We start from the raw sequence: 56,651 nt of genomic DNA, 5'->3' as shown, positions 1-56,651 counted from the left end.
ATCGGATGGATATCGGTATCTCCACCTTCGTCACGGACGAAGGCATCAGTGGTCCGAAACTCGGTGTGGCACTGGAGGAACGGGGGTTCGAGTCGCTGCTCCTGGCCGAGCACTCGCACATCCCCGTCAGGTCGGCGATCTCCCCTTCGGGTGGTGAACTGGACCGGAAGTATCTGCGGGTGGTCGATCCGTTCGTCGTGCTCGGAGCGGTCGCGGCGGTCACCGAACGACTGGTCATCGGCACGGCGGTGACCTTGCTGATCCAGCGCGATGTGATCCACACGGCCAAGGAGGTCGCCACCCTCGATCTGGTGTCGGGTGGCCGGTTCGTGTTCGGGGTCGGCGTGGGCTGGAATCGGGCCGAAATGTCCGATCACGGCACGGATCCGCGTACACGGGGCGCCCTGATGGACGAGCAACTGGCGGCCCTGCGCGCGATCTGGACCGAGGATCTGGCCGAATACCACGGCAAATTCATCGATTTCGATCCCCTGTACTCCTGGCCGAAGCCCGTGCAGCGGCCGCATCCGCCGATCCTCATCGGCGGCGGCGAGGCCGCGGCGCAGCGGGCGATCCGGCACGGGGTCGGCTGGATTCCCGCGGCGGTCGCCGATCCGGCGGCGATTCCGGCGCAGCTGGGACAGCTCGGCGGGCACGATCTCCCGGTTACCGCGACGAATATCGCGCCCGATCCCGCGCTCCTCGACGCCTATGCCGAGGCCGGAGTGCGGCGGGTGACGTTCGGCCTGCCGACACTGCCCGAATCTGAAACATTGCGTGCCCTGGACGAATTCGCGAAGGTCGCCGCCAGCTACCTATGAGCAATCACTGGGAGTCTGCTGTGAGATTCGTGATGCCTGGTTCGTTTTCGCACCGGAGGGGTTATCGTGCCACCGAACATCTGTTTTGCGCTCGCTCGCTTCACCTCATCGGATCGATTCGACAGGGAGCCCGTGATGCAAACTCTCTCAGATAGTTTCGGCACGATCGGCTATGACGTACTGGGGATCGGCCAGAGCGTGGTGTCTTTCCTCAGCGATGTCATCGGCCTCGGTGGCGGCGGCTTCGGCGGGGGCGGACAGTTCCCAGGGCAGTATCCGCTGGGCTGATCGGACCCACCGAGCCGGCTAGACACCTCATTACCCGGAAGCCCGGCGCATGCTCACGGCGTGCGCCGGGCCTTTGCTGTATCCGGACCGCGCGGTACCGGACCCGCACCCGGCCTGAGTCTCCTCAGTGAACTTCTGTTTGAGAATGAATGAACGACCAGTTCTATTGTGAGATTCCTCCACATCCTCCTGAAGATGTTCTGTTTTAGAATGAAGCAGAGCAAGGGTTCGGAGGTTTCAGGGTGTTTGTGGAGTCAGCGCGACCGCGTACCGTGCGGGAGCACCCCGCCGCCGGCTGGTTCGCGGTCGCGACGGTGTGCCTCGGCGCATTCATGGGTCAGCTCGACGCCAGCATCGTGACGCTGACCTTTCCCGCGGTACAGCACGAGTTCGGTGCGCCGCTGGCGGGCGTGCAATGGGTGTCGCTGGCGTATCTGCTGACGCTGGTGGGCCTGGTCGTCACCGCCGGCCGCGTGGCCGATGCGATCGGCCGGAAATTCGTCTATATGCAGGGGTTCGTGGTGTTCACCCTGGCGTCCGCCGCCTGCGCGCTGGCGCCCGGGCTGGGGTGGCTCATCGGGTTCCGGGTGGTGCAGGCGGTCGGGGCGGCCATGTTGCAGGCAAATAGCGTCGCCTTGGTGGTAACGAGCGTGCCGCCGCAGCGCATGCGCGCCGCACTGGGCATTCAGGCCGGAGCACAGGCATTGGGTTTGGCGCTCGGGCCCGCGCTCGGCGGGGCGCTGGTGGAATCGGCCGGGTGGCGATGGGTGTTCGGGGTGAACATCCCCGTCGGAATCCTGGCCTTGATCGCGGGCCGCTACCTGCTACCGCGCACCCGGCAGCGTGCCGCCCTGCGTCAATTCGATTGGCGCGGACTGCTTCTCCTCATCGGCGGTACCACCGGCACTCTGCTGGTCGTCTCCGCGATCTCGGGCCTGCGCATCCCGGCCTGGGCGCTGTGGGCGCTGGCGGCGGTCTCGCTGCTGTGTATCGCCGGATCGGTCCGGTGGGCGCGCCGGGCGGCCGAACCATTGATCGATCCGGCGCTGCTGCGGCCCCCGGCGGTATCGGTCGGCCTGGTCGGGGCGTTCGCGGCGTATCTGGTGTTGTTCGGGCCGCTCGCCCTGTTCCCGCAGCTGCACGGCGCCGATGTCACCGGCAGCGGTGTGGTGCTCACCGCGCTGCCCGTCGGGTTCGCGGTGGCGGCCATCGCCGGGGCGCGAATCCTGCCGCGGGAGTGGGACACTCGCTTCCGCGAGCGACTGGGCGCGGCGGCCGCGGTGCTCGCGCTGGCCGGACTGGTGATCTCACCGTCGACGGCCTGGTGGGCGTTCACCTGCCTGGGCGTGCTCGGGCTCGGACTGGGATTTTTCATCCCCAGCAACAACACCGGCATCATGAGCGCCATCCCGCCCGGCCGCTCCGGGACCAGCGGCGGACTCGTGAACATGAGCCGCGGACTCGGCACCGCGGGCGGCGTCGCCGTCGTCACGCTCGCCCTGCACCTGGGCGGCCACACCGGAAATTCCAGTGCCGCACCGCGAATCGCGCTGGCCGGGCTGCTCGCCTTCGCGGTACTGGCCGCCGCGACTACGGTTGTACACAGTAGGAGAGGATCCGAAGGATCATCCGACAACGAGGAGCAGTCGATGACCGCATCCGCGATAGAGCCGTCGCCCGCCTGGACCGGCCGGCCGGACGAGAGCGCGCTGGCCGAGGTCATCGCCTGCCTGCGCCGGGCCATGCGCCGCGCCGCCCGCGCCGCCGATCCGGCCAATACGCTCTCGGTCGCGCAATTGGAGTTGCTGTCCTGCGTCTCCGAGCATCCCGGCATCCGGCCCGGACAGCTCGCGCGATTGCTGCATCTGGCGCCGAATTCGGTGACCACACTGGTCAACGGGCTGCAATCACAGGGCATGATCACCCGCGCGCCCGGCGACGACAAGCGCGCGGTCACCCTCACCCTCACCGCCGCGGGACAGGACGCGGTGCAATCCTGGCAGGCCACCAATACCGACATCCTGCGCACCGCGCTGTCCGGGCTGCACCCCGGCTGGCAGCATCTGCTCAGCGCGGCCATGCCCGCACTCGATGAACTCACTCGCGCCATCGACACCCTGGCCGATCCCCCGCTACAGACGACGAGCTCGTCCGAGAAATAGCCGCCACGGCTTGGGGTCACGTCCCGTCAATGGCAGAGTGGGCTGCGCGGCCGGACGCGACGGCTGCCACCGGCCGGCCCGGGAGGGCCCGCTCGAGTGCGGTTTCGACGATGAGGACGGGCGAACGATGAAGGGTCTGGCCGTAGCTGCGGTTTCTTCGATCATGATGCTGGCCGGGCAGTTGGGGACCGCGCACACGGCGGCCGCCCAGCAGCCGGGTTCATTGGATCGCCTGGTCGGACTGCTCGCCGACCGGCTCGACACCGCCGATACTGTCGCCGAGGTCAAATGGGCCGCGGCACAGCAGAACGGTTCACAGCCCACCATCGACGATCCCGCCCGCGAGGCCGCGATCTACGACGCCATGACCCAGCTGGGCGCGCAACGCGATCTGCCCGCGAATTGGGTGCGGCAGGTATTCCAAGGGCAGATCGAAGCCAATAAAACCGTGCAGCGCGGGCTGGTGACGGTCTGGCGCTCCGGGCTGCAGAGCGCGCCCGTGCCGGTTACCGATCTCACAGGAATTCGCCCGGTGATCGACCGCGTCAATTCCGAGATCATCGATGAAATGGCCGCCCGGCGAACCGAATTGGCGGCACAGGACTGCACCGCGCAGCTCACGAACAGCGTCCTCGCCGCCGGCTCGCGCGAACACGATCCCCTGCATCAAGCGGCCCTGGTGCAGGCCTCGATCCCCTTGTGCGAGTCCTGACCCGGTCCCGGAACCGGCGAAAACCCCCGATTTCCAGCCGATTTGCATTCCGGGCCCGGGTGTACGCTAAAGTTCTGTCCCGCAAGCCGACCGGCCCCGGAGCCACGGCGAGCGAATTGCGGATGTAGCGCAGTGGTAGCGCATCACCTTGCCAAGGTGAGGGTCGCGGGTTCGAATCCCGTCATCCGCTCTGCGGGGGAAATCTCGCGCGATTAGCTCAGCGGGAGAGCGCTTCCCTGACACGGAAGAGGTCACTGGTTCAATCCCAGTATCGCGCACCACAGCCGTTACGGCACAAGAGTATTCAGCTCTTCGGCGAAGAGCAGGGCGGGGTCGAACTCCATTCCGGTGAAATGACCGGCGAGTTCGAGGGAGAGGACGCCGTGCAGGCGGGTCCAGAAGGGCAGCGCGCGGTGCAGGACGGTGGCGGGCGCCGAAAGGCCTGCGGCCCAGCGGCGGTGCTGTTCCAGATGCGCGCCGAACGGGGTCTGCGGGAGGTCCGCGGCATACTCGGCGAAAGCTTCGATCAGCATTGTCATGATCTCGTTGGAGATCTCCGTGGTGTCGGCGGGGGCGTGGTAGCCGGGCACCGGGGTGCCGTAGACGAGGAAGTAGCGCTGCGGGTCGGCCAGGGCCCAATCCCGTAGGGCGTGCGCCAGTCCCCTGATGCCGCCGCCGGAGTCCCGGGCCGCGCGGATGGCGTCGGCCAGGCTGCGATAGGCCTCGCGAATGAGGTCGGTGATCAATTCGTCGCGGCCGGCGTAGTACCGGTACAGCGCCGGGCCGCTCATGCCCACCTGTTTGGCGATCGCGTTCAGCGAGAGGGCGGAGGCGCCCGCGGTCGCTATCTGCTCCCAGGCGCACTGTTTGATCTCCGCTCGCATCTGCACTCGGTAGCGCTCGCGCGGACTCGTGGCACCGGTTCCCGGCATGGACTGCTCCTTCCCGGCGGGTGTCCGCCGCTTTCAGTTAGAGGTTATCACTTTTGCACTTGCCTCTCGCCGCAAATCGTTATACCTTCTAACTAACGCAATAAGTGCTAACGAACAAGGAGCAGGACCATGATCGACACTCGCGCCGCCCTCATCGGACTCGCAGTCACCGCCGGCATTCTCGGCGCCACCGCCGCACCGGCCCACGCCGACGGATCCAGCGCGGATATCGCACCGCTGACCTGCGGCGGAATGGGCATCGATCCCGACGCCCCGATCCACTACCGGACCGAGACGCTGATCAAGGCGCCACTGGAGAAGATCTGGAACCTGCACACCGACGTGGAGGCCTGGCCATCCTGGCAGCCGCCCGTCACCAGCGTGCACCGCCTGGATTCCGGTCCGCTGCAGCCCGGTTCACAGTTCCGGTGGACCATGCCCGTCCCTGCCACCGACAAGACCCCCGCGACCACGCTGACCATCACCTCGACCGTGCAGCAGATGCAGGACCGCAGTTGCATCCGCTGGACCGGGCCCGCGGTCGGCGAGGGACTGAATATCGAAGGCGGGACCCATGTTTGGAATTTCATCCCGGTCCCGGGCGGCGTCCTGGTGCGCACCGAGGAGAATTGGCGTGGCGCACAGGTCGAATCGGACGTGCCTACCTCGACACAGTTCCTGGGAGCCGGGCTCGAAGCCTGGATGCACGACCTGCGCACGGCCGCAGAAGGATAAAAGAAAAGGCGGATTGATCTCCCGCCACTTTCAACATATATCGCACCAGGGGCCTTGCGGCAAGGCCCCGGTGGTGCTGCAGAATCTCCCGCCGAAGCGCAAACCTCGTTGAATGGAGTCTGCATGATCGACGTGATCGTGGCCGGTGCCGGACCTACCGGAGTGATGCTCGCCAGCGAATTGCGGCTGCACGGCGTGCAACCCCTCGTCGTGGAGCGGGACGCGGAACCGACCAAGGTCGTACGTGGTCTGGGATTGCATGCGCGCAGCATCGAACTGATGGATCAGCGCGGTCTGCTGGATCGATTCCTCGCGCTCGGCACCAAACACCCGGCAGGCGGATACTTCGCCGGCATCCCCAAGACCGTGCCCGAACGGCTCGATACCGCGCACGCGTACACCCTCGGCATTCCGCAGACCGTCATCGAGCGGCTGCTGACCGAGCACGCCACCGAACTCGGCGTCGAGATCCGGCGCGGCCGCGAACTGGCCGGGGTGCGTCAGGACGAGACCGGGGTGACCGTCGAACTGACCGATGGCACGGAATTGCGGGCCCGCTACCTGGTCGGCTGCGACGGCGGCCGCAGCACGGTCCGCAAGCTGCTCGGCATCGGGTTTCCCGGCGAGCCCAGCCGGAACGACACCCTGCTGGGCGAAGTGAAACTGACCGCGTCGCAGGAGACGCTGAACGCCGTGGTCGCCGAGGTCCGCAAGACCCACTTGCGTTTCGGCGCAGTGCCTCTCGGCGACGGGGTGTACCGGCTCGGCGTCCCCGCCGCCGGAGTGGCCGAGGACCGCACCGTCCCACCCACGCTGGACGAGCTGAAGCAGCAGCTGGTGGCGGTTGCCGGAACCGACTTCGGCGTGCATTCGCCGCGCTGGCTCTCCCGCTTCGGCGATGCCACCCGGCAGGCCGAGCAGTACCGCGACGGCCGCGTCTTCCTGGCGGGCGACTCGGCGCACATCCATCCGCCGACCGGCGGGCAGGGGCTGAACCTCGGCCTCCAGGACGCGGTCAACCTCGCCTGGAAGCTGGCCGCCGAGATCAGCGGGTGGGCGCCGCGGGATCTGCTGGACAGCTATCACACCGAGCGGTATCCGGTGGCCGCGCGCGTCCTGATCAATACCCGTGCGCAGATGGAACTGATGTCCCTCGAACCGGGCGCGCAGGCCGTGCGTCGGCTGCTGACGGAAATGGTCGGATTCGAGGATGTGAACCGCTTCCTGACCGAAATGATCATGGGAACGGACGTCCGCTACGACTTCGGTGAGGGGCATCAGATGCTCGGCCGCCGGCTGCGGGATGTGGCGCTGAAGCGCGGGCGGCTCTACGACCTGATGCACGAGGGCCGGGGGCTGCTCCTCGATCAGACCGGGCGGCTCTCGGTGGCGGGGTGGGCGGATCGCGTCGACCATGTCGTCGATATCAGTGAGGAATTGGAGGTGCCCGCCGTACTGCTGCGGCCGGACGGGCACGTGGCTTGGGTGGGCGAGGATCAGCAGGATCTGCTCGAGCATCTGCCGAAGTGGTTCGGCGCCGCGAGCTGACCGCATGTGTGGCGGCGGTCCCGACCGCCGCCACACGCCGACGCTGGATCCGAAGCACCCCGCTCGAGCGCCCGACCTGAAGGCCGCGCCCGCGCCGACTCGAAATCGGGCGCTCACGTGGACCCGACGGTCGGCGTCGGCCTGGAAGCCGAAGGGCCGGAGGTGTTTTGCGCTCCGAGTCAGCCGAGCATCTCGCGGAGTTGGCTCGGCGCCAGGTCGCTCGGGCGGTGGCGTTCGCGGGCGTATTCGTTGACCAGGCGCTGCAGGAGGTCGTTGACCGGCGTCGGCACTCCGTGCAGTCTGCCCAGCAGGGCGATCTCGCCATTGAGGTAATCGGCTTCCACCGAACCGGTTTCGCGGGCCAGGCTCTGCCAGGTCGATCCGCCGAGCCGGGAGCCGCCCTCGATCGGCTGCACCACCATCCGATCGCCTTGCACCGCGGCGCGTTCGGCTTCGCTGTTGTAGGCGATGCCCGCCTTGTCCAGCACCGCTTCGCCCTCGGCGCGGCAGGCCTGCCAGAGGTCGCCGGCCGGCTCGTCGCTGGTGTCGAGCAGCGCCATCAGCGCATTGCCCAGATTGTTGAGCAGCTTTCCGTACTTCCAGCGCATCACGTCATCGACGACCGGGGCGTCGAAATTGCTGTCCGACAACTGCTTTCCGAACTCCCGCACCGTGGAATCGCTGCCGTGCGGATACAGTCCGAGCGTCAGCATGCCGCTCAACGGCGCGGTGTGCGACAGCACGATCCCCGGCTCCACATGCGTCGCGGGCAGCCAGACACACATCCCGTACACGGTGCGGAACACCCGCTGCGCGACCCGCTCGTTCTCGACGCCGTTCTGCGCACAAACCAGCGCCAGCCGATCCGCCGCGATACCGCCACCCTCCACCGGCGCGTTCCCCCACTGCGCCAGCGCCGCCAGCGTGTCCTGCGACTTCACCGCAAGCACCAGCAGATCATCCGCCCGCAATTCCCCGAGCTCGGCCGGATCGGCCACCGCAGGCACCCGCACCGTCTCCGCCCCACCCGGCGTGACGAGCCGCAACCCGCTCTCCCGCAACGCGGCGAGATGCGCCCCACGCGCAACCAGCACCACGTCATTGCCACTCTGGGCCAGCCGCCCGCCGATCACGCCGCCGACCGCACCGGCCCCGATGATGATGTAACGCATACCCGCGATGCTATGCGCCGCCCCCCGCCCCGCGCGCGATCTCAGTGCAGGGTTGCGTGCATGAGGTAGACGTTGTAGGTGTTCCAGGCGGACATGGTGAAGTAGAGGTCCTTGCCGGTGGACCAGGGGTGGATGAAGCCGCCGTAGGCGGTGGGGTAGTCCTGGGTGCTGAGGAGGGGGACGGGATCGGTCCAGGCGCCCTGGGGTTCGGCGGCGGTGCGCATGACGATCTGCTGGCGTACGACGTCCAAGTAGACCATCTGCCATTGGCCCGAATCCTGGTCGTAGCGGACGGAGGTCTCGCTGGCGGTGCCGAAAATCAAAGGGGTGGCCTGTAATTCGTTGGCGCCGTCGGCGGGGGTCCAGGTGCCGTCAATCCAGTACTGGTAGGCCGTCTTGTTGAGGACCTGGTCCTTGGGGACGCGGGCCAGTCCGATCACGCCCAGGCGGCCGTTGGGGGTGCCGAACATGTAGACGTAGTCGCCGTGCGGGACCATGGTCGCCACCTGGAAGCGGCCGAGGCCGAAGAGGTTGTCCCACTTGGCCCATTCGGACTTGGTCCAGGTGCGGCCGTTGTCGTCGGACCAGGCGATGCCGCCGAGATTGGTCCACCACATGCCCGGAATCAGGCTCCAGCGCGCCACCGACATGTAGGTCAGGTACTGCCGGTCCCCCACCGCGAAACCGGAGGTCGGGATGGTGGTGTTCTCGAAATTCTTGATCTTGCGGCTGTCCAGGATCTCCGCGGCGTGGCAGCGGCTGTTCTGCACGAAATCGTCGAGCAGCAGGCCCTTCGACAGGTCGCGGTTGCTGCTGTAGCCGATCACATTGCTGCGCCAGTCACTCTGATCGGTGCCCGCGCCGCCGGGCGCCCAGCCCTTGCCGAAGGTGTCACCGAACACCACGGCCACCTGCCCGGGATGGGTCTCCCACATCAGCCCGAGGTCTGCGCCGTCCACCGACCAGCGCATATCGGTGCGGTTCGGGGAACCGTGGCCGGTCACCTGATTCACCAGCTCAACCGAATCCACCTGGCGCGGTGGTACGGGCGCGGCCGCCGGGGCCGGCGCGGGCGGCTGGGGATCCGGGCTCGGCATCGGCTGCGGGTCGGGGCCGTCACCGCCGGGCACCGGCACCGGAATCGGTTCGGTCTGCGGCTGAATCTGCACCTGCGGCAGGGCCAGCCCGCCACCACCGGGCACCGTGTTCGGCGCGGTCGCGGGGTCGCTGCGGATATCGGGGCACGGGTTGGCGCACGGATCCGAGGGCAGTGCGACCGAATCGATGCGGGTGTTGTCGGGCTTGGGCCCGGGCACCGGGACGGGCACGATCTGCGGCACCGGAACCGGCACCGTGATCACCGGATTCGGCGCCTGCTGCGGGGCATCGGGGTTCGGCTGCCGGGCCAGCGGATCGAATCCGGTTTCGCCGCAACTGTTCACCGGCGCGGGCGCCCACGGAGCCGGGCCGGCCGACGCGGGAGCCGCGGGCACCAGCATCACGCCGAGCGATAAGACACCGGAAAGAGCCAGCGCGGCAAGTGCTTCGGACTGTGACAGCGGTCGGCTACGCCGAAGGGCCATGACTGCGGTTCTCCCCGGTACTCGATCGAACCGGCTCACTCTAGCGACCCCGTGCCGGATATGTCGCGCCATCCGCAGATCGGATGGCTACCAGCAGATATGTGTATTGGACATGAATTATCGTCCGGCGCAGAGTCTTTGTCATGGCACTCTTTCGCGATCTACGGCATTACATCGACAATCTCACCGAACGCCTCGGCGACGACGAGGTGCGCATTGTCGACGGCGCCGGCTGGGATCTGGAAATCGGCGGGATCACCGAACTGGCCGCCGAAAAAGAAGGACCCGCCCTGCTTTTCGACAATATTCCCGGCTATCCGGCGGGCTATCGGGTTTTCACCAACTTCATGGGTACGGCGGCACGCTGCGCGGTGGCGCTCGGCCTGCCCGAGAACAGCACCAAGATGGATATCGTGCGCGCCTGGAAGGATTCGAGTAAACAGCTGAAACTGGTTCCGCCGGTCGAGGTTTCCACCGGTTCGGTCCTCGAGAACGTGCTCGAAGGCGATCAGGTCGACCTGCTGAAGTTTCCGACACCGCGCTGGCACGACGGCGACGGCGGCCGGTACATCGGCACGGCCTGCATGGTGATCACACGGGATCCCGATACCGGCTGGGTGAACGTCGGCACCTACCGCGGTTGCGTGCAGGGCCGGGATCGATTGTCGCTGTGGATGCTAGGCAATCGGCACGCCCGCGCCATCGCCACCAAGTACTGGGAGCGCGGGCAGTCGTGCGCGATCGCGGTGGTGGTGGGCTGCGATCCCATCCTCTCGACCGCCGCCGCCATGGCCGCCCCCGCGGGCGTCTCCGAGTACGAGATCGCGGGCGGACTCCGCGGCGAAGCCGTGGAAGTGCTGTATGCGCCCGGTAGCGAGCTGCCGATTCCCGCGCACGCCGAGATCGTCATCGAGGGCGTGATGCCGCCGCTGTCCGAGGAATCGGTGCTGGAGGGGCCGTTCGGCGAATGGACCGGCTACTACACCCATTCCGGCCAGGAGACCGTGGTGCGCGTCGATCGCATCCTGCACCGCGACGATCCGATCATTCTCGGCGCACCCCCGATGATCCCGACGGTGCCCGCAGGCGATCAGGCGGTGCCGCTGTACTCCGCCTCCGTCACCTGGGATCACCTGGAATCCTCCGGGGTGCAGAACATTCGCGGCGTGTGGGCCTACGCCCGCCAGTTGATGATGGTGGTCTCGATCGAGCAGACCGGCGCCGGTGATGCCATGCACGCCCTGCTGGCCGCCGCCGGGCGTAAACGCTCGGGCGGCATGGAACGGTATTTCGTGGTGGTCGACGAGGATATCGATATCACCGATATGAATCACGTGCTGTGGGCGCTGTTCACCCGGGTCGATCCGCACGAATCCATTCAGGTGCTGCGCACGCCCACCACGGCCATCGATCCGCGATTGTCGCCGGCGAAGAAGGCGGCCGGTGACCTGTCCATGGGCATTGTGCTCATCGACGCGTGTAAACCGTTCGCGTGGAAGGATTCCTACCCGAAGTCCAATCGCTTCGCCGAATCCGACCGCATCGCGCTCCGCGAGAAATGGAAGTCCGTGCTGCAATGACCATTACCCAGCTGCCCGCGGACCTGGCCGGACTACTGCGCGGATTCCCGGTCGCCGGGGAACTCGAACAGGCATTTCCATTCCTCACGGTGGACGAGCACGGGTTTCCGCACAGTGCGCTGCTGTCGCGCTCGGAACTCGAGCCGTCCGCCGACGGGACTCGCCTGCTTGCGGTCATCTCCAGTTCGAGAACCGGTGCGAACCTGCGGCGTTCGGGTCACGCCGGGTTGATCGCCGTGGCGGGCACCGTATGCCATCACGTGAAGTTGGGTGTCACGGCCTCCGTCGAGGACGGCCGATGGCTCGGCTGCGCCTTCGAGGTCACCGCGCACACCCGCGACGATATCGGAATCACCATGGAACCATTGACCTTCCGGACCTCCGCCGCACTGGCGGAACAGGAGTCCTGGGACCGGACCGCGGCCCTGCTCGCCGCACTCGAGCGCCGCCTCGAACAACCGGGCGGGTGAGCGGCATGGGCACCCGACGCATCATCGTCGGCGCCACCGGCGCCACCGGCGCACCCTTCGCGGTGCGCATCCTGCAGATGCTGCGCGAAATACCCACTGTGGAAACACATCTGGTGCTCAGCACCTGGGCGCGGACGAATATCGAGATGGAGACCTCACTGTCGGTGCGGGAGGTCACCGCGCTGGCTGACGTGAACTACAAACTCGCGGAGCAGGGCGCACCCATCTCCTCGGGTTCCTTCCGCACCGACGGCATGATCATCGTGCCGTGCAGTATGCGCACCCTCGCGGCGGTGCGGCACGGCCTGGCCGACAATCTCGTCACCCGGGCCGCGGACGTCGTCCTCAAGGAACGCCGCAAACTCGTGCTGGTCCCGCGCGAAACACCGCTCAGCGACATACATCTGGAGAACATGCTGGCCCTGAGCCGCATGGGCGCCCGCATCGTGCCGCCGATGCCCGCGTTCTACAACTCCCCCGAGACGATCGACGACCTCATCGACCACGTGGCGGTGCGGATACTCGATCAATTCGAGCTGGAGGTGCCGCAAGCCCGCCGCTGGCGGGGCCTGGATGTGGCGCGCCGGGAGCGGGCCCACGGTCACTCCCCCTGCGCATCGACCATCGCCACCGCGTGATCGATGAAGGCCCGTGCGGCCGGATCGACGATATCGCCCGCACGCCAGGCGATCCCGATCCGGCCCGCGGGTAGTTCCGGCACCCGCACCTCGACCATCCGGTCATGGTGCGCGAGCACCGATTCCGGGACGAGCGCAATGCCGAGCCCGCGCTCGGCCATGGTGACCAGCACATCCGGATGACCGGCTTCGAAACTCACCCGCACCTGGGCGCCGGCCAGCGCCACCGCGCGATCGAAGTGGTGGCGCAGGGCGGCGCCGTCCGCGAGCGCCATCAGCCGCCGGTCGCTCAATTCGGCGAGGGTCACCTGGGTCCGGCCGGCGAGCGGGTCGTCCGGCCGCATGGCGGCGACCACCGTCTCGCGATGCAGTTCCCGTGCGTTCAACCCCGGCAGCGGCTGCTCGGTGAGGCTGGTGAACACGACTTCGAGCCGCCCCTCCCGCAACTGCTGTGCGAGCGCGGCCGCCGAGTCCTCGACCAGCGACAGATCCACGCCCGGATGCCGGTCGTGGAACGACGCGAGAATGCGCGGCAGGTCCACGATCCGGGACGAGAACGGAATACTGCCGACCGCCACGTGCCCCTGCAGCAGACCGCTCAACGCCGCCACCGCCGCCCGCCCGTCCTCGACCGCCGCCAGCGCCGACCGCGCATGCGGGAGCAGCGCCCGCCCGGCGGCCGTGAGCTGCACCGCCCGCGTCCCGCGCTCGAACAGCGCCTGCCCCAGCTCCTTCTCCAATGCCTTGATCTGGGCGCTGATCCCGGACTGGGCCACATGCACGCGCTCCGCGGCCCGGGTGAACGTCCCCGCCTCCGCCACGGCGAGGAAGTACTGCAACTGGCGCAACTCCATGCACTGTTCATAGTCGCCGGAAGAATTCTCCGGCACGGCGGGAACCGATCGGCGTAACCAACCGACTATCTATCAGCGAGCATGCTGGAGATGCCGCGGATTCTGCGTGTGAAGGATGGTGCGCCATGGGTAACGGCGTGGCGGGATCCGTTCTGGCCGTGGCGTTCTCCACTATGGCGTTGTTCTACGGGTACCGGCTGGTCACGGTCCGGGAGCAGGGCGAGCAGATCGCGGAGGGGCTGCGCATCGTCATGTGCGCGGCCATGGTGGCCATGCTGGGGCCGTGGAACGCGGGCGTGCCCACCACCGTGGGGATCGCGGTCTTCACGGCGGCGGCACTGTTCTTCGTCCATCGCGCGCTGTTCAGCGCACGCGGGGCGGGACGACATGAGCATCCGCGGGTCGACGCGGCGAAAATGCTTGCGATGGTGTGGATGTACGTGGCGATGTCGCCCGTGTCCACCCGCCCGGTGACCGCGTCCGCCGACTCCTCGATGGCCGGAATGGCCGGAATGTCGGGCATGAATATGCCGGGGATGAGCACCACGTCCGGCAGTGTCCCGGTGCCCGTCTGGAGTGCCGCGTTCTCGATCCTGGTGGCCGTCATCGTCTTCGGGCTGGGTGTCTGGTGGCATGTGCGCCCCGCCGTCAAAGACCGCCTGGGCGCCGCGGGTGACCGGATGCTGCTGCTCGACGACGCCGTCGCCGCACTCATGACGACGGGGATGGCCGCCGCGTTCCTGCTGCTGCTCTGAAGAACTTGCCCTGCGCGCCGCACCGGGCGGCTCGCGATTTCCGCTATTGGAAGGTCAGAAAGAATGAACAACCGCTTCTGCCGCTTGTCCCGGGCGATGATCGCGACCGGCGTGGCCGCCGGTGCCGTCGTGCTCTTCGCCGGCCCGGCCTCCGCGCACGTCAAGGTTTCCGGTGTCGATGTCACGCAGGGCGGGTACGGGCTGCTGACCTTCCGGGTGCCGTCGGAATCCGCCACGGCGTCGACCACGGAGATCGACATCACCTTCCCGTCCGACACCCCGTTGATCTCCGTCGACACCAAGCCGAAGCCCGGCTGGACGGCCACCATCAAGAACAAGCCGCTCGCCACTCCCCTCACCGACGACGACGGCGCCAAGGTGACCCAGTACATCTCGGAGGTCGACTTCAAGGCGACCGCGCCGAACGCCGCCATCCCGGCAGGCTATTTCGACACCTTCGACCTGGAAGCCGGTGTGCTGCCGAATAAACCGCAGATCTCCTTCCCGACACTGCAGACCTACAGCGACGGCTCCACGGTGAACTGGAACGAATACTCCTCCGACGGCGGGAAGACCGAACCCGACCACCCGGCGCCGACCCTGGCGCTGGTATCGGACAATTCGGCGGCATCGTCGAGCAGCTCCTCGACTCCGGCCTGGCCGGGCTGGACCGGTTTCGGCCTGGGGATCGCCGCGGTGATCCTCGCCGTCGGCGCGCTGCTGCGGTCCGGGCGCAAGCACACCGCCAGCTGATCGGGTGAATCGAGTAGTCCGCGGCACGGCGAGGGCGCTGGCCGCGCTCGCCGTAATGCTCGGCGTCGTAACCTTTTTCGCGCCGTCGGCCTCCGCGCATGCGGTACTGGTGGCCAGTTCTCCGGCCGACGGAGCACGCGTGGACCAGGCGCCCCGCCAGGTCACCCTGACCTTCGACGAGGCGGTCGGGCTGATCCCCGGCGCGGAACGGGTCATCGGACTCGACGGCACCCGCGCCGACACCGGCGAGGTGCGGCTCGCCGACGGCGGCCGGACGATCGTCATCGCATTGCGGGCCGCGCCGGCCGATGGCACCTACTCCGCGAGTTGGCGTGTGGTGTCGGCGGATACGCATATCGTCAGCGGATCGATCCGGTTCGGGATCGGCGCGGCGCCCTCCGATGTCGCGGTGGCGGGCCCGCCCGTTCGCACCCGATCCCTCGATGACACCGCGGCCGTGGCGCAGGGTGTCCTTTATGCCGGAATCGTTCTCGGCTTCGGTATCGCCGCGGTCGCGCGCTGCCTGTGGCCGTGGACGCGGCGCCGCAGGCCGGTGCGGGTACTGATCCGGCTGGGCTGGGGGCTGTGTCTGGCAGGCACTCTCGCGCAATTACTGCTGATGGGACCGCGCGCCGACAATGTCGGCTGGTCCGGCGTCGCGCACTTCGACGGGTTCGGCGATTCCGTGGACAGCCATATCGGGCGCGTACTGCTGGCCCGGACGGCGCTGCTGGCCGTCTCGTCGGCCGTGGCGTGGACGCGACGGAACTGTTCGATCGGCGTATTGGCCTGCGGTGCGGCCATTCTGGTGACGGTCGCGCTGACCGGGCACGAGGCGGTCGGATCGAACGTCTGGGTGGCCACCACTTCCGCGGTCGTGCACCTGGGTTCGATGGCGGTATGGCTGGGCGGCCTGACGGTGCTGGGTCTGGTGATTCTGCCGCGAATCCGGTTGTCGCGCAGGGTGCCGATCGGATATCTCGCGCCCTGGTCACAGACCGCCTTCTGCTGTGTCGGCCTGCTCATATTGACCGGCGAATATCAGGCCCGGCGCCAGATCCAGCCGGTCCCATCGCTGTGGTCGACGCATTACGGTGTCGTGCTGCTGATCAAGCTCGCACTGGTGGCCCTCATGCTGGGCTCGGCATGGTGGGCACAACGCCAGATCGCCGGGCGCGGCGACCGCTCGCGAGAGCAACGCTTCGCCGCCGTCACCCGCAGCGTCGGCGTCGAAACCATTGTGGCCGTGGGCGTTCTGGCAGTGACAGCCTTGCTGGTATCCGAACCGCCCGCCCTCACCACCTACGGCCCGCCGGTCACCGCCACCGCCCCGGTCGGCCCCGGCAGCTCCGCCCGCATCCACGTCGACACGACCCGTCGTGGCCGCGAGGCGATCACCCTGCAAATCCTGGACGCCACCGCGAAACCGTTCTCCGTACCCTCACTGCAGGCAGTGCTGTCCTCCGACGACGCCGGCATCGCAGCCTTGACCGTGACCCTCCAACGCGACCCCACCGACCCGACCCGCTGGAACAGCACCGGCGCCGTCGTCCCACTACCTGGTGAATGGAAGCTGGCAGTAACGGTCAACCTCCCCGGCGACGTCGCCTACGTGACCTCCGTCGACTACCCGGTCTGGTGACCTGCTGCCGTTCAGAGCACGCCGTGGCGGGGTGGGGGTGCGCCGGTGAGGAGGTAGCGGCCGATGTGCTGGAGCTTCCAGCGGACCGGATCGTGCAGGGTGTGGGTGCGGGCATTGCGCCAATGGCGGTGCAGGTTCAGGGAATCCAGGGCCGAACGGGTGCCTGATACCTCGAACAAGGCGTTGGTGACGTCGAGGGCGGCGCGGTCGGCGGCGGACTTGGCGACCGCGACGGCTATGGATGCGGCGGCGGCCGTGTCGTCGGTGAGGTTCTGGTGTGCCTCGTCGATTGCTTGACCGGCGGCTGACAGCAGGGCTTCGGCGGCGCGGACGGTGACCTCGAGTTCGCCGAACTTCTGGATGGTGAGCGGGTCGTCCTGGGCGTGCTCGACGCCCGCTTCGAACCAGGGGCGGCTGCGGGTGCGGACGAATTCGGCCGCCTCGGTGAGGGCGCCGCGGGCGATGCCGGCGTCGATCGCCGCGTGCAGGACCTGGGCGCGCGCACCGTACAGCTGCGGGCCGGTGAAGGTGAGATGGTGCGGGACAACGCGATCCGCCGGGACGCGGACACCTTCCAGGCGGACCGTGCCGCTGGCGGTGGTGCGCTGGCCCATGCCGTCCCAGTCGTCGACGACCGTCACCCCGGCCGTGCCGGCGGGCACATAGGCGACGACGATCCGGTCGTCATCATCCTTGGCCAGCGCCGGAATCCAGTGTGCGAACAGGGCTCCGGTCGAGTAGTGCTTGACGCCGTCGAGCACGTAGCCGCCGTCCGCGTGGGCGCGCAGGCGGGTGCGGTAGTCCTGGACGTGTTTGGTGCCCGCCTCCGATTGGGCATTGCCGAATCGCTTGCCCGCCAGCACTTCCGCGAACAGTTCGCGTTGCAGTTCCGGTGTTCCGTTCTGCCGCAGCGCGTTCACATAGACGAGGTGACTGTGCGGGATCTGGGCGATATTCGGGTCGGCCGCGGCGAGCAGGCGGATCACTTCCACCACGGTGCGTGTCGGCACCTCGGCCCCGCCGAACTCGCGGGGCACGGTGATGGCGAGCAGGCCGCTGGCGGAGAGTTCGTCGAGTTCGGCGCGCGGCAGGGTGCGCTGGGCATCGCGGTCCGCGGCGCCGGCGGCGAAGCGGTCCGCGAGCCGCGCCGCGACCGTCAGCGCCTCCGCGGCGTCGGCGATCACGTGCGCGGTGCCCGGTCGTTCGACGAGGCCGGTCATCGGGTGACGCCCACCGGTTCGGGAGTTCCCGCGCCCGAGGGCAATTCGGCCTCGAGCTCGCGCTGGGTGAGCGCGTACTCGAACCCGTTGTTCTCGGCGAGCACAGCCAATTTCTTGTTGTACTCGTAGCTCCAGTCCGTGCGCTGCTCGATATTGCTCACGACCAGACCGCCGCTCACATTCGGCACCCAGTACGCGAACTTCACAGGCTCGTCGGCGGAATCGATGTCATGGTCCAGCGGCATGGAGATGCTCCATCGTCTCGGGGTCTCTGCAGCGAGTGTGCGACGCACACCGCACCTGTCAGAGGGTTTGAATCACCGAGATCGAGAGGCGATAGCGCTGTCCGCCTCCGGTTATGGCTAGCGGAAGATGTCGTTGATCAGGTCGTCGCCGATGCCGAAACCGGCGCCCATGGCCATGGCGCTACCGAAGCCGCTGCCGAGGAATCGGTGCAGCATGCCGCCGCCCTGCGGGGCCGCGCCGTAGCCGGGCTGCGGGTAACCGGGCTGCTGATACTGCTGCTGATACTGCGGTTGCGGCGGATATTGCGGCTGCGGCGGATACGGCTGCTGAGGTTGCTGCGGATAGCCGGCGGCGGGGTACTGGTTCACGTGGTTGTCGACCAGTTGATGCACCGACTGCATCACCTGCGCGGCCTGGTTCTCCTCCTGATGGACCGACAGCGCGGTCTCCTTGAGGTCCAGCAGCCATTCGCGGGCGTTCTGGTCACCGGCGGCGGCCGCGGCCTGCAGTTTGCCCGCCAAGGTTTCGATCAGCCGCGCTGTTTGCTGGGCTTGCTGCTGCAGGGCCGTCCAGCCCTGGTCAACCGTTTCAGCATCCATAGGGCCCGATGCTACGCCCGGATATTCATAATTCGAGGCCGGACTCCAGGTGGGCCATGGCCTCGTCCATCAGGCCGACGAGGTCGGCGTCGGGGTTGTCGGCCAGTTCGATCAGGACCGTGGTCAGCGCGCCGATGATCGCGCCGGCGATCACCCGCACCGCGAAATCGCCGGGGTTGCGGCCGGTGCGCTCGGCGAGCGGGACCGCGAGCAGCCGGGTGCCCTGCATCAGCTGATCGAGCATGGTCGCGCGCAGGGCGGGAACCGACAGGACGAGATCGATCCGTTCGCGTTGCTCGGCGCGCTCCCGCTCCGACATGCCCCCGAACACTTCGGCGACGACCCTGCGCATGGCCGTGATCGGGGGGACATCCGCCGGCTGCGCGCGCAGGCCCTCGACGAGTTGCGGGTCGTACTCGTCCTGCAGCACAAGGTCTTCCTTGGTGGGGAAGTACCGGAAGAAGGTGCTCTCGGAGATCTCGGCCGCTTCGATGATCTGCTCGATCTTGGTGGCCTCGTACCCCTGCTTCAGGAACAACTCCAGGGCATGGGCCTGGATGGCGGCGCGGGTGCGGGCCTTCTTGCGTTCGCGCAAACCGGGTTTCGCGGCATCAGCCGACATGGGCGGGCTCCTTCGGACGGTCGGGATCAGGGTATGTCCGCAGGCCCGGCAGGAAGAGCAGGGTCAGCACGACACCCGCGACCGCGATACCGGCGGCCGCCAGCATCGAGATATCGAGCCCATAGACGAGCGCATCCTGGACCGACCTGCCGAACGAGGGCGATCCCAGGTTCTGCGCCACGGCCATGCCACCGTAGACACTCTTGCGCGCTTCGGCTCCCGCCCCTGGCGGCAGCGCGGACAGGTCCAGGTGACGCTGATAGCCCGCCGCGAGAATGCTGCCCATGACGGCGGTTCCGACCGGACCGCCGGTCTTGTTGAACGCCTGCACCACCGCGGAACCGATACCGCTGCGCTCGACCGAGAGCGTGGTGATGGCCGCGGAAGTGGCTGCGCTGAGCGCCATTCCGGTACCGGCGCACAGGATCGCCATCCACACCGCCCCGAAAGCGGTACTCGACGAGGTCTGGGTGGTCGCGCCGAGACCCGCCCCGGAGGCCAGCAAGGTGAAGCCCAGTGCCACAGTGAGTTTCGAGCCGATCGCGCGGGTCAGCCAGGCTGCGGGCAGCGCGCCGATGAGCAGGCCGGCGACCAGCGGCAGCAACCGCAGCCCCGAACCCAGCGCATCCAGGCCGTGCACCGCCTGGAAGTACTGCGGCATGGTGAACAGCAAGCCGATCATGCCCAGCCCGGCCAGCCCGGCCAGCGCCGCGCCCGAGGCAAAAGCCTTGGACCGGAACAACACCGGCGGAATGAGCGGGGCGCCACCGCGACGGGCGACGCTACGCTCCCAGACGAAGAATCCGGCCAGGACGACGACTCCCGCGATCATGCACGCGACCGCCGCCGCATCCGACCAGCCGTCCTCCCCCGCCTTGACCAGACCGTATGTCACCGCGACCAATCCGATCATCGACGCGGCCGTGCCGATCGGATCCATGCCCGGGCGCTGCTCGGAACGCGATTCGGGCACCAGCACCCCGCCGACCGCGAGGCCCAGGAGCACGACGGGCACGTTGAGCAGGAACATCCAGCCCCACCAGAAATGCGACAGCATCCACCCGCCGAGAATCGGTCCCAAGGGCAGCGCGAGAAAGTTCGCCGCCTGGAACACCCCGACCGCCTTCGGCCGCTCGTCCTCGTCGAACAGGACCGTCAGCGCCGACAGCGCCATCACCGTGATTCCCGCCCCGGCCAATCCCATGAGCAGCCGCGCGAACAGGAACCATCCGGGCGACGGCGCGAGGCGCAAGCCCGAACCGCGGGCCGAATCAGCCCTAGGATCTGGGCATGGCGACACTGCGCGATATCCAGTTCCGGATGGTCACGACATTCCAACGGCGGGTGGGGAATCCGATCCTCGGGCGGTTGCCGGCACAGCAGTTGCTGGAGACGACCGGGCGGGTGAGCGGGGAGCCGCGGGTCACGCCGATCGGGGGCCGGCGGGTGGGGAACCAGTTCTGGCTCGTCTCCGAGTTCGGGGAGAAATCGCAGTACGTGCGCAATATTCAGGCGAACGATCGGGTGCGGGTCCGGTTGCGCGGGGTGTGGCACGACGGGACCGCACATCTGCTGCCCGAGGACGATGCGCGCGAGCGGTTGCGGTCATTGCCGCGAGCCAACAGCGCGGCGGTGCGACTGGTGGGGACCGAACTGCTGACCGTGCGCGTCGATCTCGACCACTGAGGCAGGTGGAGGCAGAGATCACCAGCGGGGAATTTGCCCCGGTGACTGGAAATTTGCCATTGTGGAGGGAGCCCCGCTCTGGGGCACCGGACGAGGGAGCCGTACCCGGCGCGCGACAAGACGGCCTCGGAGGTTGTCATGTCTTGGCTGATTCTCGTGCTGTCCGGCGTTCTCGAATCCGTATGGGCCACCGCCCTCGGTAAATCCGAGGGATTCTCGCGGCTGGGACCGACCGTCGTCTTCGGTGTCGCACTGCTGGCGAGCATGGCCGGATTGGCCTATGCCATGCGCGAATTGCCGATCGGCACCTCGTACGCGGTATGGGTCGGGATCGGGGCGGTGCTGACCGTCGTCTACTCCATGGCCACCGGCGGTGAGTCCGCGAGCCTGCTGAAGATGCTGTTCCTGGGCGGGATCGTCGCCTGCGTGGTCGGGTTGAAGCTGGTGCACTGACCGCTATTTGGCGGTGTCGAACTTGACGGCATCGGGCGGGATGACCGGGACCGATTGCACGGTGCGGATTTTGGCGGCAGGGTCCGGGAGGAGGAGCCGCCAATCACCCGAGGCCCACATGACGGTTTCCGGGCTCGCCGTGATGCTCTTGTCCGAATAAGTGCTGTACACGGTCAGATCCGTGCGGTCGGGCCGGTACGAGGTGACCTTGTATCCGGCGATCTGCGGGGCGACCTTCTGGTCGATCGGCGCGGTGATCGAAATCTGGGCGCGCGCCAGCACCCAGGCGTCCTTGCTCGGGCCGGGGATGAGGGATTCGGCCGCCAGCTGCGGCCATTCACCGTCCGGCGCCAGCGACAGGCGGGTGCTGTGATTGATGGCGGCCAGGGCCGCACCCTGCGGGCTGTGCGAATAGCCGGTGGCGGTGGTGCCGAGATTGGACGGGCCGTCGTGGTCGCCGATCGGTAGCCGGACACCTTCGTAGGTTTCCCAATGCAGATCCGCAGGGGGGCGGGACGGGTCCGGTGGGGTGCTGGTGGCCGGTGCGGTCGCCGGTTCCGCGCCACCGCAGGCGGTCAGGGTGCACGCGGCGGCGAGCGCCACCAGAATTCGCGCCGCGGGATTGCCACTTAGCATATTTCGTCCCAACTGTCCCGTATGCGGTTGTGGGAGGCGGTGATCCAGGTAGTATCAGGGCCGCAACATGATCATCGCACGCTGGTGGGGTCAATCATGGGTCATCGCTTACACATTCGATGGACCACGTGCGGATGGGGTCGGCCGGCGGCGTGGGATGCCGCGGCCGGCAGGGGGCCGGGCACACGCGGGCCCACTGTCCGTTCGGGGATTGGGAATGGGAATGAGTAGACGAACCTCCATCGCGCTATCCGTCCTGCCGGTCATGCTCGTCACCGGACAGGGAATAGCCGCGGCCGCACCCGGACAACCCGGACTCGCCGTCCCCGGCGAAGGCCAACCGGGCCTCAGCACCGCCCCCCAACCCCCCGTGAACACCGCCCCCAGCCCCTCGGACTGGATCCCCGACCCACCCATCGCCCCACCCGCTCGCCCCCGCCCCAAACAACAAACCCAGCCCGACAACGTCATTCAGCCCGACACCCCGCAATCGGAACCCGCCGCGAACGCACCGGACGTCATGCCGGCCGACCCGCACAAACTCCGGCTCGGAACGAATGCCGTCGAGCTGCCGGACTGGGTCGATGCCAAGAGCCGCGACAAGGCACAGGCATACGTCGACATGGCCGAATGGCAACTCGCGGCCGCATATGACGGAATCGGGCTATCCCGAGACGAAGCCGATCGCCGGGCCGCATCGACCCTGGCAGGTGGCATTCTCGGCGGCACGGTCGGCGCCCCGACGCTGGCGGCGATCGGTGTTGCCGGCGGCTGCGCAACCGGCGGCGCGATCGGCGCCCTCGCAGGCGCGGCCATCGGTGCCATCCCGACCGGCGGCGTCGGTGCTCCGGTCGGCGCGGTCGCCGGTGGCGTTATCGGTTGCGCTGTCGGCGCTGCCGTCGGCGGCGTACCCGGTGTGCTCACCGGGGCAACCGCTGGAGCGATCTTCGGCGGCGCATGGGGCGGATTCGCATCACCACAGAACAATCCACAACCACCCGCATCGATCCCACCCCTCATCGACACCGCAGCGCCTGTGGCACAGCCGGATTCCGCGCCCGCCCCGGCGAACGCCGCATCCATGCTGCCGCCACTGCCCGCGGCAATCGCGCCGGTTGCGCAGCAGGTGAGCGCGACAATCGATCAGGTTTCGCAAACCGTGCAGCAGCAGGTGGCGCAAATCCAGCAGCAGGTGCAGCCCGTAGCGCAGCAGGTGCAGCCCGCGATGCAGCCGGTGGATCAGGTGGTGCGGAACGTTGATGCGACGGTGAATTCGTTGCGGGATGCGGTTTCGCAGATGCCGGCGTTGACGCCCGAGTCGGTGCTGGCGGCGCTACAGCCGGCGCTGCCGGGCGCCTGACCACGACGGAACGGGTGACGCCGTGATCGAACGCGGAGATGATACGGCGGTGCGACCGGCCATGCCGGCACTGCCACCGGGGTACGAGGGCGGGGTCCGGGGTGAACCGGATGCGGGTCCCGGTTGGGCGCAGTGGCTTTCCGAGGATCATGCGCCTGCGATCGAGTCGGAGCAGCAGCGGGCGCGGCGGGCTACGGCGGAGGAGCTTTTCGCCGAGGATCCGATGGCGATCCTCATGGAGGAGGCGCGGCGGCGGGCCGCGCAGACGAAACGGCAGCGGACGGTACGGAATCGGGCGCTGGCCGCGGCGGCAGCGGCGATCGTGGTGCTGGTCGGGGTGATCGTGACGTTGGTGGAGGTCGGCGCCGGGCACTCCGGCCCGCAGACCGCGCCGACCACCAATTCGCTGCCCGCGCCGGTCGCGCAGCAGCCCGGTCTGGCCGCCTGGTGCCAGGAGAAGAGCAGCCCGCAGCTGGTGAGCGGTTCCGGCAGTGGCGATGTCACCTCGGGACCGGGCATCATCCTGCATCTCGAATACGCCTGGTACGTGCTGCGGGATCCGGTCGCGGTGCGCGCCACCCTCACCCAGGACGCGCAGGCCGCACCGGAACAGGCCACCCGCGACGCCATTTCGGCCATCCCCAGCGGCACCAAGCACTGCGTGACCATCACCCCGCTCATGCCCGACCGCTGGAACGTGACCGTCGACGAGAAACACCCCGACGGCTCGCAGAACTCATGGCAGAACACCATCGCCACCACCGCACGGGACGGGCAGGTGCGCATCACCTCCATCGTCGCCGGAGGGCAGTGAGCCATGGTCGACGTCGAGGCCCTGATCCGGGACGCCACCGCCGGCGCACCCGCCGAACTGACCCAGCCCGCACCCGCCGGCGCCCCCACCGACACCGTGCCCTTGCGCGGCGGACAGGGCCGGCTGGTGCGGGCGGCGGTGCCGTCGGTGCTGGTACTCGGCGGATCCGGATCCTCGGGCGCCTCGACCACCGCCCTCGGATTGGCGGCCGCCGCGGCCGTCGACAGCGAGGGCGAGGTGTGGCCGGTCGCGGTCGACGCCACCCTCGGCGGCGGTGACCTCGCATTACGCGGCTGCGATGCCGCCGAACCCGTCGGCACCCTGCAACGCTGGCTGAAAAGCCCGCATCCCGAACTCGCCTCCGCGGTGGGCGCGTGCGCGGGCCAGACCTCCACCGGTGTACGAGTGCTGCCGCGCAGCCCGGACCCGCTGCCGCGCCGGGAATCCCTGATCTCGATCGCCCGGAACCTCGAAAACGCCGGACTGCTCGCGGTTTTCGATGCGGGCGCGCCGGTGACCAGCAGGCTGGCCGCTCCGCTGCTGGCCGATCCGCGGGTGGGGCTGGTGCTCACGGTCGCGGCGCGGCCGGACGCCGTCAATCGGCTGCAGCCCGCGCTGCACTGGCTGGAGGAGAACTTCAGCGAATTCGTGGTCGGCGATGCCGTCATCGTGCTCACCGAGCAGGTGCCGGGTTCGGCGGCGACCGTAGCCGGGCATGTGCGCACCCATCTGGGGTCGTGGGTGCGGGCCGTGGTGACCGTGCCGTTCGATATTCATCTCGCGGGCGGCGGCCTCGTCTCCTGGCATCGGCTCACCGCCGGAACCCGCGACGCCTACCTCGCGCTGCTGGCGGCCCTGCGATGACCGCCCTCGACGAGAGACCTCTCACCACACCCGAGCCCGAACCGGAGCCCGCCGGAGAAAGACGGTCCGGCCCGAAACACGCACGCCCGGAACCGGATTACCGGCAGGCCGTCGCTGCCGCGCGGTTCGAACCGGATCCGGGGTACCTGCCCGCCGCGTCTCGCGCCGAGCCGGAACCGCAACCACTACCGACCGCCGTACCGCCCGTGCCCATGTGGCATAGGGCCGTGCCGAACAGCCCGCCGCGCCCGCCGCTGGTGTGGCTGGTGGGCGTGCACGGCGGCGCCGGGGTCAGCAGTCTCGCGGCCAGCCTGAGCTGGGCCGGGGATGCCGGGCAACGGTGGCCCGCCCGGATCGGCCTTGCGGCGGATATGGATTCACCGCTGGTGGTGCTGGTGGCCCGCACCAACATGCGCGGCCTCAATGCGCTGCAGCGCGCGCTCATCGCGCATCGGCAGCACGCCACGCCCGCGGGCAGTTTGGTAGTCGGCGTGGTGACCGTGGCCGATGTCGCACGCCCACTGCCGATTCCGGTCGCCGAGCGCCGCGACGAGGCCGAGGGGCTGGCCTTCGAGCTCGGCGCCCGCACCTGGCGGCTGGGCTGGCTGGAGCAGTGGCGCTCCTACGAACCGCACGAACTGGCGGAATGGACGCCCGCCGTCGACAGCACACCGCTGCACGACGGGGACCCCACCCGCACTCCACCGCAACCGGTTCGGCTCTTGGCCGAGCAGATCCTCACCGCCGCCCGCAGTGCGGGGGCGCGGATCACCGAAAACGCGCATCGAGGCGCGGGAAAAGCCAGTCCATGACCTGAAAAGGCGCGCACCGGTGGCCGGGCCCGAGGGCAGTGTCGAGCCGCCACCCGTGCGGGAAAGGACACCGCCATGGGTCGGAAACCGCTGACCAAGGCAGCGATTCGGAACTCGGCGCTGATCACCGCGGCCGCCTGCGCCGTCACGGTGGCCGTCGCGGGCGGGGCCGGCGCCGACCCGCCCGGCACCCAAGTGCCCATCACCTCCTGCCCGGCCCTGTTCGCACTCGGTATCCAGGGCACCGGGGAATCCTCGCCGGACGCGGCCGTCACCACCGATACCGGCATGCTGTCCACGGTTTTCCGGCCCATGATGAACGAGGCGGGCGATCCCGGACTCGTCGACCGCGCCTACGTACCGTACGAGGCATCCTTCGGCGGGGCGACGGAGATCGACAAGACGCCGTACTCGCAATCCATCAGCCAGGGCCTGGTCCGCCTGCGGTCCATGGCGAAACAGGTCACCGACCGCTGCCAGAACACGCGGCTGGCGATCGCCGGTTATTCGCAAGGCGCGCATGTCGCTTCACTGTTCGCGCAGGAGGAAGGCGCCGGGCAGGGCGCGGTGCCGCCCGATCGGATCGCCGCCGTGGCGCTGTTCGGCGATCCCACGCGCATGGCCGGGGCCTCGGTGTTCCCGGGCGCATCCGGTAAGACCACCCCCGACCCCGCACCCGACACCCCCGGGACCGCGGTCGCGGCGCTGCCACCCGCCCCCGCGCAACCGGTGAACGGCTCCGGGATCGGCCTGCAACCCGGTGCGACAACCGATTTCGGTCAGCTCGTCGGACGGGTCGCCAGCTTCTGCACCGACGGTGATCTCGCCTGCGACGCACCCAACAGCGCACCCCTGGTACGGACCGTCGCCAATATCGCGAGCCAGGTGGAACTGTCGGGCGGCGATCCGATCGCCTCCCTGAAATCCATTGCCGACGCCCTCGCCTACACCTCCATCAAGACCGTCACCACTGTGGTGAACAACGATGTGCAGGGCACCAGCCTCACCGACGCGGACTACGAACCGCAGGAATCCATTTCGCAGCGGATCGCCGACGCCGCCGACCCGAACTCGCCGGTCGATATGCCCGGCGCGTTCCAGGCGCTGCTGAAGATCGGCACCATCGCCATCAATTCCGTGGTGGCCGTGGTGAAGAACATTCTGACGCCGACCAATATCGCCGAGATCGCGACCGCGGGACTGGCGAATCCGCTGGCCGGACTGGCGGTGTTCGGCACCAAGCTGGTGGGCGCCGTCGCGGATCTGGTGCCGCCGACCACCATCAGCCGGCTGGTCACCTCGGCGTTCAGCGCGCTGACCCAGAACGTCACCGACAACAAGGACATGCTCGATATCAGCAACTGGGTCAAATACTGGAACACGGCGCAGAAGCACGACTACACGAAGGCGCAAGGCGCCGAATTCGGCAACAGCCCGACCCAATACGCCGGCTCCTGGTTCGCGGCGCTGGCACACGATCTCTCGGGCGCGAGCACGCCGGGCGGCACGCCGAAGGGTGGTAGTGACAAGCCGCCGGTGGGCATGGATTTCGCAGCACCCAGCTCGACGGTCCCCACCACCGGCCCGTCGAACAGCCAATTCCCGCTCGGCGCAGACCCTTCCAGCACGGCCCCGGCGACGACCGTGCCGCCGCTGTTCGGTGTGGAACCGACCGCGGCGCCGACGGTGACCTCCGTACCGGCCATCGATCCGGAGGCCTCGCGATGAGTGCCACGACACCCGATTTCGATCCGGAGGTCTACAGCGGCACTTGGTCGGATTGGATCGCGCCACCTCGGGTCCAGCGGGCGGCGGCGCGACCGGCCGTCGAGGAGTTCTACGACGAGGACGACTACTACGAGGACGATCCGCCGCAGCAGAGTCCAGGAAATCAGCGCGGAAATCCGGGAAATCAGCGCGGACGCGGCCTGCCGAATCATTGGCTGGTGCCATTGCTGGCGGTCCTGGCCGTGCTCGCTGTCACGGCGGCGGTCGGGGTGCAGATCGCCAAGCTGGCCGGGTCCGGTGCGGGGCCGCGGCAGCCGCTGGCCGTCCCGCCCTCGGTTGCGGCGGCGCCCGTGACGACGGGAGCGCCCGCCACCACGGATCAACCGGCGGCGGCGGGCAATCCGGACTTATGCCCCAATGAGACACGGGACGGGAACGTCCGCGGCAATGGTCCCGGCGGCTTCGGGTCCGGGCCGGATGCGATTCTGGCACTGCAGAACCGGTACTACGTGGATCGTTCCGGCAGGGCCGTGCACGAGATGTACTCGGCCGACGCCGCCGCGCCGACCGCCGAGCAGATCCAGGCCGGGATCGACAGCATTCCGGCGGGCACCACCTACTGCGTGCAGATCATGCCGGGGCCCTTCGACGGGCAGCACATCATGATCGTCACCGAGACCCACCCGGACGCGACGCGGCGCACCTGGACTCCGCAACTGGTCATCACCACCAGGAACGGGGACCGCACGCTCATCTCGGCGATCGTGCCGGTGCCGGACGGCAGCAAACCGCGCTGAACCCTCCTCGAAACGCCGTTGGCCAGTCGTTTTGGAACTTCCGCGGGATGTGGGCTAATGTTCTCTCTCGCACGCAGAAGGGACGGAAACGCCCCGGCAGCGGTTCGCGGATGTAGCGCAGTGGTAGCGCATCACCTTGCCAAGGTGAGGGTCGCGGGTTCAAATCCCGTCATCCGCTCCATCGAAGCCCCGAGTTCGCCATTATGCGACTCGGGGTTTCGCCATATCGGGATCAGTGCGACAATACCGACCGACCGGGCATCAAAGACCCTGTGAAAGATCCTCGCGCACAGTAGATCTCACACACATTCGTCAGCATCCCGGGCCGAATTGACGGTACCTTCATGTGGTGACGATCATGCTCAGCGCCTTCCACGACACTGTGCTCACGCATTACGGCAACCCGGGAGCCGCCGGACTCGGCAACCAGGTGCTCGCACAGATCAGCAACCCCACCCCGGAGACCCCGCCGGTGGCCGACAAGCTGCTGAAGCTGGTCCGCTACTTCACGTGGTTCGTCCTGCTGTCCGGCGTCCTCGCCATCACCTACGCCGGTGGCCGGTTCGCCTGGGAGAAGTGGTCGGGCAGCGGCCTGGCCTCACCGAAAATGGTGGCGGGCGCCATGATCGGCGGCATCATCGCCACCAGTGCGGGCACGATCATGAACGCGGTGATCGGCTGACGCTTTTTGTCGGTGCGCCCCGTTACGCTCGTCGAACAGACTGGCGAAGACGGTAGGGGCCGCCTTGACGACGAGCGATATGAGCACCACGCACACCGGGCTCGGTGACGACCCGGCCGACAGCGTGTCCTTCGGGCTGGAGGACGTCAACGAGGTGCTGGCCGCCATGGCCGCCGACGCCGCCACCGAACGGCCGCGCGACGGGGAACTGCTCACCTGCCGGCTCGGCCTCGACGGTGAGAGCCCCGAAACGCTGACCATGCTCGGCGTGCGCTTCGGCGTCTCCCGGGACCGGGCCCGCCAGCTCTATACCCGCGCCGTCGGCCTCGCCGTGCGGCAGGCGCAGGCCACCGGGCAGCCGGACACGGGCGTGTTCGCCGAGCGCTACCCCATCGGGTGGGGCGACGAGCGGCTGGTGCGCACCCTGCTCGCCGAAACCTATGCCACCGACAGCGATATCGCCGCGCAGGACTGGGCGTATCTCAAACTGCGGCTGGCCGGTCACGACCTGCAGGACGCAAAACGCATGGCGGGCTTCGTCTTCCAGCGCATCGCCGGCTGGCAGCAGAAGGGCCGCTGGCATCTGCTCCCGCCACTGCACCCCGAGGACGTCCCCGCCGACGTGTGGAATCCCTGGCTGCGGCGCGTGGAATGGGCCGACGGCACCCCCGAGGACCTGCCCCTGATCTCCACACGGCCCGCCGATATCGACGATGACAGCCGCGGCTCCATGTTCTCCGAAAAGCTGGGCCGCGAAGTAACTTTCGCCACCGGCCTGCAGGCCCGCCTCTTCCGTCTCCTCGACGGCAGCGAACGGGTCGAATCGTTCAGGGAACTTCCCGCCGCCCTCACCTACGAGATCGACGGCTCCGAACGCCTGCACTACCCCACCGTCGCCGTCCGCTTCACCGACGACCGGGTGGCCCTCATCGACGTGATCCCCCTGGCCCACACCGCATTCCACGCCCAGCGCGCCCGCGCCGCCGCCGGCCGCGCCCACGCCCACGCCCGCAACTGGGGCTGGCTGGTCTGGACCGGCAGTCGCCTGGGCGTAGCGGATCTCCTTACCCGGCAAGTCGATTCACACCAGGAACACGCCCTCCGGAACCGCCTGTCCACCGGCCCCCTCGGCTGGGACGAACTCCGCACCCTCCGCACCACCACCGGCCTCGAACTACTGGACCTATCCGCCCTCGTACTACGCAACAACTGGCGCTGGGACCGCGGCCCTTTCCGCCTCACCCGCTGAGCCCTTCGCGTCGGACCCTGGCCTTTCCGCCAGGTGCACTGGACTGGAGCCTCGCGCCGCGCCTTTCGGACTCGCGCCCTGCCTTTCGGACCGCGTGCGGCCTGCCGGCCTCGCGCGCTGATCCTCCTGGCTCGCATGCTGTGGTCTCCGGCCTGGGCACTGGATCTGCTGCCGCGCCGCGCATCAACTCCTGGCGTCGTCCCAATGACTGCCACACCTGGCTCGCAGGGGGTTGCCAGGGTTACCGGTCAGGCTATGAAGCATGGGCCTTGCAGCGCTGATCACCGCATTCGTGGCTGCCGTTCTGCCGGTGACGCCGACGGAGCCGACACTGGTCGGGTTGGGGGCGCTGGCCGCCTTCACGCATGTTTCGCCGGTCACCGTGATTCTGGTGGGCGGGCTGGGGTGCTCGGTTTCTGATCATCTGCTGTATGCCGGGGGACGCTGGGGTGGGCACCGGATCCTGGGGTGGCTCTCGCGGGGACGGTCGACGCGCACGGTGACGAACTGGCTGCTCGATCGGACCAGGCGGTGGGGGGCTCCGATATTCATCGGGGCGCGGTGGCTGCCCGCCGGCGGCAGTGCGGGTGCGGTGCTCGCGGGGACGCTGCGCTGGAAGCTGCGGCGGTTCACGCCGGTCTCGCTGATCGGGTCGATGCTGTGGGCCTGCTACGCGACCATGCTCGGCTACCTCGGCAGCAGCATCACCGGCAATCCGCTCGCGGGGCTCGGGATTTCGCTGCTCGTGGCCGTGGTGCTCGCGCTGGCCGCGCGGCCGCTGCTGCATCGCCACGGGCGGGCCATGACCGCACCGGACGATACCGCGACCGTGGCGGACCACGCCGCGACCCTGCCGGACACCACGACGACTTCGGCCGGCAATGCGGCAGGTGTGCCGAATGCCGAACCGGCTGTGCCGAATGGCGAATCGGCCCGGGTCGGCCTGATCACGGTGTGACGCGAGGCCGCACGCGACACGAACCGGCCCGCCTCCAGTGGAGGCGGGCCGGTTTGCTGTCCGGGCCGGGCTACTTCAGGAACACCCCGGCGGCGACGAACGTGATGATGATCAGCACGGCGAACCAGGTGATCAACTGCCAGTGGGTGAGCGCGGACTTCTGGGAGGACACGGTCATCCGGAGAGTCGCGTCCACCCGGTTGTGGTCGGCGATGCGGCGTCGCGCCTGGGCGAGGTCGTCGGCCTGCTGCTGCGAGGCCACCTCGGCGCGTTCCAGGCGGTGGTTGAGGCGCATGAGTTGTTTGGTCTTGTCGCGGGTGGCCTTGCGGGCCACGGCGAGTGCGGACCGCTGATTCTGCAGTTCCTGACGCTGCCGTGCGATGACGGCCGCTTGCGTGCGGGTGTGCCGTTCCCAGTCGGTCACCGTCGCCCATCCTCCCGTGTGCTCGTCGCGGTAGCCGTAGGACAGCTCCTCCGCGACCCAGGCGGTCATGAATTCCCGCAGATCGCAGCCGCTGTGCCGGGGTACGACGACACCGCCGGGCCCGGTGACCAGCAGGCCGCCCACGATCCGGTATTCGGAGCCCTCGGCCGCGAAGTCGTCGATGCCCAGCGCGGGCAGCTGTGCCGTCCAGAAACCCGGCGGGCAGAGCCACAGCACTTCGCTGCACCCGCCGCTCTTCAGGATACCGGTGCGCTGCCTGGCCTCGGCCAACTCCGGTGGCGCACTGGACACCTCGATGGCGACCAGCCGATCTCCCTTGCGCCACAGCAGATCCGGGATTTCCGTACCGACCGCCACGTCGACTCCGGCATCGTCCGCACCGGCCGCCAGCAGCCGTCCGCGTAGCCAGAATTTCATGCGCTGTACATCCCACCGGCAGTCCGTACAGCCGGGTTCGCGGCAGCACTCCCCCGGTCGATGACCACGCGAATCCGCAACGGTCGTCTTCGGATTCGGCTCCGGTGCCGGATCGGCCAGCGCTACCGCCCGCCCGTGCGGACCTTCCACTCGCCTCGTGCTCACAGGATCACCCCAGCCAACTCACCCACCATGGGCCGCTTCCGTTTTCCGGAAACCACCAGCCCACGCCGATACATCCAGAGTGCCGCAGCGTGACCACCCAAGGGCAGGAAAGCGGCCAGATTCGTTATCCAACCGCATGCCGCGCGTGATCAAGCGCAACGCGGATCGTAATCCCCGTCCGGGATGCCGGAGCGCCCTGGCCCCGCTACTCTTTCGGGATGTCCGACCCGCACACCACGAACCCGCAGCTAGGCGCCCTCCGGGCGGCGCGCGGCGCCAACTCTGTGGCATTCGCACTGCAAGGTTTCTTCCTGGCCGTCATTCTGACCGAACTGCCGCAGCAGAAGGACAAGTTCGGGCTCACGGACACGCTGATCGTGGTGCTGGTCGCGCTCATCTCGTTGCTGGCCGGAGTGGGCAGCGTGACCGCGGAACGCCTGGCGCTGCGCTGGTCCAGCCGGACCGCCTTGCGCATCGGACTCGGGATCATCGCGGCCGCGGGCGTGGTAATCGCGGTGGCGCCGAACAAGACTGTGCTGTTCGTGGCCCTCGGCGTGTACGGCGTGGCGGTCGGTATCGTCGACGCGGGCACCAATATGCAGGCCGTATTCATTCAGCACGGCTATGGCCGATTCATTCTGTCGTCGTTCTACGCGGCGTGGAGCGCCGGATCCATCGTGGGCGCGTTGTTCGTATCCGCCTTCGAGGCGCTGAAAGTGCCGCTGCTCGCGTCCATCCTGGTCGCCTCGGCGGTCGTGCTGGCGGGCTGTCTCGCCGCGGGGCCGCGACTGCTCGGCACCGACGAGGCCGAATCCGGGCCCGCCGAACAGGAACCCGTGAGTTCGGTATCGACCCGGGTCTTCCTGCTCTTCGGCGTGGTGCTGGCGCTGGCGTTCGCCATCGACCTCGCGGTGGGCAACTGGTCGGCGCTGTACCTCAAGGACGACCTGCTGTCCTCCTCTGCGACAGCCGCATTGGCGCTGGCCGCCTATCAGGGTGCGTCGCTGGTGGGCCGTCTCAGCGGCGATATCTGGGTGCGGCGTTTCGGCCCGCGCACGGTGACCCGGGTGGCGGCCGTGGTCGGCGCGATCGGCCTGGCCATCGTGGTGGCCGCGCCGGGACCGGTGGTCGCGATCCTCGGGTTCCTCATCGCCGGCATCGGACTGCCGATCATCGCGCCCCTGTGCTTCAGCGAGGCCGGACAACTCACCAGCGGACGCGGACTGGACGCCCTCATCGCCCGGCTGAACCTCTTCAACTACGCGGGCACCCTGATCGGCGGCGCGGTGGTCGGCGTGGTCTCGGACGCCGCGAACATGCGCGCCGGCTTCGCCATCCCACTCTTGTTCGCGGTGGCGCTGATCGGATTCGCCCGCATCTTCCACACCCGGACCGGCAAGACCGGCACGCAACCACAGCCCGCACCGAAAGCCGCCTGACACGGCCGGCGTTTGCGCGACGCACTCACCCCACATGTTTGACTGGATCGGTGAGCGACTCCGCAGTGCGCGTCGATCGAGCCGAGCTCGCGGACGCCGCCGAGCTCAGCAAGGTGGCGGCCGTGACCTTTCCGCTGGCCTGCCCGCCCACCACCACACTGGAGGACATGGCGGTCTTCATCGCGGAAGTGCTGTCCGAGGAACGGTTCCGCGAATACCTCGCCGATCCCTCCCGCATCGTGCTCAAAGCGGTACTCGATGCCCGGATCATCGGCTACGCCCTGCTGAACAGCGGCGAGCCCGCCAATCCCGCAGTGGCCCGGGTGATCACGGCACGTCCGGTGCACGAACTGTCGAAGATGTACGTCCTGCCGGGCTACCACGGTGACGGGGTCTCGGCCGCATTGATGAGCGGGGCCGTCGCGACCGCACGGGGCACGGGCAGCGTCGCCGTATGGCTGGCGGTCAATCAGGAGAACGCCCGCGCCCAACGGTTCTACGGCAAGCACGGCTTCGCGTGCGTGGGCACCAAGGACTTCATGGTCGGCACGCAGCTCCACCACGATTACGTGATGGAGCTGCGTCTCTGAAACCTGTTGTCAGGCCAGCATCTTGGCCTCGAGGGCGGCGATATCGCCGTCGGTGAGCTTCAGGCCGTCGTGGACGTAGTTGTCGAAGCTGCCGTAGGTCTGGTTCACCTGGTCGAAGGCGGAGTCCAGGGCGGAGGCGGTGACGCCGTTCATCATGTCGCCGTCCTTGGCGCCCCGGTAGTAGTTCGACAGCAGGTAGTCGTAGTAGACCGTGTCCTTGTCGACGCCGAGGATGGTCAGCAGCACGGCCGAGGTCCAGCCGGTGCGGTCCTTGCCCGCGGTGCAGTGGAACAGCACGCCGCCCGGGTTGTAGGCGATGTCCTTGATCACGTTGGCGAAGGCCTCGTTGGCGCCCGGCGCGGTGATGAAGGCGCGGTACAGGTCGGTGCCCGCGGACAGGGTGGACGCCATGACCTGCGGCGGGGCCTGGCCGATCACGTCGTCGTGGTGTTCGGTGGCGCCGGCCGGGACCTTGTCCACGCCGAAGATGGTCTGCTCGTAGCCGGTGCGCAGATCGTGCACGGAGACCACATCGTCGCCGGTGAGCTTGGCCAGGTCGGCGTCGGTGGCCTTGCTCAGGTCGCCGGTGCGGAAGACCAGGCCGGTGCGCACGGTGTGGCCGTCGGTGGTGCGGTAGCCGCCGGCGTCGCGGGCGTTGAGGACGCCGGTCAGGCCCAGCGCCCGCTGGTCGGTGTTGTCGAGCACGCTGCTGGTGGCGGGCGGCGGGTCGGCCGCGAAGGCGATCGCGGTCGAGCCGAGGCTCGCGGACAGGGCTACGGTCGCCACGAGGGCGGCCTGGATTGCACGGTTGCGCAGCACAGGTTCACTCCTTACGGGCCCGGCGACGTTGTCCGGACCGGCTTATTGCGGTCCCCCTGAAATATTACCTTGGGAAACTATCCGATCCGCCGGTCCTTGTCAGGCAGCTGTGATCGGCGCCTCGAAACGCGAGAGTGCGAGCAGGCGGGAGATCGCCCGCAGGTACTTCTTGCGGTAGCCGCCGTCCAGCATCTCCTGGCTGAAGATCTGGTCCAGTTTCGCGCCCGAGACGGTGACCGGAGTTCCGGCATCGTAGAGCCGGTCGGCCAGCACCACGATACGCAGAGCGACCGCTTGGTCGGTAACTGGGTGTACGCCAGTGACATACACCGCGGACACACCATTGATCAGCGCGCCATAACGCGAGGGGTGCAACGTGCTCAAATGCTTCAGCAGCTCGTCGAAATCATCGAGCGTGGAACCCGGTGTGGCCGCAGCCTTCTCGACCAGCAACTCTTCAGCCATCGGTTCGGGAGCGGGCGGCAGATCCCGATGCCGGTAGTCCGGCCCGTCCACGCGCACCGGCTCGAACAGCGAACCCAGCTTCTTGATCTCCCGCAGGAAGTCCTGCGCGGCGAACCGGCCCTCACCCAGCTGGCCCGGCAGCGTATTCGACGTCGCGGCGACCGACACCCCGCGCGCGGTCAGCTCCGACAGCAGCCGCGACACCAGCATGGTGTCACCCGGATCGTCGAGCTCGAACTCGTCGATGCACAGCACACTGTTGCCCGACAACCGCTCCACCGCATTGTTGAAGCCCAGCGCGCCAACCAGATTGGTGAGCTCACCGAAGGTGCCGAAGGACTTCGGCTCCGGCACACTGTGATAGATCGAGGCCAGCAGGTGGGTCTTGCCCACTCCGAAGCCGCCGTCCAGGTACAGGCCGATGCCCGATACCGGCTTCTTCTTGCCGAACAGATGCTTCTTGTCCGCGGCCTTGCGCAGCTTGGTGACCTGATCCGCGAACTGCTCGGCCTTCAGTACCGCCGCCGCCTGCGAGGGTTCCTTCGGGTCCGGAATATAGGACGCGAAGCTCACCTCGTCGAAGGTCGGCGGGGGAACCATCTGGGCCACGAGCTGGTCTGCCGGAACCTCCGGGTGGCGATCGACGAGGCGTTGTTGCACGGCGTAAGCGTACGGACGTGCCCCGATGGGTTCTAATGCAGCGTATGCCCATTGCGATCCAGCTCACAGATCTCGGCGCCGACGACCTGGTCCGGATGTACACGTACCCGGCCGGACCCGCCGAGCCGTACATCCGGGTCAACTTCATCAGCAGCATCGACGGCGCGGTCACGGTCGACGGGCGCTCCGGCGGCCTGGGCACGCCCGCCGACCGGCGGGTCTTCGGCGTGCTGCGGGATCTGGCCGACGTGATCGTGGTCGGCGCGGGTACCGCGCGGGCCGAGAACTACGGTGCCGCGCACACGGATTCACACCTGCGCACCCGGCTGCACCATCACGGCTTCGGCGGCGCCCCCGACGGCGCGCCGCCCCGCATCGCGGTGGTGACCGCCACCGCCACGCTCGACCCCGGCAGCAAGCTGTTCACCGATCACGGCGCACGGCCGATGGTCATCACCACCACCTCCGCCTCCGCCGCGAACAAGCAGGCGCTCATCGACGCGGGAGCCGAGATCGTGGAGGCCGGCGACACCTCCGTCACCGCCAAGGGCCTGAAAGACGCCCTCGCCGAACGCGACCTGCGCCGCGTGCTGTGCGAGGGCGGACCCAGCCTGTTCGGCGACCTCATCACCGCCGGCGAGGTCGACGAACTGTGCCTGACCGTGTCTCCCATGCTGGTCGCGGGCACCGAACGGCGAATCGCCGTGTCCCCCAATGCCATGCCCACGCCCATGCACTGCCGTCATCTGATCTGCGATGCGGACGGCACGATTCTCTCCCGCTGGGTGCGCTCGCACACCCGGTAGCTGAAACCGGCCGCCGGACCTGGCAGGCTGTACCGCATGCGCTGGACTCGGGCCGCTCTGCTGGCGGCGACCCTGTCGGTATTGGTGACCACCGCCTGCGGTGCCGGGCCCTCGGATCGCCCCGCCGTCGCGGTGGAACATCCGCACGACGCAGGGGCCGCGCAGACCACGCCGTCGAGTGCGCCGGCCCTGCCCGCGCCCGAGGTGCCCAAGACCGATCTGGCCTGGCACGACTGCACCGCATCGACGTTCAGCCAGCTGTCACTGGGCGCCCCGCCCACCGGATTGATCCTGGAATGCGCCGAATACACCACGCAGACCGATGTCAGCGGCAATGTGACCGGCAACTTCCGCAATGCGGCCATGCGCGCCCGCTATGACCGGACACCCAAGGACGTCGCGCCGCTGATCCTCACCTCCGGCGCCGATCGTTCGTCCACGGCCACCCTGGCCGGGCTGGCCGCCGGACCCAACAGCGCGATCCTGGCCTCGCGGCCCATCGTCGCGGTGGACCGCCGCGGTATCGGCAGCTCGCAGCCCATCACCTGCATGACCGACCCGGACCGCAAGGCCCTCGCCGATCAGGACCAATTCACGCACGGCGGAACCGATCCCGTGGACGCGGTCGCCGCCTCCGCGCAGAACGCCACCACCACCTGCCTCGACTTCCTCACCCCCGCACAGGGCGCCTTCGACGCCGCGCACGCCGCCGACGATATCGAGCAGCTGCGCAAGCAGTTCCAGGTCGACCACATCGCACTGATGGGCACGGGCACCGGATCGGGCGTGGCACTGAGCTATGCGCGCAAGTACGGCGATCACCTCTCCCGCCTGGTGCTGGACTCACCGCAGGCCGTCGGGCAGGACCAGGCGGGCCGCACCGAACTGTCGGTCAAGGGCGCCGAGGCCGCGCTCACCGCGTGGGCGCAGCAGTGCACCGCGCTGCAATGCTCGCTGGGCGCCGATCCGCACGCGGCGGTCATCGACCTCGTGAAGCGCGCCGGCAACGGCGAATTCGGTGATCTGTCCGTTTCGGCGCTGGTCACCGCGCTGCGCGGCTACCTCTCCGACCCGATGGCACAGGGCAATTCGCAGGTCACCCAATTCGCGGACGCGCTCTCCGCGCTCGGGCGCGGTGATCGCGGGCCGATCGGCGGCTACGTGCAGCGCGCCGCCGCGGCGGTGGTCACCGACGGGCAGTTCGTGAACCGCTGCAGCGACAACACCCAGCCCGCCACCCCCGACCGCGCCAAGCAGCTGGAGGCCACCTGGTCCACCCAGTACCCGGTCTTCGGCAAGGTCGCCGCGATCAACCTGATGGTGTGCGCCAACTGGCCCTCGGCCAACCCGGTACCCGCGCTGGAGAAGTTCAGCCTGCCCACGCTGGTGATCGGCGGCAGCGCCGACCCGGTCACCGGTCAGGACGGACGGCCGTCGGTCACCGGCGCCCTGGGCGCGGCCGGCGCCACCACCTCCACCCTGGTGTGGCAGGGCTGGGGTCACCCGACCTTCGCGCACTCCGGTTGCGCGCAGCAGGCGGTGGGTGACTACCTGAAGGACGGCACCCTGCCCGCCGACGGAACCGCCTGTCCCGCCTGAGGATCCGGAGCGAGCAGGCGTCATAGCAACACCGGAGGTATCGTGACCCCACCAGATGGGGTCTTCCGGTGTGTGGCACGGCACGCTGATAGCGGGTCGGCGCATCTATGACAGGGGTTTCCGGTGTACCGTGCCCGAGTGTTCCTTCGACAGCTCGAGCCCCGCACTGCTCGCACAACCTCCGAGGTTCTGAACTTCGCACTGTGGCCCCTCGCGGTCCTCACCGTGCTGAACCGGGTGTTCATCAAGGCTGTCAACTACTCGATCACCAATGACTTCAAGCCGGTGTACGACGCGTCCCTGGCGTTCCTGAACCATCGGGCCATCTACACCGACAACTTCAACTCGACCGATCCGCACTACCTGTACCCGCCCGGCGGCACGCTGCTGATCTCGCCGCTCGCGATCATCGATCCCGAGAAGTCGCGCTGGTGTTTCATCCTGCTGAACGCCGCGGCCATCATCCTGGCCGGATATCTGCTGCTGCGACTGTTCGGCTACGGACTGAACTCGGTGATCGCGCCCGCGCTGCTGCTGGCCATGTTCATGTCCGAGGCGGTCACCAACACACTGGTTTTCACCAATGTCAACGGCTGCCTGCTGCTGTGCATGGTGGCGTTCATCCACCTGCTCATCCAGCGGCGGGACCTGTGGGCCGGTGTGGCACTGGGATTGACGATCACCATCAAGGGCCCGCTGCTGGCGCCGCTGCTGGTGATTCCGCTGGTGCGCGGGCAGTGGAAGACTTTCATTACGGCCCTGGGCATTCCGATCGCCATGAACCTGCTGGCCTGGCCGTTCATCGTGGACTACAAGTCCTTCTGGAGCCACACGCTGCCGTATCTGTCCGAATCGCGGGACTACTTCAACAGCGCGATCGTCGGCAACTTCGGCTACTACGGCGTCGCCGTCTGGCTGACCTGGACGGTCCGCATCCTGCTCGGCGTCATGGTGCTGGTCACCCTGTGGCTGCTGTACCGCTACTACCGCGAGGACGAGGTGTTCTTCATCTGCACCACCTCCGGCGTGGTGATCGCCTCGGTGCTGGTGCTCGGACCGCTCGGCCAGGGCTACTACTCCATGTTCCTGTTCCCCATGCTGATGACCGTGGTGCAGCGAAACTCCGTGCTGCGCAACTGGCCCGCGTGGGTGGCCATCTTCGGGTTCATGTCCTACGACAAGTGGCTGTCGGACCGCTGGCAGAGCATCGGCCGCACGCTCGAATACCTGCGCGTCACCTTCGGCTGGGCGCTGCTGCTCATCGTGGCCTTCTGCATCCTCGGCGACCGCTACCTGACCGCCAAGCGCGAGGGCCGGCTGCGCCCGGGCCTCACCCTGGACCCGGCCTGGATGCACCCGAAGCAGAGCGCGCCGCAGCAGCGGCCCGCCCGCAACGGCCATGCCGTGGACGTGGTGGGCGAACCGGTCGGTCAGGCATCCGGGCACTGATACCGCTCATGCACGTATTAGCGTGGAGCCATGAGTTCCGACGCTGAGGCCTCGATTCCGGCACCGCGCATCCAGCTGACGCCGCAGGAATGGCGCACCCGGCTGTCGCCCGAGGAGTACCAGGTACTGCGCGAGGCCGGCACCGAACGCGCCTTCACCGGCGAATACACCGATACCGAAACCGAGGGCGTATACGCCTGCCGGGCCTGCGGATCCGAATTGTTCCGCAGCGGCGAGAAATTCCATTCGCACTGCGGCTGGCCGTCGTTCTTCGATCCGGCCGACTCCGATGCGGTGATCCTGACGACCGACGACTCGCTGGGCATGCGCCGCGTGGAGGTGCTGTGCGCCAACTGCCACAGTCACCTGGGGCACGTGTTCGAGGGCGAGGGTTACCCCACGCCCACGGACAAGCGCTACTGCATCAACTCCATCTCGCTGCGACTGCACCCCTCGGGCAAGGCAGCGGAATAGGTCGCAGAAATCCTATGGAACGTATGCGATTTCGCGCATGCCCCGAGTTCTGCGGGCAGCACGCGTAATACGCTCCGGCAGACAGCAGAGAGCCCGGCCGCAGGTAGCGGCCGGGCTCTCGCATTGTCTACTGCTCAGCTCACGGCAGTGCGGCGATGAGCTTCTCGACCTCGACGCGCGGGCCGGTGAAGAACGGAACCTCTTCGCGCACATGCCGCCTCGCCTCGGTGGCGCGCAGGTCACGCATGAGGTCGACGATGCGGTGCAGCTCCTGTGCCTCGAAGGCGAGAATCCACTCGTAATCGCCGAGCGCGAAGGACGCCACGGTATTGGCGCGCACGTCCGGGTAGTCGCGGGCCTCCTTGCCGTGATCGGCGAGCATCTTGCGACGCTCCTCGTCCGGCAGCAGGTACCAGTCGTAGGACCGCACGAACGGGTACACGCAGATGTAGTTGCCCGGCTCCTCACCCGCGAGGAACGCGGGGATGTGGGACTTGTTGAACTCGGCCGGGCGGTGCAGCGCGGCATTGCTCCACACCGGATTGCTGAGCGAACCCAGCTCGGTGGTGCGGCGGAAGTCCGCGTAGGCGGCCTGCAGATCCTCGATCTTCTCGGCGTGCCACCAGATCATGTAGTCGGCGTCGGCGCGCAGGCCGGCGACGTCGTAGATGCCGCGCACCACCACGCCGCGCTCCTCGAGCGAATCGAAGAAGGCGCGCGCCTCCTTCATCGCGGCCGCGCGGTCCTCCCCTAGCACTCCGGGCTCCACCTGGAACACCGAGAACATGAGGTAGCGGATGGTGTCGTTGAGGGCCTTGTAGTCGAGTCGCGCCATACCCCCATCGTGCCACCCGGGTTCAACGCGCCGGGCGCGGGGCACTGTGGCCTTGATCCGAATGGCCCGGTGGCGTTTATTCGCGACCGGGTATTGGTCCGCGCAGCGGGTGATTAGGCTCGAACGCACACGAAACGAAGGAAAACGCAGTGCAACCGACATACGCAGACGTGACCGCGGCGGCCGCCCGCATCGCCGGCCACGTCCGTCCCGTCGTCCTCGCACAGGCGGACGCGGACACCGTGCCCGTCGCCGGCGAGGTGTGGTTCGCCCTCGAGCACATGCAGCACACCGGCAGCTTCAAGGCCCGCGGCGCCGCGAATTTCATGCTCGCACACCAGGAACGGGGACTCCTGCCGAAAGTGGGCGTCACCATCGCCTCCGGCGGCAATGCGGGCGTCGCCTGCGCCTGGGCGGCGCGATTGGTCGATGCCGCCGCGGCGGTCTTCCTGCCCGCCACCGCACCCGCCGTCAAGGTGACGCGACTGAAGGCACTGGGCGCACAGGTGTTCTCGGGCGGCGAGTACTACGCGGACGCGGCCCTGGACTGCGAGCGCTACGCCGCCGCCACGGGTGCGCTGCGCTCGCACGCCTATGACGATCCCTATATCGCCGCAGGCGCGGGCACGCTGCTGGACGAGATCGTGGCCGGGCTACCCGATCTGGACAGCGTCGTGGTCGCGGTCGGCGGCGCCGGACTGCTCACCGGAATCTCCATTGCCGCAGCACATCACGGCGTGCGCGTGGTGGCGGTCGAACCCGAGAAGTGCCGCGCGTTCAACGCCGCACTGGAGGCGGGTCATCCGGTGGACGTCGATATCGACTCGGTCGCCGCCGATGCCCTCGGGGCCCGCCGCGTCACGCCCATGTCCCTGGCCGCCGCGACGGCGGGCGATGTGCGCTCGGTGCTGGTCTCCGACAAGCAGATCATCGCGGCGCGCCAAACCCTCTGGGACTGCCGACGTCTCGCCGTCGAGCACGCCGCCGCCACGGCCCTGGCCGCCCTGCTGTCCGGGGCCTACGTGCCGACTCCGGGAGAACGCGTCGCCGTCATCATCTGCGGCGCCAACACCGATCCCTCGGACCTGGTCGCGCCCAAGACGACCCAGCACTGAAACAGCCGCGACCAGTACACCAGCGAGCCGGAAACGGACGAAACCGCTCGCGGGTGTACTGGTCGCGCATGTTTCAGACCAGACCCGGCCGGGTGATTACAACCGGTCGAGGATGCGGGCGGCCGCGGCGGTGCCGGAGGCGGCGCAGGCCGGGACGCCGACGCCGTTCAGATAGGCCCCGGCCAGTGCGAGGCCGGGCAGATCGGCTGTGGCGGTGCGGAGTTCGGCGATCCGGGCGGTGTGGCCGGGCGCGTACTGCGGGAGGCCGCCGGGCCAGCGCTGTACGACCGCGGTCAGCGGACGGATCTCGGCACCCGTCACCGTGGTCAGATCCTCGACGGCCGCGGCGATGAGCTCATCATCCGTGCGGGTCAGGGCGGTGTCGTCGCCGAAGCGGCCGAACGAGGCCCGCACCAGCGCCACCTCGCGCGCGGCCAGGTGCGGCCACTTTCGGCTGGAGAGGGTGAAGGCTTTGGCGCGCAAGGGTTCACCGGTGGCCACCAGGATGCCGGAGTTGTCGGGGAGTGCGGTCTCCTTGGGCAGCGCCAGCGCCACCACGGCGGACGACGCCAGTTCGATACCGGAGACGAGTTCGGCCGCAACCGGTGCGACTTCGCGTAGCAGGGCCGCCGTGACCGGGGCCGGGGTGGCGAGCACCACCGCGTCGAACCAGCCGAGCGGATCCAGCTGCCAGCCCTCGGAGGTGGCGGTGAGAGCGGTTGCCGTGGTGCCGATTTCGACCTTCATATCGGCGGCGGTCCGCAGGGCGTCGAGCAGCACGGCGTAGCCGTCGCGGATGCCGCCGAAGACGGGCGTATTCGACGGCGGCGGCAGCGCGTCGGCCACCGCCTGGGACAAACTGGTCGCCCCGGCGTCGAGCGCGGCGGCCAGCGGCGGCAAGGCCGCGCGCACTCCGATGGACCCCGCCGTGCCCGCGTACACGCCACCGAGCAGCGGATCCACGCTGCGCCGCACCACCTGCTCACCGAACCGATCGGCCACCAGCGCGCCGACCGACACATCGGTACCCGGCACCCATTCGAGGGGCCGGTTCGGCTCGTCCGCAATGCGTGCCAGCGTCAGGGCGTCCACCAGGGTCGAAACCGCATGCGCCCCCGCCGGAATCCCCATGAGGGTCCCCTCCGGCAGTCGGTGCCCCACGCCCTGCGACCACACCAGCGGCCGCTTCCCGGCCGGATGCACCAGCTGGTCCTCGATACCCAATTCCCGCATCAATGCCGGTATTTCGGGCCGCCGCCCGACGAAGGCCTCCGCCCCGAGATCGACGGGCTCCCCCGCGATCTCGGCGGTCCGCAGGATCCCGCCGACGCGATCCCGCTGCTCGATCAGCACCAGTTCGGCGTCCGCGCCCAGCGCCCGCCGCAGCCGGTACCCCGCGACCAGCCCACTGATCCCGCCACCGACCACCGCGATACGCATCGACCAACTCCTCGTCACGTCAGCATTTCCCTTGCCAACGTACTCCCGGCGCCGAGGTGGCCCGCGCCACAGCCGGGCGCAGCGCGCCGCCGGCCCCGCGTAGGGGCCTCGACGCGGGCGCGATCCGCTACAGCGGGGCGGGGAGGCTGTGGACGAGGGCGACCGTGTCGGTGATGACCGTCGGGTCGGTATTGGGCAGGACGCCGTGGCCCAGATTGAAGATGTGCCCCTTGGCGCCGAGGGTGATGGCCTCGTCGGCTTCGTGTGCGATGCGGCGGACCTCGGATTCGATGGCCTTGGGCCCGGCGAAGAGGACGGCGGGATCGAGGTTGCCCTGCAAGGCTTTTCCGGGGCCGACGCGGCGCACGGCCTCCGTCAAGGGGACTCGCCAGTCCACGCCGACCACGTCCGCGCCGGCTTCGCCCATGGCGCCCAGCAGTTCTCCGGTGCCGACACCGAAGTGGATGCGCGGAATCCCCGCCGACGCGACCTCGGTGAAGACGCGTTCGGAGTGCGGCATCACGTATTCGCGGTACTGCGCGAGAGTCAGTGCGCCCGCCCAGGAATCGAAGAGCTGCACCGCATCCACGCCCGCGTCGATCTGCGCGCGCAGGAATTCGATGGTGATATCGGTGAGCACGCCCATCAGCTGATGCCAGGTGTCGGGATCGCCGAGCATCATCGCCTTGGTGATCTCGTGGTTCTTGCTCGGCCCGCCCTCGACCAGGTACGAGGCGAGGGTGAACGGCGCACCGGTGAAACCGATCAGCGGAATGTCACCGAGCGCGTCGAGCAGCAGTCCCACACCCGCGGTGACCGCGCCGACCTCCTCGCGCCGCAGCCGCGGCAGCGTGCGCACATCGGCGACCGTGCGCACCGGATTCGCAACCACCGGACCGACTCCCGCGACAATGTCCAGGTCGATGCCGGCGGCCTTGAGCGGAACCACGATGTCGGAGAACAGGATTGCCGCATCCACATCGTGGCGGCGCACCGGCTGCATGGTGATCTCGCAGATCAGCTCCGGATCGAAACAGGATTCCAGCATGCCGATTCCGGCGCGCAGCTCGCGATACTCGGGCAGCGATCGCCCGGCCTGGCGCATGAACCACACCGGACGCCGATGCGGTACGCCACCGGCAGCGGCGACGAGGAGGGGGGCATCGGTCAGCTGGCGTCGGGTGTGAGTGCTCATCACGGCTCATCGTAGTGGGGCCCGGCGGCGCGCCTCTCACTACACCGCACCCGAGAGGTCTACGGTGCCTTTCGTGACACCGCTCGACTTCCGCGACGGCGCCGCACCGACCCCGGAGCCCGAAGAACCCGCAAGGTTCCGCGCCGCGGTCGAGGCGATGGGAACCGCATCAGTGCATCCTCGAATAGAGCTCGCACCGATCCGTCCTCCGCAGCGCCTGGCCCCGTACTCCTACGCGCTGGGTGCGGAAGTCACTCGACCCGACACCAATGTGGTGCCCGTCGATTCCGACGGTGACGCGTTCGGCCGCCTGATCCTGTTGCACGACCCGAACGGGCAGGAAGCCTGGCACGGAGTGTTCCGGCTGGTGGCCTACATCCAGGCCGACATCGATTCGGCGCTCGCCGCCGATCCGCTGCTGCCCGAGGTGGCGTGGAGCTGGCTGGTGGATTCGCTGGAATCCCGCACCCCGTTCACGGCGCTCGGCGGCACGGTCACCTCGACGAGTTCGGTCCGGTACGGCGATATCGCCGGCCCGCCGCGCGCGCACCAGCTCGAGCTCCGCGCCTCCTGGACCGTGGGCGATACCGAGATGCGGCCGCACGTGGAAGCCTTCTGCGAGGTGCTCGCCTATGCCGCGGGCCTGCCGCCCGCGGGCGTAACCCGGCTGGACATCCACCGCCGCGTCGACGATCCCGACTGACCGGATCCGCCGAGAACTTCTGTACTGCAACCAAATCCGGGAACGCTGGTTACCATTCGCACTCGACCGGCGTCTTGCTCCGGGTTGCTGTTTCACCGACGTGACGCGGGCAGCCCCTGACCTATCAGTAGAGTTCAAGAACATGTCCGTACCAGAAGAACCGGAAGCCACTGTCGCGGTCCCTTTGCTCGCGCCAGTGGACGGTGTGCCGCCGGTACTGGACTCCGCCGCCGAAGTTGCCGACGCTGCTCGCCTCCTCGCCGCCGGTACCGGCCCCCTAGCCGTCGACGCCGAACGCGCCTCCGGCTTCCGCTACTCCAACCGCGCCTACCTGATCCAGTTACGCCGCGCCGGCGCGGGCACCTTCCTCATCGACCCGATCCCGGTCGACGGCGACCTCACTCCGCTCGCCGACGCGATCAACGGCCTGGAGTGGGTGCTGCACTCCGCCGACCAGGATCTACCCGGCCTGGCCGAGCTCGGCCTCTACCCGGCCCTGCTGTTCGACACCGAACTCGGTGGCCGGCTCGCGGGCTACGAACGCGTCGGGCTCGCCGCCATGGTCGAACGCCTACTCGGCCGGGAGCTGAAGAAGGGCCACGGCGCCGCCGACTGGTCCACCCGCCCCTTGCCCGACGAATGGCTCAATTACGCGGCCCTCGATGTCGAGCTACTCCTCGAACTCCGCGACGCGGTCGCCGTCGAGCTCGACGAGCAGGGTAAATCCGACTGGGCCGCACAAGAATTCGAGCACGTCCGGGCCGCCGAACCGGCCGCCCCCAAGGCCGACCGCTGGCGCCGCACCTCCGGCATCCACGCCCTGCGCCGCACCCGCCAGCTCGCCGTCGTCCGCGAACTCTGGACCACCCGCGACCGCCTGGCCCGGCTCCGCGACGTCGCTCCGGCCCGCATCCTCCCCGACTCGGCCATCGTCGCCGCGGCCACCAACGAGCCCAAGACCATCGCCCAGCTGCGCGCCCTGCCGATCTTCGGCGGGCCCCGGCAGCGGCGTTACTCCCGCGAATGGCTGGGCGCCATCGAACGCGCCCGCGCCCTGCCGGACAACGAACTGCCGCCGCTGACCCAGCCGTTCGACGGCCCGCCGCCGGTCAACCGCTGGGAGCGCCGCGACCCGGCCGCCGCGGCCCGCCTGCAACGGGCGCGCGCCGCGATGTCGGAGCTCTCGGGTGAGGTCTCGATCCCGGTCGAGAACCTGCTCACGCCCGACCTGCTGCGCCGCATGTGCTGGGACGGGCTGCCGCGCGCGGTGGCGGAGGGCAAGGCACCCGACCTCATCGACGATTTCCTGGCCGCGGGCGGGGCACGCCCCTGGCAAAGAGAACTCGCCGTGCCCCGGCTGGCCGCCGCGCTCTATCCGCCCAAGGACTGAAACACGCACGAACAGCACATCAGCGAGGGGATTCGTCCGATATCCCTCGCTGATGTGCTGTTCGCGGGCTTTTCGCCTCAGCTGGCCGCGCCGACCTTCTCGGCGTGCGCGGTGGTGAGGAGTTCCCAGGCGTGGGCGCGGCCGGTTTCGGTATCGCCCATGCCGGCCAGCATGCGGGCGAGTTCGATGATCCGCTCGTCCTGGGTGAGGGAGCGGACGCCGGATTTCACGCCCTTGCCGTCGTCGATCTTGTCCACCACCAGGTGGGTGTCGGCGAAGGCGGCCACCTGCGGCAGGTGGGTGACCACGATGACCTGGTGGGTGCGGGCCAAACTGGCCAGGCGGCGCCCGATTTCGACCGCCGCGCGACCGCCGACGCCCGCGTCGACCTCGTCGAAGACCATGGTGGTGCCGTGCTCGGAACTGGCCAGCACCACTTCGAGGGCGAGCATGATGCGGGAGAGCTCACCGCCGGAAGCGCTCTTGCTCAAGGGCAGTGGATGCGCGCCGGAGTGCGCGGCCAGGCGGAACTCGACCTCGTCGACGCCGGTGGAGCCCGCGTGCAGCTCCTTGCCGTCCACTTCCAGGGGGGCCGAATCCTGTACGCCCGCAAGGACGGGCGCGATGCCGACCTCGAGCCGGGCCCGGCCCATGGCCAGACCGCCCAGTTCGGTGCTCACCGCGGTCGCCAGCTTGCCGGCCGCCTTGGAGCGCGCCGCGGTCAGCTTCCGGGCGGTATCGCGCACCTTCTCCGCGGCCGACTCGACCTCCGCCGCCAGCGCGGACAATGCCTCTTCGGAAACATCCAGGGAGGCCAGGCGGGTACGGGCCTCATCCGCCCACTTGATGACCCCGTCGATATTCGGCGCGTATTTCCTTGTGAGGGTTTTCAGTTCCGCCTGCCGGGTCAGCATGGATTCCAGCGCACCGGGATCCGACGGCAGATCCGACAGGTAGGAGCTGAGCTCGGTGGTCAGATCGACCACCACCGAAATGGCCTCGCCCAATCGCGGTGCGAGGGCGGTCAGCAGGGGGTCGTCGGCGGTGTCCAGGCGCGCGCGGGCGGAGCCCAGCAGGTCCAGGGCGCCCGAATCCTCACCCGGGCTGTCCGAGGGGCCTGCGAGCGCATCGTGGGCCGCGGAGGCGGCCTCCCGCAGCGAATCCAGGTCCGAGAGTCGCCGCACCTCGGCCACCAGGTGCTCGTCCTCCCCCGGTTCCGGTGCGACGGCGTCGATCTCGTTCAGCGACTGTGTCAGATGGTCGGCTTCCAGTGCGAGTTCGCGGCTGCGGGCCGTCCGCTCCAGCAGCTGGTTGCGGGCGTCCAGCCAGGTTTTGCGCGCCTTCTGATACTTCTTCAGCAGCGCCGCAACGGAGTCCGACGCGAACTGGTCCAGGGCGTGCAACTGCTGATCCGGGCGCTGCAGCCGCAGCTGATCGTTCTGGCCGTGCACGGTCAGCAGTGGCCCGGTGAAATCGCCGAGCACCGAGGCCGGCACGCTGCGCCCGCCCAGGTGCGCGCGGGAGCGGCCGTCGCTGCCGACGGTGCGGACGGCGATGATGCTGCCGTCGTCATCCGGTTCCGCACCGGAGGATTCGAGCACCTCGGCCACCTCGTTGCGGGCGCCGTCGTGCACCTCCTCGACGGTGAACCGGCCCTCGACGACGGCCCGGGACGCGCCCAGCCGGACCCGGCCCGCGTCGGCGCGGGCGCCGCTGAGCAGGTGCAGGCTGGTCACGACCATCGTCTTGCCCGCACCGGTCTCACCGGTCAGAACGGTCAAACCCTCATGGAATTGTGCGGTGGCGGTGGAAATTACGCCCAGCCCGTCAATCCTGATCTCTGTCAGCACTCGTGCTCTCCGTTCGGCGGTCATCGATCTCGCCTGCACTCGGGCGCTGCGTGGTTACGCGAGCTGCCGCCTCCGCGCCTGACCGTGCAGACGGGCGGCCACGCCAGCCTGTCACGGGCAACTGGAATTTGCGCACCATCCGATCGGCGAACGGCGCGGAATCGAGCCGTACCCACCGCACCGGTTCGGCCCCGCGGACCGTTTCGACCCGGCCGCCCCGCGGCAGTGCGAGGGTGCGTCGGCCGTCGAGGAAAACTATCGCGTCATGGCCCGTCGCAACGGTTTCCACCGCGATCCGCGACTCCGGGCTGGTCACCAGGGGCCGCGCGAACAGCGCGTGGGCATTGCTCGGAATCACCAGCAGCGCTTCGAGTTCGGGCCACACCACCGGCCCGCCCGCCGAGAACGCGTAGGCGGTGGAACCGGTCGGCGTGGCGATCAGCACACCGTCGCATCCGAACGAGGACACGGGACGGCCGTCGACCTCCAGCACGACCTCGAGAACGCCCATGCGCGCGGCGTTCTCGATGCTGGCCTCGTTGAGCGCCCAACCACGTTCCACGACCACATCATCCACGCGCACACTGACATCGATCGTCATGCGCTCTTCGGTCATGTAATCGCCGCGCACCACCTGAGCGAGGGCCTCGTCCAGGCCCTCCGCCTCGGCCTCGGTCAGAAAACCGATCCGGCCCAGGTTGATTCCCAGTACGGGCACCGACACATTGCGCGCCAATTCGGCCGCGCGCAGGAAGGTGCCGTCACCACCGAGGGCCAGCACCATCTCGCAGCCGCGCGCGGCGTCCGGATTGTGCTCCATGACCCGTACCGGATATCCGTCGGGCTCGCCCTTGTCATCGACATCGAATCGCGTGCTGTACGCCTCGTCCACGAGCACGCGCAGCCCGATCCCCGCATCCTCGAAGATCTTCGCCACGCGATGCGCGGTCTCGGTGATTTCGGACCGACCCGGATGCGCGACCAGCAGAATCTCCCTGGCCGCACCCGCAGCGTTCACTGTGGACCCTCCTCGACCGCCCGATCGATCAGCGCGGCAACCCGCGCCGCCTCGTCCGAATCGTATGCCCACCCGCCGACGAGCGCCGCCACACCGCCGTCATCGGCCTCGGCGCCACCGTCCGGAACGCTCTCGCCGGTCGGCGCGTTCTTGCGCAGCCACAGGAAGTATTCGACGTTTCCGGAGGGACCGGGCAGCGGGCTGGCGGTCACCCCGAGGGTGCGCAAACCGAGTTCCGCGGCGGCCGCGGCCACCTCGCGCACGACCTCGGCGCGCAGGGCCGGATCCCGCACCACGCCACCGGATCCCACGCGCTCCTTACCGACCTCGAACTGCGGCTTCACCATCGGCAGCAGATCGGCGCCCGGGGCGGCGCAGGCCGCCAGCGCGGGCAGCACCAGGGCCAGCGAGATGAAGGACAGATCGGTGACCACCAATTCGACTGGGCCGCCGATGAGTTCGGGGGTCAGGGCGCGAACATTGGTGCGGTCGTGCACATGGACGCGATCATCGTTCTGCAGTCGCCAGATCAGCTGGCCGTAACCGACATCGGCGGCCACGACCTCCTTGGCGCCACGCGACAGCAGCACATCGGTGAACCCGCCGGTGGACGCGCCCGCATCCAGGCAGCGTTTTCCGGACACCGACACGCCCTGCGGCTCGAAGGCCTCCAGCGCGCCGAGCAGTTTGTGCGCGCCACGCGAGGCCCACTGCACCTCATCGGGCTCGTCCCGCACCAGCAGCGGCGTGGCCGTTTCGACTCCGGTCGCGGGTTTGGTGGCGACCGTTCCATTGATCAGGACGCGGCCCGCCGCGATCAGTTCGACCGCATGTTCCCGCGATCGCGCCAATCCGCGGCGAACCAGTTCCGCGTCCACCCGTGCGCGTCTGGCCACCTCAGATCTTGTCCACCGTTGCCAGGGCCTGCACCAGCACATCGTGTGCCTGCTCCAGAATGCGGGCGCGCCGCACCAGATCCGTGCCGTCGGAGACCGAATCCCGCGCACCGGCCGACAATTCGGACAGCAGCGCGGCCACCTCGGTACGCACCCGATCCGGGTCGGCGAACTCCTGATTCGCGCCCGGCAGATGCTGCCCGGGCATCGGCACCCCAGGGCGGGGTCCCGGCGCGGGGAACGGCGGGCGAGGGGTCGGCGTAGTCATCGTGGCGACAACGCTACCCGAACTCGCATTCGAACACACGTACCCCACCGCGTGAACATTCCGTCAATGACCATGCGCCAGCGCGAGCCGGCGCGCGGTGCACGAAATCGGTTGCGCCGGTCTGCAAGCATTGAGCAAATGGACCGCGAATTCGATGACCTGATCGCCGAGGCCGCCGCCGCGCCCGTCGAAGGCTGGGACTTCGGCTGGCTCGACGGCCGCGCCACCGAACAACGCCCCTCCTGGGGCTACCAACGCCGGCAGGCGCAACGCCTGGCCACCGCCGAAGCCGCCCTCGATATCCAGACCGGCGGCGGCGAGGTGCTCGCCGAGGCCGCCGTGCTCCCGCCGGCCATGGTCGCCACCGAATCCTGGCCGCCCAATATCGCCAAGGCCACCGCCCTGCTGCACCCGCGCGGCGCGATCGTCGTCGCCGATCCGGACGAACCACCCCTCCCGTTCGCCGACGCTGCCTTCGACCTGGTCACCAGCCGCCATCCGGTCACCATCTGGTGGGACGAGATCGCGCGCGTGCTGCGACCGGGCGGCAGCTACTTCGCCCAGCACGTGGGACCGGCGAGCGTATTCGAACTCGTCGAATACTTCCTGGGCCCGCAGCCCGAGGCCCGGCTGGGACGCGATCCCGAGACCGAGGCCGCCGGGGCGCGCGCCGCCGGGCTGGAGATCACGCAATGCCGCACCGAGCGCCTCCGCGTGGAATTCCACGACATCGGCGCGGTCGTCTACTTCCTGCGCAAGGTCATCTGGATGGTCCCGGGCTTCACCGTGGACGCCTACCTCGGGCGGCTGCGCGAACTGCACCAGCAGGTCGGCAGCGACGGGCCGTTCGTCGCCCACTCGGCGCGCACGTTGATAGAGGCACGAAAGCCGCTGTGAGACTTCACACCCCGACGGAGAAGTGGTGCGAGGTGATGGCCAGATGGTTCCGCATGTAGAGGCGATGCGCGGGGGCGCGATCCGCGGCGACACCCGAATCCAGGTGTACCGCTTCGCATCCGAGCCGCTTCGCCTCGGCCTTGATCCACTGCACGAGTGAGTCGGCGTAGCCGTGACCGCGCGCCTCGGGCAGGGTACTCAGGTCGTCGACATAGACGATCTGTCCCCACGCCGAGGTGAAGGTCGGCCGGAAACCCAGCACCGACACCGCCTCATCGGAGACGCCGTCGAACACGCCGATCAACCGGTAGCCGAGCGGGCGCAGCCGGTTGTCGACGAGATCGACGATCGCGTCCACGGTCTCCCAGCGCGGCCGCAGGGCCAGCATGGCCCGGCCGGCCAGCTTCGTCTCCCCGAGCTCGATTTCCCTGATGTCACTCATACCGTCGACGGTATCGACGATAGTGGCCCTTTCCCAGGACCAATTCCAGGGAACTTCAGAAGTCCACTTGGCGGGCGCGGATCAGTTCGGGGCGGCGGGCGGCGCGGCCACCGGAATCGCCCGGCCCGGGTATTCGCGCAGGCGAGCGGTGATCGCGTCGACGATATCGCCGTCCTCATCGGTGATCGTCGGGGTATCCGCGACCGGATGGTTCAGCGCGTCAAGCGATTCCGCCACATAGGTGGGGTGCTGATACGCCGAACGGGTGCGCAGGTCACCCAGCGTGCTCACGCCGGTCAGCACCATGAGGGATTCCAGGCCCACCGTGTGACCACCGTCGATATCCGTGTCCAGACGGTCGCCGACGACGAGCGCGTCCCGGGTGCCCGCGCGGACCAGCGCATCCTCCAGCAGCGGCGCGTACGGCTTGCCGGCGACGATCGGATCTCGGTCCGACGCGGTCCGGAGCGCGGCCACCATGGAACCATTGCCGGGCGCCAGGCCACGCTCGGTCGGCAAGGTGGCATCGGTATTGGCCGCCACCCAGAGCGCGCCGGACCGCAGCGCGTACGCGGCCTCGGCCAGATCGGCCCACGCCGTATTCGGTGAATGGCCCTGCACCACGGCGGCGGGCGCCTCGCCGTCGAACCGCCGGATCGGCTGCAGGCCAACGGCCTTCACCTCGGCGACCAGGTCCTCGGTGCCGACGACCAGCACCACCGCGCCCGGATCCAGACGCTCGGCGAGCATGTGCGCCGCGGCCTGGGCGCTGGTGACGACCTCGTCTTCCCGTGCGCCGAACCCGAGTTCGTGCAGATGCTCCGCGACCGCGGCGGCGGATCGGCTCGCATTGTTCGTGACATAGACCAGCTGCTGGCCGTTGGCGGCCGAAAGCGCCTCCGGCGCACCGGGAACCACCTCCCGGCCCCGATACAACGTCCCATCCAGATCCAACAGCAGTGCGCCGAACCGCTCCCGTAGCAGCATTCAGACGCTCCTTTCACATAGACCGGCTCGAAACCACCGACCCGATCCCGTACCCACAGGCCAGCGACCCCAGTATCTCCGGCCTACTCACTACCACCCCACCCGACCCGGGCCGGAGGGGTGAATGGGGTCATAGGAAACAAAAAAGCGGCAGGCGCATCACTGCGCCTGCCGCTCGATCGTCATGCTCTACTTCGCCGAATCGTCTGCTTCCGCAGCGTCGTCCGCCGGCTTCTTCGCTTCCGCGGGTGCGTCGGCAACCGCAGTTGCGCTGGAGACTTCCTCGTCGGCGATCTCGACCGGGGATTCGGCGGCGTCGGTATCGTCCGAATCGGTCTCCGCGGCAACCTCATCCGAGGTCTCGTCGTCCTCGGCGTCAACGTCCTCGTCGGAGTCCTGATCGTCTTCGTCGTCGAAGGCGGAGGTCCAGTCGGAGCCGTCGTCACCCTCGGAGAGGGCAGCGGCCCGCTCCTCGGCGTCGGTATCGCCTTCCACGTCGGCGGAGGCGGCGTTCATGAACCAGGTCAGGGCCTCTTCCTCGCGGCCGGCGGCGAGCAGCGCCTCGGCGTACGCGTAGAAGAGCCGCGCGGCGGCCGGGCCGGTGCGGGCCGGATCCAGTTCGGGGGTCTGCAGGGACACCACGGCCTGGTCGTACTGGCCGAGGTCCATGCGGGCGCCCGCCACCACGATGCGGAGTTCGGAGGCCTCGTCGCCGGTCAGCATGCGGGCCTCGTCGCTGCGGCCGAGTTCGATGGCGCGCTCCGGGCGGCCCAGACCGCGCTCGCAGTCGGCCATGACGGCCAGCAGGCCGGCGCCACCGGACATGCGGCGCGCGGTACGCAGCTCGGAGAGGGCCTCGGCCCACTCGCCCGCGTGATAGGCCGCCACACCGGCGGTTTCACGCACGACCGCGATACGCCCGGCACGCTGCCGAGCGGCCCGCGCATGCTGCAGCGCCTGCTCCGGATCCTCGTCCAGCAGCTGCGCCACCATCACCAGGTGGCGAGCGACCGCCTCGGCATTGCTCTTGTCCAGGCTGAGCAGATCGCGGCGCACGGCCGAATCCAGATCGGAGGGCTGTACCTCATCGGGCAGCTCCGGCTCGTCCGGCCGCGCCGACCGGCGCTCGCTCGGACGACCGCCGCCCACCCGAGCACCTTCACCGCCCCGTCGCCGGTCCGGTCCACTGCCGCCTTCGCGCTCGAAACCCTCAGCGCGCGAACCGCCCTCGACCGACTCGTCCTCGGACCGCTTGCGGCCGAATCCCTCCCGATCCCGATCGGGACGCTCGGCCCGGCCACGGTCGAACCCGCCATCCCGCTTGTCCCCGGAACCGCTGCGCCCGAAGCTCTTTCGATCATCCCGATCGCCGCGCCCGAAGTCCCGCCGCTCGCCATCCTTGGCGAACCCGCGCCCTTCGCCACCACGATTGAAGCCGCCTTCGCGGTTCCCGCCGGACCGGTTGAACCCACCCTCACGGCTGGATCCCCCACGAGAACCCTGACCTTCACCGGAACGGTTGAAGCCACCCTCGCGGCGATCGCCGCCACGATTGAACCCACCCTCGCGGTCACCGCCACGGTTGAAGCCGCCCTCACGATTGCCGCCGCGGTTGTATCCGCCCTCACCGGAACGGTTGTAACCACCCTCGCGACGGTCACCGCCACGATTGAACCCACCCTCGCGATCACCGCCACGGTTGAAGCCGCCTTCACGGCCTTCGCCGGAACGGTTGTAGCCACCCTCGCGACGGTCACCACTACTGCGGTTGAACCCGCCATCGCGGCCTTCACCGGAACGGTTGTAGCCACCCTCGCGGCTACCGCCGGAACGATTGAACCCGCCCTCACGACTACCGCCGGAACGGTTGAACCCACCGTCGCGGTTGCCACCGGAGCGATTGAACCCGCCCTCACGACTGCCACCGGAACGGTTGAAGCCACCTTCACGACTGCCACCGCCCTCGCGGCGATCGTCGGATCGGTTGAATCCGCCTTCGCGACGGTCGCCGGAACGGTTGAATCCGCCGCCCTCGCGGTTGCCGCCACCGCGGTTGAACCCGCCTTCCCGGCTTTCGCCGGAGCGGTTGTAGCCGCCACGCTCGTTGTCCCGGCCCTCGGGACGCCGGTAGCCGCCGCGGTCCGCGCCGTCACGGCCACCACGGCCGCCGTCGCGATTGAATCCGCCGCGGTCGCCGCCACTGTTGCCCTTGTAGCCGCCGCGGTCACTGTCGCCGCGGTTCGAGTTACCGCCCTCGCGGTTGCCACCACCACGGTTGAAACCACCGTCGCGGCCGCCTTCGCTGCGTTCCCGCCGGGGGCCGGAAGAACGGCCTTCACCCGAGTTGTCGCGCGCCGGCCGGTTGGAGCCGCTCTGTCCGGAACCGCCGTCACGGCGGAAGGGTTTGCGGTCGTCGTTCTGCTCCGCCACGGTGATCCCTCTCTAGTCTTGTAAGCCTGCCGTACCCGGCCGCGGCGCTGGTTCGCGTGAGGGCCGGCGGGACGCTCCCGCCTACCACGAATTCAATCACGCGTGCTCGAGCGTTCACGCAGCACGGGCGCTCAAACGCAGAAAAGGGGACCCCGTGAGGGTCCCCTTTTCGCAAGGATGTTCCGGCGGTGTCCTACTCTCCCACACCCTGTCGAGTGCAGTACCATCGGCGCAGGTGGCCTTAGCTTCCGGGTTCGGAATGGGACCGGGCGTTTCCCCACCGCTATAGCCGCCGTAACTCTATGAAACTGTCACACCCCGCGTCCCGCGGGGAAAAAGGAGAAGCGAGGGCCTTGCCCTCGCGCACCCATTTCCCCGGGCACACGGTGTCGTGTGTTGTTTCAGATACTGCACAGTGGACGCGTAGCTTCTTTGTTGGTAAGTCCTCGGCCTATTAGTACCAGTCACCTACATCCGTTACCGGAC

54 protein-coding genes, 3 tRNA genes, 1 rRNA gene, 2 pseudogenes and 1 riboswitch are annotated in these 56,651 nt (G+C 68.6%); of the genes and pseudogenes, 36 read left to right on the top strand and 24 right to left on the bottom strand.

Annotated features, from left to right (window positions below; translation table 11 throughout):
• The first annotated feature begins 5 nt into the window (after positions 1–5).
• The 6 genes from ACH438_RS03775 (at position 6) to ACH438_RS03750 (ending at position 4,264) form a co-directional block, all read left to right on the top strand.
• Positions 6–821, top strand: coding sequence for an LLM class F420-dependent oxidoreductase (locus tag ACH438_RS03775; RefSeq protein WP_397000886.1), 816 nt, complete (start codon positions 6–8; stop codon positions 819–821).
• A gap of 66 nt (positions 822–887) precedes the next feature.
• Positions 888–1,109, top strand: a complete 222-nt coding sequence (locus ACH438_RS03770) for a hypothetical protein (RefSeq protein ID WP_397000884.1) — start codon at positions 888–890, stop codon at positions 1,107–1,109.
• A 248-nt stretch (positions 1,110–1,357) separates the two neighbouring features.
• The gene (locus tag ACH438_RS03765; RefSeq protein WP_397000882.1) at positions 1,358–3,271 is read left to right on the top strand and encodes an MFS transporter; all 1,914 of its coding nucleotides are present in this window, start codon (positions 1,358–1,360) and stop codon (positions 3,269–3,271) included.
• A 127-nt stretch (positions 3,272–3,398) separates the two neighbouring features.
• Positions 3,399–3,983 (top strand): gamma subclass chorismate mutase AroQ, encoded by a 585-nt coding sequence (gene aroQ, locus ACH438_RS03760; protein ID WP_397000880.1) that lies wholly within the window; start codon positions 3,399–3,401, stop codon positions 3,981–3,983.
• A 118-nt stretch (positions 3,984–4,101) separates the two neighbouring features.
• Positions 4,102–4,173, top strand: a tRNA-Gly gene (locus ACH438_RS03755).
• A 16-nt stretch (positions 4,174–4,189) separates the two neighbouring features.
• Positions 4,190–4,264, top strand: a tRNA-Val gene (locus tag ACH438_RS03750).
• Between the two features lie 6 nt (positions 4,265–4,270).
• Here ACH438_RS03750 and ACH438_RS03745 read toward each other — a convergent pair.
• Positions 4,271–4,915: a TetR/AcrR family transcriptional regulator gene (locus tag ACH438_RS03745; protein ID WP_397000878.1), complete on the bottom strand. Its 645-nt coding sequence runs from the start codon at positions 4,913–4,915 to the stop codon at positions 4,271–4,273.
• Between the two features lie 129 nt (positions 4,916–5,044).
• On the opposite strand from ACH438_RS03745, the gene ACH438_RS03740 reads away from it, so the two are divergent.
• Together ACH438_RS03740 and rox are read left to right on the top strand one after the other, a co-directional pair.
• A complete protein-coding gene (locus ACH438_RS03740) occupies positions 5,045–5,650 on the top strand; it encodes an SRPBCC family protein (protein WP_397000876.1) in 606 nt (201 codons plus the stop codon).
• 123 nt (positions 5,651–5,773) lie between these two features.
• Complete coding sequence (rox, locus tag ACH438_RS03735; RefSeq protein ID WP_397000874.1) at positions 5,774–7,198, top strand: rifampin monooxygenase; 1,425 nt, start codon at positions 5,774–5,776, stop codon at positions 7,196–7,198.
• A gap of 179 nt (positions 7,199–7,377) precedes the next feature.
• Here the strand turns inward: rox and ACH438_RS03730 are convergent, their stop codons facing one another.
• Positions 7,378–8,370 (bottom strand): ketopantoate reductase family protein, encoded by a 993-nt coding sequence (locus tag ACH438_RS03730; RefSeq protein ID WP_397000872.1) that lies wholly within the window; start codon positions 8,368–8,370, stop codon positions 7,378–7,380.
• 41 nt (positions 8,371–8,411) lie between these two features.
• Complete coding sequence (locus tag ACH438_RS03725; protein ID WP_397000870.1) at positions 8,412–9,953, bottom strand: DUF4185 domain-containing protein; 1,542 nt, start codon at positions 9,951–9,953, stop codon at positions 8,412–8,414.
• A gap of 143 nt (positions 9,954–10,096) precedes the next feature.
• Between ACH438_RS03725 and ACH438_RS03720 the strand changes: the two genes are divergently transcribed.
• Genes ACH438_RS03720 through ACH438_RS03710 form a run of 3 tightly spaced genes read left to right on the top strand, consistent with a single transcriptional unit; the run spans position 10,097 to position 12,641 of the window.
• The gene (locus ACH438_RS03720; protein WP_397000868.1) at positions 10,097–11,533 is read left to right on the top strand and encodes a UbiD family decarboxylase; all 1,437 of its coding nucleotides are present in this window, start codon (positions 10,097–10,099) and stop codon (positions 11,531–11,533) included.
• Entirely contained in the window at positions 11,530–12,003 is a 474-nt protein-coding gene (locus tag ACH438_RS03715; RefSeq protein WP_397000866.1) for a hypothetical protein, read from the top strand. Before ACH438_RS03720 ends, ACH438_RS03715 begins: the two co-directional genes overlap by 4 nt.
• A gap of 5 nt (positions 12,004–12,008) precedes the next feature.
• The gene (locus tag ACH438_RS03710) at positions 12,009–12,641 is read left to right on the top strand and encodes a non-oxidative hydroxyarylic acid decarboxylases subunit B (RefSeq protein WP_397000864.1); all 633 of its coding nucleotides are present in this window, start codon (positions 12,009–12,011) and stop codon (positions 12,639–12,641) included.
• Here ACH438_RS03710 and ACH438_RS03705 read toward each other — a convergent pair.
• Positions 12,605–13,495, bottom strand: a complete 891-nt coding sequence (locus tag ACH438_RS03705; protein WP_397000862.1) for a LysR family transcriptional regulator — start codon at positions 13,493–13,495, stop codon at positions 12,605–12,607. The two genes, ACH438_RS03710 and ACH438_RS03705, sit on opposite strands and share 37 nt — an antisense overlap.
• Before the next feature lie 125 nt (positions 13,496–13,620).
• Here ACH438_RS03705 and ACH438_RS03700 point away from each other — a divergent pair, with 125 nt between their 5' ends.
• The 3 genes from ACH438_RS03700 (at position 13,621) to ACH438_RS03690 (ending at position 16,645) form a co-directional block, all read left to right on the top strand.
• Positions 13,621–14,250: a DUF5134 domain-containing protein gene (locus ACH438_RS03700; protein WP_397000860.1), complete on the top strand. Its 630-nt coding sequence runs from the start codon at positions 13,621–13,623 to the stop codon at positions 14,248–14,250.
• Positions 14,251–14,313: 63 nt separating this feature from the next.
• Positions 14,314–15,003 (top strand): YcnI family protein, encoded by a 690-nt coding sequence (locus ACH438_RS03695; protein WP_397000858.1) that lies wholly within the window; start codon positions 14,314–14,316, stop codon positions 15,001–15,003.
• Positions 15,004–15,007: 4 nt separating this feature from the next.
• Complete coding sequence (locus tag ACH438_RS03690; protein WP_397000856.1) at positions 15,008–16,645, top strand: copper resistance CopC/CopD family protein; 1,638 nt, start codon at positions 15,008–15,010, stop codon at positions 16,643–16,645.
• An 11-nt stretch (positions 16,646–16,656) separates the two neighbouring features.
• Here ACH438_RS03690 and ACH438_RS03685 read toward each other — a convergent pair whose 3' ends face one another.
• The 5 genes and pseudogenes from ACH438_RS03685 to ACH438_RS03665 all read right to left on the bottom strand — a co-directional run bounded on the left by ACH438_RS03685 (position 16,657) and on the right by ACH438_RS03665 (position 20,584).
• Positions 16,657–17,865, bottom strand: a complete 1,209-nt coding sequence (locus ACH438_RS03685; protein WP_397000854.1) for an SfnB family sulfur acquisition oxidoreductase — start codon at positions 17,863–17,865, stop codon at positions 16,657–16,659.
• 47 nt (positions 17,866–17,912) lie between these two features.
• A pseudogene (locus ACH438_RS03680) lies at positions 17,913–18,110 on the bottom strand (hypothetical protein); the annotation flags it as partial.
• Between the two features lie 117 nt (positions 18,111–18,227).
• Entirely contained in the window at positions 18,228–18,710 is a 483-nt protein-coding gene (locus tag ACH438_RS03675; protein ID WP_397000852.1) for a hypothetical protein, read from the bottom strand.
• A 25-nt stretch (positions 18,711–18,735) separates the two neighbouring features.
• Positions 18,736–19,332, bottom strand: coding sequence for a TetR family transcriptional regulator (locus ACH438_RS03670; RefSeq protein ID WP_397000850.1), 597 nt, complete (start codon positions 19,330–19,332; stop codon positions 18,736–18,738).
• Entirely contained in the window at positions 19,322–20,584 is a 1,263-nt protein-coding gene (locus ACH438_RS03665; protein ID WP_397000848.1) for an MFS transporter, read from the bottom strand. The genes ACH438_RS03670 and ACH438_RS03665 overlap by 11 nt, the downstream gene beginning before the upstream one ends.
• Positions 20,585–20,622: 38 nt before the next feature.
• Here ACH438_RS03665 and ACH438_RS03660 point away from each other — a divergent pair, with 38 nt between their 5' ends.
• Both ACH438_RS03660 and ACH438_RS03655 read left to right on the top strand, forming a co-directional pair.
• Complete coding sequence (locus ACH438_RS03660; protein WP_397000846.1) at positions 20,623–21,018, top strand: nitroreductase/quinone reductase family protein; 396 nt, start codon at positions 20,623–20,625, stop codon at positions 21,016–21,018.
• 65 nt (positions 21,019–21,083) lie between these two features.
• Positions 21,084–21,149: riboswitch (guanidine-III (ykkC-III) riboswitch) on the top strand.
• A 7-nt stretch (positions 21,150–21,156) separates the two neighbouring features.
• Entirely contained in the window at positions 21,157–21,471 is a 315-nt protein-coding gene (locus ACH438_RS03655; RefSeq protein WP_397000844.1) for a DMT family transporter, read from the top strand.
• Positions 21,472–21,474: 3 nt separating this feature from the next.
• Here the strand turns inward: ACH438_RS03655 and ACH438_RS03650 are convergent, their stop codons facing one another.
• Positions 21,475–22,107: a hypothetical protein gene (locus ACH438_RS03650; protein ID WP_397000842.1), complete on the bottom strand. Its 633-nt coding sequence runs from the start codon at positions 22,105–22,107 to the stop codon at positions 21,475–21,477.
• Between the two features lie 223 nt (positions 22,108–22,330).
• Between ACH438_RS03650 and ACH438_RS03645 the strand changes: the two genes are divergently transcribed.
• From ACH438_RS03645 to ACH438_RS03600, 10 genes are all read left to right on the top strand, one after another.
• A complete protein-coding gene (locus ACH438_RS03645; protein WP_397000840.1) occupies positions 22,331–23,467 on the top strand; it encodes a hypothetical protein in 1,137 nt (378 codons plus the stop codon).
• Between the two features lie 22 nt (positions 23,468–23,489).
• Positions 23,490–24,281: a hypothetical protein gene (locus tag ACH438_RS03640; protein WP_397000838.1), complete on the top strand. Its 792-nt coding sequence runs from the start codon at positions 23,490–23,492 to the stop codon at positions 24,279–24,281.
• 3 nt (positions 24,282–24,284) lie between these two features.
• Positions 24,285–25,145, top strand: coding sequence for a hypothetical protein (locus ACH438_RS03635; RefSeq protein WP_397000836.1), 861 nt, complete (start codon positions 24,285–24,287; stop codon positions 25,143–25,145).
• Positions 25,142–25,957 carry a hypothetical protein gene (locus tag ACH438_RS03630; protein ID WP_397000834.1) on the top strand — a complete coding sequence of 272 codons (816 nt, stop codon included), beginning with the start codon at positions 25,142–25,144 and terminating at the stop codon, positions 25,955–25,957. Before ACH438_RS03635 ends, ACH438_RS03630 begins: the two co-directional genes overlap by 4 nt.
• Before the next feature lie 75 nt (positions 25,958–26,032).
• Complete coding sequence (locus ACH438_RS03625; protein WP_397000832.1) at positions 26,033–27,685, top strand: cutinase family protein; 1,653 nt, start codon at positions 26,033–26,035, stop codon at positions 27,683–27,685.
• Entirely contained in the window at positions 27,682–28,482 is an 801-nt protein-coding gene (locus ACH438_RS03620) for a hypothetical protein (RefSeq protein ID WP_397000830.1), read from the top strand. Before ACH438_RS03625 ends, ACH438_RS03620 begins: the two co-directional genes overlap by 4 nt.
• A gap of 106 nt (positions 28,483–28,588) precedes the next feature.
• A tRNA-Gly gene (locus tag ACH438_RS03615) sits at positions 28,589–28,663 on the top strand.
• Between the two features lie 168 nt (positions 28,664–28,831).
• Positions 28,832–29,164 carry a hypothetical protein gene (locus ACH438_RS03610; protein WP_397000828.1) on the top strand — a complete coding sequence of 111 codons (333 nt, stop codon included), beginning with the start codon at positions 28,832–28,834 and terminating at the stop codon, positions 29,162–29,164.
• A gap of 79 nt (positions 29,165–29,243) precedes the next feature.
• The gene (locus tag ACH438_RS03605; RefSeq protein ID WP_397000826.1) at positions 29,244–30,413 is read left to right on the top strand and encodes a hypothetical protein; all 1,170 of its coding nucleotides are present in this window, start codon (positions 29,244–29,246) and stop codon (positions 30,411–30,413) included.
• 262 nt (positions 30,414–30,675) lie between these two features.
• The gene (locus tag ACH438_RS03600) at positions 30,676–31,371 is read left to right on the top strand and encodes a DedA family protein (RefSeq protein WP_397000824.1); all 696 of its coding nucleotides are present in this window, start codon (positions 30,676–30,678) and stop codon (positions 31,369–31,371) included.
• Positions 31,372–31,441: 70 nt separating this feature from the next.
• On the opposite strand, the gene ACH438_RS03595 is transcribed toward ACH438_RS03600, so the two are convergent.
• Entirely contained in the window at positions 31,442–32,233 is a 792-nt protein-coding gene (locus tag ACH438_RS03595) for a hypothetical protein (RefSeq protein WP_397000822.1), read from the bottom strand.
• Between the two features lie 383 nt (positions 32,234–32,616).
• Between ACH438_RS03595 and ACH438_RS03590 the strand changes: the two genes are divergently transcribed.
• Both ACH438_RS03590 and ACH438_RS03585 read left to right on the top strand, forming a co-directional pair.
• Complete coding sequence (locus ACH438_RS03590; protein ID WP_397000820.1) at positions 32,617–33,837, top strand: MFS transporter; 1,221 nt, start codon at positions 32,617–32,619, stop codon at positions 33,835–33,837.
• A gap of 50 nt (positions 33,838–33,887) precedes the next feature.
• On the top strand, positions 33,888–34,427 hold the full coding sequence (locus tag ACH438_RS03585) for a GNAT family N-acetyltransferase (protein ID WP_397000818.1): 540 nt from the start codon (positions 33,888–33,890) through the stop codon (positions 34,425–34,427).
• 9 nt (positions 34,428–34,436) lie between these two features.
• On the opposite strand, the gene ACH438_RS03580 is transcribed toward ACH438_RS03585, so the two are convergent.
• Both ACH438_RS03580 and zapE read right to left on the bottom strand, forming a co-directional pair.
• Positions 34,437–35,246, bottom strand: a complete 810-nt coding sequence (locus ACH438_RS03580; protein ID WP_397000816.1) for a tyrosine-protein phosphatase — start codon at positions 35,244–35,246, stop codon at positions 34,437–34,439.
• A 99-nt stretch (positions 35,247–35,345) separates the two neighbouring features.
• Complete coding sequence (zapE, locus tag ACH438_RS03575) at positions 35,346–36,371, bottom strand: cell division protein ZapE (protein ID WP_397000814.1); 1,026 nt, start codon at positions 36,369–36,371, stop codon at positions 35,346–35,348.
• Positions 36,372–36,406: 35 nt separating this feature from the next.
• Here zapE and ACH438_RS03570 point away from each other — a divergent pair, with 35 nt between their 5' ends.
• The 4 genes from ACH438_RS03570 to msrB all read left to right on the top strand — a co-directional run bounded on the left by ACH438_RS03570 (position 36,407) and on the right by msrB (position 40,699).
• Complete coding sequence (locus ACH438_RS03570; protein WP_397000811.1) at positions 36,407–37,177, top strand: pyrimidine reductase family protein; 771 nt, start codon at positions 36,407–36,409, stop codon at positions 37,175–37,177.
• Positions 37,178–37,213: 36 nt separating this feature from the next.
• Positions 37,214–38,776, top strand: a complete 1,563-nt coding sequence (locus ACH438_RS03565; RefSeq protein WP_397000809.1) for an alpha/beta hydrolase — start codon at positions 37,214–37,216, stop codon at positions 38,774–38,776.
• 138 nt (positions 38,777–38,914) lie between these two features.
• A complete protein-coding gene (locus tag ACH438_RS03560) occupies positions 38,915–40,225 on the top strand; it encodes a glycosyltransferase family 87 protein (RefSeq protein WP_397000807.1) in 1,311 nt (436 codons plus the stop codon).
• A 30-nt stretch (positions 40,226–40,255) separates the two neighbouring features.
• On the top strand, positions 40,256–40,699 hold the full coding sequence (gene msrB, locus ACH438_RS03555) for a peptide-methionine (R)-S-oxide reductase MsrB (RefSeq protein ID WP_397000805.1): 444 nt from the start codon (positions 40,256–40,258) through the stop codon (positions 40,697–40,699).
• A gap of 139 nt (positions 40,700–40,838) precedes the next feature.
• Here the strand turns inward: msrB and hemQ are convergent, their stop codons facing one another.
• A complete protein-coding gene (hemQ, locus tag ACH438_RS03550; protein WP_397000803.1) occupies positions 40,839–41,534 on the bottom strand; it encodes a hydrogen peroxide-dependent heme synthase in 696 nt (231 codons plus the stop codon).
• A gap of 149 nt (positions 41,535–41,683) precedes the next feature.
• Here hemQ and ACH438_RS03545 point away from each other — a divergent pair, with 149 nt between their 5' ends.
• Positions 41,684–42,649: a threonine/serine dehydratase gene (locus ACH438_RS03545; protein ID WP_397000801.1), complete on the top strand. Its 966-nt coding sequence runs from the start codon at positions 41,684–41,686 to the stop codon at positions 42,647–42,649.
• A 96-nt stretch (positions 42,650–42,745) separates the two neighbouring features.
• Here ACH438_RS03545 and ACH438_RS03540 read toward each other — a convergent pair whose 3' ends face one another.
• Together ACH438_RS03540 and hemE are read right to left on the bottom strand one after the other, a co-directional pair.
• Positions 42,746–44,089, bottom strand: a complete 1,344-nt coding sequence (locus ACH438_RS03540) for a protoporphyrinogen oxidase (RefSeq protein ID WP_397000799.1) — start codon at positions 44,087–44,089, stop codon at positions 42,746–42,748.
• 127 nt (positions 44,090–44,216) lie between these two features.
• Positions 44,217–45,284, bottom strand: a complete 1,068-nt coding sequence (hemE, locus tag ACH438_RS03535) for a uroporphyrinogen decarboxylase (RefSeq protein ID WP_397000797.1) — start codon at positions 45,282–45,284, stop codon at positions 44,217–44,219.
• Positions 45,285–45,357: 73 nt separating this feature from the next.
• Between hemE and ACH438_RS03530 the strand changes: the two genes are divergently transcribed.
• Positions 45,358–45,987 (top strand): DUF3000 domain-containing protein, encoded by a 630-nt coding sequence (locus ACH438_RS03530; RefSeq protein WP_397000795.1) that lies wholly within the window; start codon positions 45,358–45,360, stop codon positions 45,985–45,987.
• A gap of 142 nt (positions 45,988–46,129) precedes the next feature.
• Positions 46,130–47,377, top strand: a complete 1,248-nt coding sequence (locus ACH438_RS03525; RefSeq protein ID WP_397000793.1) for an HRDC domain-containing protein — start codon at positions 46,130–46,132, stop codon at positions 47,375–47,377.
• A gap of 77 nt (positions 47,378–47,454) precedes the next feature.
• Here the strand turns inward: ACH438_RS03525 and recN are convergent, their stop codons facing one another.
• Genes recN through ACH438_RS03505 form a run of 4 tightly spaced genes read right to left on the bottom strand, consistent with a single transcriptional unit; the run spans position 47,455 to position 51,409 of the window.
• A complete protein-coding gene (gene recN, locus ACH438_RS03520; protein WP_397000791.1) occupies positions 47,455–49,227 on the bottom strand; it encodes a DNA repair protein RecN in 1,773 nt (590 codons plus the stop codon).
• Entirely contained in the window at positions 49,205–50,245 is a 1,041-nt protein-coding gene (locus ACH438_RS03515) for an NAD kinase (protein ID WP_397000789.1), read from the bottom strand. Before ACH438_RS03515 ends, recN begins: the two co-directional genes overlap by 23 nt.
• Positions 50,242–51,141, bottom strand: a complete 900-nt coding sequence (locus tag ACH438_RS03510) for a TlyA family RNA methyltransferase (RefSeq protein ID WP_397000787.1) — start codon at positions 51,139–51,141, stop codon at positions 50,242–50,244. The genes ACH438_RS03515 and ACH438_RS03510 overlap by 4 nt, the downstream gene beginning before the upstream one ends.
• A 1-nt stretch (position 51,142) precedes the next feature.
• The gene (locus ACH438_RS03505) at positions 51,143–51,409 is read right to left on the bottom strand and encodes a hypothetical protein (protein ID WP_397000785.1); all 267 of its coding nucleotides are present in this window, start codon (positions 51,407–51,409) and stop codon (positions 51,143–51,145) included.
• A 138-nt stretch (positions 51,410–51,547) separates the two neighbouring features.
• Between ACH438_RS03505 and ACH438_RS03500 the strand changes: the two genes are divergently transcribed.
• Entirely contained in the window at positions 51,548–52,306 is a 759-nt protein-coding gene (locus ACH438_RS03500; protein ID WP_397000783.1) for a class I SAM-dependent methyltransferase, read from the top strand.
• A gap of 4 nt (positions 52,307–52,310) precedes the next feature.
• Here the strand turns inward: ACH438_RS03500 and ACH438_RS03495 are convergent, their stop codons facing one another.
• From ACH438_RS03495 to rrf, 4 genes and pseudogenes are all read right to left on the bottom strand, one after another.
• Complete coding sequence (locus tag ACH438_RS03495) at positions 52,311–52,748, bottom strand: GNAT family N-acetyltransferase (RefSeq protein ID WP_397000781.1); 438 nt, start codon at positions 52,746–52,748, stop codon at positions 52,311–52,313.
• 81 nt (positions 52,749–52,829) lie between these two features.
• Positions 52,830–53,735: an HAD-IIA family hydrolase gene (locus ACH438_RS03490; RefSeq protein WP_397000779.1), complete on the bottom strand. Its 906-nt coding sequence runs from the start codon at positions 53,733–53,735 to the stop codon at positions 52,830–52,832.
• Between the two features lie 438 nt (positions 53,736–54,173).
• Positions 54,174–55,097 (bottom strand): annotated as a pseudogene (locus tag ACH438_RS03485) (hypothetical protein); the annotation flags it as partial.
• Between the two features lie 1,248 nt (positions 55,098–56,345).
• Positions 56,346–56,462 (bottom strand): 5S ribosomal RNA (gene rrf / locus ACH438_RS03480).
• Positions 56,463–56,651: the final 189 nt, after the last annotated feature.

The sequence above is a fragment of the Nocardia sp. NPDC020380 genome, assembly GCF_044386975.1.
Taxonomy (GTDB): domain Bacteria; phylum Actinomycetota; class Actinomycetes; order Mycobacteriales; family Mycobacteriaceae; genus Nocardia.
This window is presented reverse-complemented; position numbering and strand designations above follow the sequence as displayed.

Bases quoted from the DNA above. Each gene is read 5' to 3' on its own strand.
- ACH438_RS03775 (WP_397000886.1), top strand. From the start codon at position 6: ATGGATATCGGTATCTCCACCTTCGTCACGGACGAAGGCATCAGTGGT.
- aroQ (WP_397000880.1), top strand. From the start codon at position 3,399: ATGAAGGGTCTGGCCGTAGCTGCGGTTTCTTCGATCATGATGCTGGCC.
- ACH438_RS03745 (WP_397000878.1), bottom strand. From the start codon at position 4,915: ATGCCGGGAACCGGTGCCACGAGTCCGCGCGAGCGCTACCGAGTGCAG.
- ACH438_RS03740 (WP_397000876.1), top strand. From the start codon at position 5,045: ATGATCGACACTCGCGCCGCCCTCATCGGACTCGCAGTCACCGCCGGC.
- rox (WP_397000874.1), top strand. From the start codon at position 5,774: ATGATCGACGTGATCGTGGCCGGTGCCGGACCTACCGGAGTGATGCTC.
- ACH438_RS03730 (WP_397000872.1), bottom strand. From the start codon at position 8,370: ATGCGTTACATCATCATCGGGGCCGGTGCGGTCGGCGGCGTGATCGGC.
- ACH438_RS03725 (WP_397000870.1), bottom strand. From the start codon at position 9,953: ATGGCCCTTCGGCGTAGCCGACCGCTGTCACAGTCCGAAGCACTTGCC.
- ACH438_RS03720 (WP_397000868.1), top strand. From the start codon at position 10,097: ATGGCACTCTTTCGCGATCTACGGCATTACATCGACAATCTCACCGAA.
- ACH438_RS03715 (WP_397000866.1), top strand. From the start codon at position 11,530: ATGACCATTACCCAGCTGCCCGCGGACCTGGCCGGACTACTGCGCGGA.
- ACH438_RS03710 (WP_397000864.1), top strand. From the start codon at position 12,009: ATGGGCACCCGACGCATCATCGTCGGCGCCACCGGCGCCACCGGCGCA.
- ACH438_RS03705 (WP_397000862.1), bottom strand. From the start codon at position 13,495: ATGGAGTTGCGCCAGTTGCAGTACTTCCTCGCCGTGGCGGAGGCGGGG.
- ACH438_RS03700 (WP_397000860.1), top strand. From the start codon at position 13,621: ATGGGTAACGGCGTGGCGGGATCCGTTCTGGCCGTGGCGTTCTCCACT.
- ACH438_RS03695 (WP_397000858.1), top strand. From the start codon at position 14,314: ATGAACAACCGCTTCTGCCGCTTGTCCCGGGCGATGATCGCGACCGGC.
- ACH438_RS03685 (WP_397000854.1), bottom strand. From the start codon at position 17,865: ATGACCGGCCTCGTCGAACGACCGGGCACCGCGCACGTGATCGCCGAC.
- ACH438_RS03675 (WP_397000852.1), bottom strand. From the start codon at position 18,710: ATGGATGCTGAAACGGTTGACCAGGGCTGGACGGCCCTGCAGCAGCAA.
- ACH438_RS03670 (WP_397000850.1), bottom strand. From the start codon at position 19,332: ATGTCGGCTGATGCCGCGAAACCCGGTTTGCGCGAACGCAAGAAGGCC.
- ACH438_RS03660 (WP_397000846.1), top strand. From the start codon at position 20,623: ATGGCGACACTGCGCGATATCCAGTTCCGGATGGTCACGACATTCCAA.
- ACH438_RS03655 (WP_397000844.1), top strand. From the start codon at position 21,157: ATGTCTTGGCTGATTCTCGTGCTGTCCGGCGTTCTCGAATCCGTATGG.
- ACH438_RS03650 (WP_397000842.1), bottom strand. From the start codon at position 22,107: ATGCTAAGTGGCAATCCCGCGGCGCGAATTCTGGTGGCGCTCGCCGCC.
- ACH438_RS03645 (WP_397000840.1), top strand. From the start codon at position 22,331: ATGAGTAGACGAACCTCCATCGCGCTATCCGTCCTGCCGGTCATGCTC.
- ACH438_RS03635 (WP_397000836.1), top strand. From the start codon at position 24,285: ATGGTCGACGTCGAGGCCCTGATCCGGGACGCCACCGCCGGCGCACCC.
- ACH438_RS03630 (WP_397000834.1), top strand. From the start codon at position 25,142: ATGACCGCCCTCGACGAGAGACCTCTCACCACACCCGAGCCCGAACCG.
- ACH438_RS03625 (WP_397000832.1), top strand. From the start codon at position 26,033: ATGGGTCGGAAACCGCTGACCAAGGCAGCGATTCGGAACTCGGCGCTG.
- ACH438_RS03620 (WP_397000830.1), top strand. From the start codon at position 27,682: ATGAGTGCCACGACACCCGATTTCGATCCGGAGGTCTACAGCGGCACT.
- ACH438_RS03605 (WP_397000826.1), top strand. From the start codon at position 29,244: ATGAGCACCACGCACACCGGGCTCGGTGACGACCCGGCCGACAGCGTG.
- ACH438_RS03600 (WP_397000824.1), top strand. From the start codon at position 30,676: ATGGGCCTTGCAGCGCTGATCACCGCATTCGTGGCTGCCGTTCTGCCG.
- ACH438_RS03595 (WP_397000822.1), bottom strand. From the start codon at position 32,233: ATGAAATTCTGGCTACGCGGACGGCTGCTGGCGGCCGGTGCGGACGAT.
- ACH438_RS03590 (WP_397000820.1), top strand. From the start codon at position 32,617: ATGTCCGACCCGCACACCACGAACCCGCAGCTAGGCGCCCTCCGGGCG.
- ACH438_RS03570 (WP_397000811.1), top strand. From the start codon at position 36,407: ATGCAGCGTATGCCCATTGCGATCCAGCTCACAGATCTCGGCGCCGAC.
- ACH438_RS03565 (WP_397000809.1), top strand. From the start codon at position 37,214: ATGCGCTGGACTCGGGCCGCTCTGCTGGCGGCGACCCTGTCGGTATTG.
- msrB (WP_397000805.1), top strand. From the start codon at position 40,256: ATGAGTTCCGACGCTGAGGCCTCGATTCCGGCACCGCGCATCCAGCTG.
- hemQ (WP_397000803.1), bottom strand. From the start codon at position 41,534: ATGGCGCGACTCGACTACAAGGCCCTCAACGACACCATCCGCTACCTC.
- ACH438_RS03540 (WP_397000799.1), bottom strand. From the start codon at position 44,089: ATGCGTATCGCGGTGGTCGGTGGCGGGATCAGTGGGCTGGTCGCGGGG.
- hemE (WP_397000797.1), bottom strand. From the start codon at position 45,284: ATGAGCACTCACACCCGACGCCAGCTGACCGATGCCCCCCTCCTCGTC.
- ACH438_RS03525 (WP_397000793.1), top strand. From the start codon at position 46,130: ATGTCCGTACCAGAAGAACCGGAAGCCACTGTCGCGGTCCCTTTGCTC.
- ACH438_RS03505 (WP_397000785.1), bottom strand. From the start codon at position 51,409: ATGACTACGCCGACCCCTCGCCCGCCGTTCCCCGCGCCGGGACCCCGC.
- ACH438_RS03500 (WP_397000783.1), top strand. From the start codon at position 51,548: ATGGACCGCGAATTCGATGACCTGATCGCCGAGGCCGCCGCCGCGCCC.
- ACH438_RS03495 (WP_397000781.1), bottom strand. From the start codon at position 52,748: ATGAGTGACATCAGGGAAATCGAGCTCGGGGAGACGAAGCTGGCCGGC.
- ACH438_RS03490 (WP_397000779.1), bottom strand. From the start codon at position 53,735: ATGCTGCTACGGGAGCGGTTCGGCGCACTGCTGTTGGATCTGGATGGG.